This is a genomic window from Acinetobacter bereziniae (assembly GCF_016576965.1).
Classification (GTDB): domain Bacteria; phylum Pseudomonadota; class Gammaproteobacteria; order Pseudomonadales; family Moraxellaceae; genus Acinetobacter; species Acinetobacter bereziniae.
The window spans coordinates 3,402,617-3,459,926 of the sequence record NZ_CP066119.1; the positions used below are offsets into that span (position 1 = coordinate 3,402,617).

Below are 57,310 nucleotides of genomic sequence, written 5' to 3' on the forward strand. Positions count from 1 at the left end.
TTCATTTAAATTTAGCCCTCAAACTGCACTTTTTACACATACCTTTACTTTGATGGCATTTTTGGCGGCTTCAAGCGCACCTACCCCCTTGTATCGTCTCTACCAACAACAGTTTCACTTTTCACCCGTTTTATTGACCTTAATTTTTGCAACTTATGCCTTTGCTTTACTCGCAACATTATTGGTAATGGGTTCTTTGTCAGATTATATTGGGCGTAAACCAGTTATTTTTACCGCTCTCTTTTTACAGATCATTTCTATGGGGTTCTTTCTGTTTGCCTCAAATATTGAAATGTTATTTATTGCTCGAGCCTTACAAGGAATCGCCACAGCTTTGGCTGCATCAACCTTTGGTGCAGCTTTATTAGATTTAAGTAAAACTCATGGTTCATTAATCAACAGTATTTCTCCTATGTTGGGTATGGCAATCGGCATGCTCATGACCTGTATTGTATTGGCGACATCAACGCATGCACTAACTTTAATTTTTGAAATATTCATTTTTATTTTCTTTTGTACCTTGTGTATTGCATATTTTAGCCCTGAGACTGCTGAAAAACGTTCCGGAGCATTTTCATCACTTAAACCGCGTCTTACTGTTCCACCACAAGCACGTAAAGCACTTTGGATTGTTAGTCCAATCAATATTTCTTTATGGATGGTCAGTGGCTTTTTCTTATCCTTAATGCCTTCCCTATTAGCCCAAGCATTTAAAGTTCAATCAGCATGGCTCAATGGTATGATGTTTATTACTTTGACCATTTCGGGTGCAATCGGAATTTTAGCCCTCCGTAGCGCAAAAACACTTAAAATCTTAACTACTGGTTCGCTAAGTATTCTATTTGGTGCAGCAATAATTCTATCTGGCATTCACTTCTCTCTTACACTCTTACTATTTATTGGTTCGGTTGTCACTGGTGTCGGATTTGGTACAGGATTTATGGGCGCAATCCGTACTGTGATGCCCTTGGCTTTACCTGAACAACGTGCTGGGTTAATGGCAACATTTTATGTTGAAAGTTATTTAGCATTTAGTATACCTGCCATTATTGCGGGATATTTTGTCAGCCATATCGGTCTTACTTTTACTGCTGATATTTATATTCTCATGATTATTTTATTAGCTTCTTTGGCTCTTATGTTTGCATTTAAACATCGAAAAAATATCATTTAGTTCAGTATTTGATTTATTCAAACAAGCTTTTCGCAAATAAGATTTAGCAATAATTTGATCCTTTAAATGAAACTGTTCATCATACCTATTACCACTTGGTTTATTTTTTGCTATAGTCAAACCATCGATACGTAAAAATTATATTTATATATTAATCAACATCTTATAAACATTTATTTCCATACATAATCTGGAAATTTTTCTAGAACATATTTACAACTTGATTCTTTCCCGTCTTTATTGACATGTCGATCAAACTCTTTCATACCAGAATTAAGCACTTGTTTACCATATTCTTCACCAAGTTGATCTTTGACACACTGTGCAGAACTAGAAATTAGTTTATTGTTATTTTTACGGTACCCACATTCGATTTGTGCTTTTAATAATATGCCATGCGCATAAACAATCTGCTCACAGTAATTTGGTGCTTTTCCACTTTTCGGCGTTAATGCACTAACTTGTGTTAAACATGAAATTAAGACCAAAAATAATATTTTTTTCATAACAACATCCTTATCAATTTGCTACATCCATTTAAAAATAAAGATCTTATCAAAGAAAAGTTACATTCGGTCATCGCTTCTAATTCCTTCATTTTCTGAATTATTCGCTACTAGAACATCAAACACAAAACCCTTTCATCTAACTTATTATATGTTCATTGCTCTTTACCAAACGCAATTAATATCTCCAAATTCGACAATATTACTTTTAGAACCAACTCATTTGAACTTAACAAATTCGTGATTATTCATGTTAAAAACCCAACAAATTATTTATTTTTTATGGATGAAATTTACACCTGATTTCCGCATAGCAAGTCAGACAATACAGACTTTAGGCTCTCTGAATAACCACTAATTAGGTATTTCCTCCTAGCTTGTACGATCAATTCCAAATAGTAAAATGCATTGGTTTACCCAATTGATCAACCATTAAAATTACATTGACCATGACTTTTGACACACATTGATTTTTAATTAATATTTCATTTATTGTATTTTTTATTATATCCATCGCTTGGATTCTTTTATTCTGGTCAATCCCAGTCAAATCAAGCTCTCCTGAAAATACTTCTACACCCGTATATTTTACCCATGATGAAACTTTTATCTCAGCAATTTTTGATCTGATATCATCTGCTGATTTTTTAAATACTGACGTTTTTGGCAAAACAGTATAACTAAAAAGAAAATCATGAACTGCCACTTCCTAACCTACAAGAACTATCAAAAACGCGAAAGCATAGCATTTTAAAAAATTTAAAAATGAGCAATTCAATCGCCATAAGTTTGTAAATGGCGACAATCATTCATTTTCCTGTGCAAATTAAAAGGCGCATTAAGCGCCTTTACATTTATTAAAAATCAACAACTTAATTAAATTAGTTGCATTATTGTTGCACTTCATATTTTTATCTATTGAATTTTAAATTTGAAAATATCAAAGAAATATCCAAATTAAAAATAATATTTAATTAATCACTTGAAATGGATATGTCTTAAAAAATCTAAGAGCTAATAGGAAATTGTTTAGTAAACTTGTCAAACTCAGTCAATCCAACAACCATTTTTATATAACCTATATAATGTAAAAATATTTCAGAATCTGCAAAATAGTTAGGGTATGCTTCTTTTAAGCCACCAACTGCATCTGTTGATAGTAATGTAATAATCATTTTGTTGTTTTCAGATAATAATTTTTCATATTGCCCATAACGAATAGTTGCAAGTTCATACTCCGAACGATTAAAAAACTCATGTTCAATTTTATGATTAACAACATTTAATCTTATCAATACAAAACCATCTTTATAATTTGTACCTACTAATTTCTGATTAATCTCTTCGGCAGCTTTGCAATATTTTCTCAATTGCTCTTCAAATGTAAATAGCCCAATTTTCAATTCTAAAATTTTTTGTATGTCGATACATTGTCTTGTCAATGTATAATCTGTCAAAACTGTCTTTAAGTATTCTTTTAAAAAAAATTCACGATTATCGTTTTTAAAACCCTTGAGATTTTCCATTAATTGAAATTGGTCACTAACATCTTTAAAAAAATTTTTATAAAATAGAAAACCAGAATTACTCTTTAAGTTTTGATCTGTAAAAATATCAACTATTTCCAAGGCTGTTGCCCAGCTATGTTGTAACTTTGTTCTTATTTGAAATTCAATTTTTCTCTCTTCTTCTGATTCATTATTGAACTTTCCGACCATATGAAGACATCTGTATCCATCATCTTTGGGATTTTCAATATAATTATCCACTTTAATAAGTTGATTATTATTGTAAAAGCAATGCTCATTAATTAAAATTTTATACACGGATTCTACTTGCCCTAGATTAGCAACAACAACCCTAATACCACCAATATCTTGCATATTTTTTAATTGCATTTGTTCAAATCGTTTTAACTTTTTTTTAACAGAATCAAATCTTTTGAGTCTCTTCGCAACAAATGCTTTTTTATCAATTCTATGAATAAAGCGATTTAGTAAGTCGTGTGCAATATTTAACGGCACTATATGGCTATTTCTCCAATATGTAAGAACTGCCATAGTATGTAAAAATGCATCTTCATCTTTCGTTAGATTATCACTTTTTAAAGCTTCACCAGCACGTACAACTTCTTTTTTAGAAAATTTCATAAGTAGAGAAATCTGATTTTTTCGCATTCTATTAGAATTCATATACTTGTACCATAGTTAATTTTTTTTTAATTGAGCAAACAATACTCGTTTTTTATCATATCAATATTGGAATTTAATACTACATATTGTTTAAATTTAAAATCCTGTTTAAAGCGTATAGCCCTAAAATTTAGGGCTTTAATTAGCGATTTTTTATACAAAGAGTTATGCAGTAATTAGTTCTCAAACCATGCTTCTTCTAATCTTTCTGCATCAGCTGCGTGTGCATCAGCTGCTTTTGCCACTGTTCGATATTCAGTAATGCAGTTTTCGAATAACTCACTGTTGGTATCGATGTATTCAATAATGGTTTCTTTGGAAGCACTGGACAAGCGACTGCTTGCAATTTTGAGCTGCTTTGACAGGCTGTTAGCGCTGGCATTAGCAAGATCAGCATCAGACTTAATTTGTTTAATTTTGGCATTGTACTTTTGCTCCGCTTTTAACTGTTGTTCAGACCACTGTTTCTCTTTAAGTGCTGCCGAGGTTCTGGTTTGTTCAGCCAGTGCATTAGCTTCAGCAACTTCTGTTTTGTATTTGGCATTCAATAATGTGAATTCATTTTTAAAGTGATTTACACGCCATGATTGAACACCTAAAGCCGATATGGCCAAAAATAAAAAAACCGCCATTGCGATAATGACGGTTTCATAAAATTTTGCTAAAAATGCTTGCATTACTGCACCCCCATACACTTGCTATAACGATCTTGTTGCCGTGTCCAAACGCCATAACAGCCATTAGATCGAATACTACAATCACGCTTTGCAACATATTTGTATTTCAATAATGAAGTACATGCTTGCTTATACTGCCCTGCTTTGAGATTACGAAGCATTGATGAATTGCTAAAAGCTCTCATGCCGTATTGATATGAAAAATCAAGATATAGATCATATTCGGTCTGAGACAACTTCACACCTTTCAAAAGATTCTTATAAGTTACCTCAAGCTTTGAAACATCATTTCTAAGCCACTTATCCGCTGTTTCTCGTGAAATAGCAGGATCTGACATTTTTACTGGTTGACCATTGGGCTTAACTGTAGAACCATGCCCTTGAGTCGGTACATCTCCCTTTACAGGAATCACAGGTTTAGCTGTATAGCCCTCATCCTTTTTTACAGCAACAAAAAAAACAGCCGAAGCTGTCAATAATGTTGCTAAGATTTTAGTCTTGTTTGACATTACACTCTTCCTTCAATTTTTTTAATCGCAATTGATGTTCTGCCTTACGCATTTCATGCTCTACTTTTTCACGGCGATTTTTCGCAATTGCAAAATAAAGTTGAATAAATAAACCTATTAAGGCGACACAAAGACCAGCCCAAGCAATGAAATCAATATTCCCGAGATATGCAGCAAATGAAGCTACACCGCCACCAACTGTAACTTTTTGAGTGATTGCAACCGTACTTGCCTCAATTGCGCCTTGTGTTTCAGACATAGTTTTCCCCAATTTTTAAATTATGCTGTACGCTTCCATATGGCAAAGACCATTGATGGCTGTACGTTGTTATGTGCTTCGTCATTTCCTGACATTGAGTTAGCGTCATCCCAATTCGGAATAAAGCCTTCGTCTGGTCGCTTACCTGGTCCGTATTGCCAATTCCATGATTGAACTTTAACTGCTCTGGCATCGAATTTTGGCAACTGCCCTTTTGTTAAAACAACTTCATATTCACCTGAAGTACTGCCAACTGTTTTAGTCCAGTTTGGATCTCCTGCAACATCAGACCACCCGACAATTGCCCGACCTTTTGAAACTTGTAACCAAGTACCATATCCCAAAGTTGTCGCAGGATTGACATTACTGAGAGATAGATAAACTCCATCAATCGGAATTTTGACTTTATCAAGCTGTGTATCAAATTCCTTGATGACTTCAGCAAGCTGATTTGTAAAATCATCTTCCATTGCTTTTTTAGCAGCATCAACAGCAGCTTTAATCGCTACGTCTCGATCTGTTTCGACTTCAGTTTTGACTTGTTCCTGTAGATCGGCTGTTGTGTCAATCAAGTCATTGATCTGATCTGTATGCTCATCGCGTGCTATTTCAAGGTCTGACACACGTTGCTCAAGATTGTTTGCGCCTCCTGAGTTACCATCGATGAGTGCTTGAGCAATAGACTCAGCATCAGCAATGCCGTCACCTTCTTCAATCAAATTGCCCTCAGCATCGAATACTTGGAAAAAGTAATCGCCTGAGATGTAGATCGATGCACTCCCCATATCATCAAGGATAACCGGGTAAGTATTAAGGTTTTGCATACCCTTGTCTGAGTATGTGTCTTTTTCAGTTGTTGTGCTTCCAGCTTCATAAGCAAAGACTTGACCGCCTATTAAGGGTTGTCCGTTTTTGTCAAAAGCACGGTATCGCACTGGGGCTAGTGGATATGCTGTCATTTTGTACCTGCATTAAAAAACCGCCTTTCGACGGTTATTGGTTTGGTAAGTTAGATCCTGAAATTATTCCTGCTTTAACGAGACGGTCTATTAATTCAGGGCTAATAATACTTGGAGCTGCTTCACCTGCTATTGAGGGGTTCATTGCTTGATTCACTGCCCTAGTTTCAGGGATATCTTTAACGGCACTGAGTGCTACTCGCACCCCAGGTTTATTTAAAATGCTCATAAAATGGTTAAATAATGATGATCCTGAATTGGATCTATTTACATAAGCATGTCTAGGTTCCGTAATAAGATAATCCGCAGCCTTCTTAATATCTTGTAAGTGTGCTACCTCTTCTGGACTAAATACTGCCAAAAGTTTTCTGCTACCGAATGCTTTAAGGGCATTTTTCATTTTAGAGGGATTGAACTGCCCATTCGTACTAAGTGACTTTTCAGTTAAATCTTTAATAAACTCCTGCTTAATATTTGCTACTGCTTGAGGATTAACATTTTTTAAAACCTCCATCGTCTTGGATAATTCTTCCACTTTCCCATTAAGAATTCTTGATTTGTATAAATCGTCATAATTTATTGAGCCTTTAGAGGATTGCTTGAGAATATCCTGTAGCATTGGGATTTGATTTTTTAATTCTGAATTTGACTTATATGCTTCCCGAGCAAACTTATATGCTTGTGCAGCATCATTACCACCAGTAGTTAATAATCCTGCTAAAGCTTCATCTTGTCGCTTATTCAAAGCTTCACGAACAACACCTAACGCATGGGTTGTAGCTGTTTTTTCACCATTGTTAAGTGATGATTTATAGTGCGTATTTAATACCTTAATAAGCTCCTCACCTTTCTTTAACGTAAAGTATTGAGGATTTTTCTCAATTTGAGTCACAATACTTTTAATATCAGAAGGCAAGAATGAAGCTAAAGCTTTATCTTCTAATTCAGTAAACACATCATTAGCTAAACCCTTACCATTGATTAAAATATCCCCTCCACTTGCTTTGGATGCATAATCATAGGCAGCATTTACAAATTGCTTGTTCTGATCAAGTTGGTTTAGTAATGACTCTCCTGCTTCTTTTGCTGTTCCAAGTTTATCAATAGAACTTCCACCAGTATTCTTGGCAGCATCATTAAGAAGGTTTGTAATTTGCGTACTGTCATTAATAAACTTATCTCTAAGAATACTTCCTGCATTTTGAATTTTTGCCAATTCAGCCTCATGTTGCCATTGGGCAGCATCACCTGAAACTTGAGCCTTAGTACCCTTTAAGCCCAAACGATCAAGTACAACTTTTCGTGCTACAGCAGTTGGATTTAAATTCTTACCTGATTGGACTGCCTTTATCGCATCATCACGTAAATTATTCACAATAGTTTGCGATAGATCATTTAATGAAATACCTTCAGGGCGTAAAGCAGCTTCTAATTTTTCATCAATTGACTGCAATAGCTGTTGAGTTTTCTCTTGAGAAAATTTTGCAGATACAATTTTTCCCAATTGAGTTGATTTATCTACAACCTTGCTAACACCTTCACCAATTTTTTGTCCAACAATACCACCTGCCGCCCCTCCGATGCCCCCGGCAATAGAATTGGACAACCGATCACCTGAATCTTCTGCAAAACTAGCTTCTCCAATTCCAGAACCTAAAAGAGCATTTTTAGCAGTAGATTTAAATCCTTCCTTAGTGAGAACCCCTGCTTTGTATGACTGCCCTAAAGCAGCAAGTGGTGCGGTTACCGCGATCTCTGTACCTAATTTAGCCCAATCAAAGCCTTGGTTATTTGCTTCACGACGAGCGGACTGAAAATCTTTCCAATCTTTAAATTGGCGGGTAAATTTATTATAGCCATCTGTTGGCAAATATTTGGTACCAGTTACTTTATTAACCCCCTCACTTAATAGATCTCTTGCTTTGTAATATGCTTGGGCAGCACCCCCACCAATTTCGGACCCATAGATACCTGAAGCAATAGACTCATCTAGTGTTACTTTTCCTGCATCTTTAGCAGCTTGAGCCATACCCTCTTTTTGAGATGCTTTCCAGTCGAATGGTTTGAAGTTTGCTCGTTGCTGTTGTTTTGCCATAGCAACCAATTGATCTGCTGTTAGTTGCGTACTTTTCTTTGGTATTTCCTCACCATCAACACCAATTGTTGTGGAGGACTGCCCTAAATCTACTGGGCTTTTCCCTTTGTTTTGCCTTGCTAGTTGAACCAATTGATCTGCTGTTAATTGAGCCATGTTATGCCCCTTTGCCTAATTGAGGTAATACCTGTGATATTTGGTCTTGGTTTAAAAAGCGATTTGATTGTGATTCCTGTTGTTGATTAAACTGCGGTAAAACATTAGCTATCTGATCTTGTGATAAAAACCGTGATGATTGATTTTGATTTGACATTTTCGGTAAGCGTTTTGCAATTTGATCTTGAGTTAAAAAACGCTGACTAGGTTGTGGTTGTCCAACTTCTCCACCCATTGCCTGATAAAACTTATCTCTATTCACATGCCCAGATTTATAAACAGGATCGTCATAACGCCATCGGATAAAGTTACGACCTAGCACAGCTGCACCTGTCTGATAATCAACATCTGGATTATTTAAAAATGTTTGAGCGGTCTGTCGATATTCTTTTTTATTACGCATCTCATCTATAGAAAATCGAGCCATCATGTTTAAAGCATCTTGAGTTGGCGCGATACCATTTCCACGAATCAAACCTTGTGCTTTCAATGCTGAATATAAAGCCTGCCCTCGGCTCCCTTGCCAAGACAACATCCCTAAATTGGTTGCACCATTTTTAGGGTCAATGTGAACACCAAAAAGGTTTTTAGGACTAAACGAACCTTCACGTCCAACCTCTGCCGTGATAATTCTTGCTTGATTGGGTGACAAGCCTGCATTCAAGTAGGCTTGATAAACTTGTTTTTGCAATAGACTTGCCATACTTTTCTCCGAGCATTAAAAAACCCACTGAGTTAAGTGGGTTTAAATAATCTAAGCTTTTTTAAAGCACCCTAGGGTGCTTTTTTTTCTTCATTCTCAATTTCATCAATGAAATCATAAAAAGGATCAAAACCTTTATTTTTTGGCGCTTCTAAATTTGAAATCTTTTCTGAGAGATCACTTATTTCTTGTCTAAAGTCTTCATTTTCATTTTCCAGTGTTTCTAATCTATCATACAACTCTCTAACATTATCAGCCAAAGCATTATGATGTCTATCAAACTCATCAGCTAAAAAAATAATTCCATTCGATATCTCATTGTCAGTTCTGAAATAAACGAACATATAAGATAAAATAAAAGCAAGAATCCAAAAATTAAAATTGATTAAATAGTACATAATCAACCAAATAATTAGAAAAGCTATAAAATTAATAATTCTTTTCTTTGTTGATTTTGCTCTTATTTCAAGCATTCTATTTTTCCAAGTATCCATAAATCCCCCATCGTAATGAAGGATTTATAGCACATAAAACAATCAACCTTCTACTGAATGTTGACACCTTGAGCTTTAAACATATTTACTGCATCTTGCACGCTTATTCCCATTTGTTGCGCAGCTTGTCTTACCTCTGTCATCGATGTAGACATAGATTGGTTTGATCCTGCATTTTGTTGACTTTGGGGTTGTTGCACACCATTTGGATTTGCATGGAGCTTAGCTAATTTACTTGCTTTTACTGCCGCCCCAGACATAATTTTTGCAATCTCACTCAAGTTGGATTGTAAGGTTTTTGGGTCTAGATTTATATCTAGATTGGCTATAGATGTTGCAAGACGTTGACCTTCTGCATCGGTTAATGCTCCCAAACCTCTCATCTTAGCAATCTGGTTTAAAAATACTTGTGATTGCAAAGTTTCAATTTGTGATGCAAATTTCTTTTGAGGTGAACCTGGTATTTTCGCAGCAATTCCATAGCCTCCTGCAGTGCTATTAAGTCCTTTAAGATCATTAGCTAATTTCGCTGCCAAAGTCGAAGCAGTTGCTGCACTCTTAGCAGCATCTTCATATCCAAGAGCTTTTTCAATACGTTCAGTTTTTTGAATCTGTGTTTCTGCTCCTTTTGGTTTTTGCTTAAATGGTTGGTTGTTACTTAAGAGAAAAGGCTCAATCTTACCTGCATTAGGACCCGATTTATAATATGCATAAGTAATACCGTCTTCACCCTGCATTGTTTCAATTTGACCCTCTTTGTAAGCAAGTTCCTGCTCAGCCAGAATCTTATCCTGCTCCAATTTATTAGCAGCAGTTTTGGCTGTTGAGTCGGCAGTATACTTACTCGCATCATTATTCATGCCTGTTGTTTTGATGCTTGTTTCATTATTCATACGAGTTGTTTCAATACTCGCTTCATTGTTTGCAATGGTGTTTGCTTCAGGTTGCATATACTTGATAGGATCAGGAGTTCCAAACAATCCATAGCTTTTCCGCATATTCTCAAAAGCATCTGGACCACCTTGATTGTTAGCAGCTAAACCGGTTAATTGTGCTTTTGTCGCTTTAATAGTTTCAGGCGGCAAACCATATTGAGAACCTAAAATCTCTAACTTTTTCGCTGCATCTGTCGCATCTGTTGATGTAGCAATCAAATTAGAAAGTAAAGTTTGTCCTTTTTGAGTATTCCCTAACTCTTTATCCCTTGTTTCCGCAATAGTCTTAGCATTATCAATTCTCTGCTTCTCTGCCTCCTGTTGAGCCTTTAATTTGGCTGCATTTTGTTGCTGAATCAAACCAGACAAAGTATTAACCATGCCTGATTGATACGCTTGATTAGGATTTGTTTGAGCAGATTGTAATGCACCGGCTAAATTGACTTGACCATCAGAACCAGTATTTTGAGCAAGTAAGCGAGATAAGATGCCTTGTTGCCCAATGCCTTTAACTGTGTTGTAAGTATCAAGAGAGTTCCCAATCACCTTATTAAAATCAATTTCTGGTGCCTGAGCCATCAAGGCAACTCGAGTATCCAAAGGAATAAGTGACATTTCAATTCTCCTTAACTTGTTTTGGTTGGGGTTGCAGCCACAGGTAGATTCAGCCACTTAGACATTAAGGCATTCCCTGTTGGACTTCCCATAAACGCACCTGCCGCACCGCCTGCAAGATTCAATAAATTACCTAAACCTTGGCTCCGTGCATTCGCTGCGCCTACGATGCCGCTTGCATTGGCATTCGCTGCGCCTAATAACCCATTTGCCTGAGCTGTTGCACTATTGACCCCTGCATTAGCCAAAGCATCAGCCGAACCAAGTACACCGCTTGCATTTGCTTGAGCAGAACCAAGCAAGCCTTGTGAGATGAGTTGAGAAAGTGAAGTCTGATTATTCGCTACATTTGACGCATTGTTATACGTCATATTGCTCATATTGTTTGCTGCACTTTGCCCCATGCCTGCTGTTGTGGCAAGGCGGTTAAATGCATTCGCTTGATCGTTAGAGTATCGGTTATAGGCGTTTTGATACTCTTGGCTTGCTAAATCACTGTTGTAGTTATTCAAAGCCTTGAGCGTTGCGCCACTAAGTAGACCACCACTTGCAGCAGCACTTGATTGAATACCATCCATGCCTTGCTGTTTGCGAAAAGCATAACCTGGATCGGCATTGAAATCGGATGCGCCAAAGCCACGAGTTAAACTGCCATCGGCTAAACCCTTTGATAATAGTCCTGTTGCTTGTGTGCCAAGGTTTAAATAAGGGTTTTGATATGCACCTGCATTTGCCAAACCACTGTTTAGAGTTGCGTTTGCAGTATCATAACCCTGTTGCAAATTGCTATTTGAATCAAGGTAGCCTTGGCTCAAAATCCCTGAGCCTTTAAGTGCTGCATCTGATTGTGTTTTACCAGCATTGTTGTATGCACCTGATAGCAAACCGCCTGCTTGATTCGCTGCATTAGCTTGTAGTGATGCTGCTTGTTTTGCTGCTTTGGCTGCACCTGAGCCAGTGAGAGAACTGAGTAAGCCCATAATTGACTCCTTAAATGAATCCAATTGCTGTTGGCAAAATGCTATAAATACCTGGTGCATTTAATGATTGTGCTGAGTGAATCATAAAACCAGAATCAATTTTATCGACGTAATATACGAATTGATTCAGAATGTTGCCTATATCTAGTTGATGTCCTGCTGGTCTTATCACAGTTGAATTTCTTGGACCTAGTTTTGGAAAATAATTAGGGTCAGTAATAGTAAATATTTGCCATCCTGTACCACTGATACTTATTTTCATCCTAAACAGTGCTTTAACCCATAAAATATTGTCTTTGATACAGAATTGAATGCCACCTACACCATCAATAAAATATTCTTCAGCATATACGAGATTATTATCAGCATTTACTAACGTACCAATCTCATTGATGCTTACCCAATTCCAAGAATCACCACCGCCACCACTAATCCCTAAGTTCTGCCGTGCTTGTTCTGCTGTGGTTGCACCTGTTCCACCGTGCTCAATGGGAACAACATCATCAGGCTCAAACTCACCTAATCCATCCGTTCTGTGCTTTAAAGGAATTGTCATAAGGTCACCATCTGAATGTTTTGCTGAGTGCCATCAGACAAGAAAAATGGAAGTTGAAAATCGCTTGTCAGAGGAATGTTTTGAGCTGTTCCATCACTCATAAAAAATGGAAATGATAATTTCACTGCCACAATTTCGACCCATTCAAGATTTTTTCGTCCATAGGTCTTGTCATCAAATGGGGCTTCAACAAAACTGGATCTTGCTAAATTGTTGATTTGTTCTTGTAGATCAGTAAATTTATCTTTTGATTCTTTTTGAGCATCTTCAAACGTTTTTTTCAACTTGTCTAAAGCAAGTTGTAATTGCTGAATATCGTATTCAGTCCGCTCTACACGCTTATTGACTGTTTGAATATCTTGAGAGGTTGCAAAATTATTTGAAGCATTTGTGATTTGATCATATAAAGCATCAATTTCCTTTTGCTGTGCTTCATTATCATTTTTTGCTTGTCGAGCCATCTCAATTGCTTGATTAGCAATTTCTTTAATCTGAGCAAGTGTATCGGCATTATTTTGACTTGAGTCAGAATAGACAGAATACAAATGCTGAAAAAAAATAAGCCAGATTGTTGTCATCTGGCCATTTTTATCTACGAGTATATCTCTTGAGGGGATACCTTGTGTCATTCGAGTATCCCCTCAATAATTACAATCTTGACTGGTTCGGAACATCGAAGCCGAAAGACTCGATCTCGACCAGAGCCAAGCCGACGAGCAATTACACGTTTACGATACTCACCCTTTTTCCCCAAAGGAATCAAGCGAGTATCAGACCATGTATGACCGTTATCGTCTGACCAATTCAGTTGTAAAAGTGGTTCCATAAATTATCCTTGAGGTGATAAGCAAAAAACTGCTCCACCTCCAATAAACATCAAAGTTGGATTATCTGGTTCATATCTTCTATTAATTACATTTGCGTCAATTTGTTCGAGCGTGATTTTTACATATTTATTTGTTTTATTGATAAAAGTAACATTTGAAACATCATTGTAAGAGGGATCAATACTTGGTTTAAGTTGATCGGTTAACCCTATCATTTCAATATTAAAATCTTCTTTTAAGATTTGCTTGACTGGTCGAGCAAGTTCATCAAAGAAAGGTTTGTAAGATTCTAAAATCTCTATGCCATTCACATAATATTTGAATAAGCCATATGCTGTAAACTCCCCGAATGTCACTTCACTTATAGCGCCTTCACATCCTATGGGTTCAGGATTAACAGGATCTTCTTTCTTAACTTCACCATAAAACCCAGTTTCACAAATAATCTGTAGCTGATTAAAGCGAGTCAACTTTTGATCTGTGATGACGGCTTGTGCAGTTCTTTCACGCAAAATCAATTCACCGTCATCAGTAAAGATATTGTTATCTAACTGATAAAGCTTGCCGTTGCGATAATCTCCAACAATATGAATGTTGTTAAAGTAAGCGTGATGTTGAGAACGATGACGCTCATGGAGTCCTTGAGCATTAGCAAATGAACGTTGATGCCAAAGACCTGTTGATACATCAAAACAGAATGTGACATTTGCCGATGGGAAAGAAATCACATAAAAAACGTGTCCTTCCATCTGATACGCATAAGCCATCGCATCAGTAGTCTTGCTAAAAGATGCGATTTCTTCTTCAAGCGCATGTGTTGAGATTCGTTCAGGAATACCGCCTGCGCTCATCACAATTTGACTACCGCCGAACTCACTTACACCAAGCCAAATCACACCAGTAGACAGCGAAACGATACTGTCAGGGGCAAGACAACCAAATGACATTGCACCGCCTGAAAGTCTTGAAAATGGTGCATTTGACGAGCCTGTTCCGTAATAGCGCTCAACACTTTGAGAGCCGAACAACCATAATTCAGAAGAGTTGAATTTGATGATAGCGGTCACGTTGTCAGGTGTAGATTCTGCTGTTGCATAAGACAAAGCATTGACATTTGTACTATACAAATCAGACCAATGAAACTGTCCTGTATTCGCTTTATTGAAAACAAAACGCCCATCCAAAAAGACCACGTGTGTTGAGCGTGGAATTGCTGAACCTGACAAACGTGTGAGGATTAGTTTTTTAAGATCAAGCGAATATGTATAAGTACCATTCACAATCAGCGCAACACGCCCATTATCTGCAAAGCGCACAGTACCAAGCGCACTGATTGAGCCGACTTCAACCAAATCAAATTTATTGGCTTTGCTGTGATAGAGCTTATTGCCGATGACCACAAGCAAAGCGCCATTGGATAACACATGCAAACCACGCACAGCAGACGTTACACCCTGAAAAATCTTTTTTAATCCTGGTGTAGGCATCAATGCTGCAACTCTTGAACCGTTTGTATATTCAATCGTTTGCGGATACCAATTAATGCAATTCTGACAGCTCATGCTTTGAGCTTGCATTTTGTATGCAGGTCCGACCAAAGGCAGTTTAATCATGATAATCCCAATGTCTCCCCCTGCTTATTCCCATCAATACTGGATCGGGTTTTACAGGTGTAGGTGTAGATTGCGCTCGATGCATGATGCGCATTGCTTGCTGATACTGTTGTTGCACATCTTGCGTAATTGGCAGTTGATATTCAGGTGCAAGCTCAATTGCCAAAGCGTATTTGATCGCACGAAAATACTCATTAGGTATCATTACATCATCAGTTGCTTTAAGCGGAAACGGCGGACTAATCAAAGATTGAATAATCAATATCCCTGTGATTTTTGCTGGAATACGCAATGCATAACCATTGGGCATTTTGAAATATTCAATGCAATTTTTAGGCTTGTTTAGGGCAATATCACGATAAATTTTGATTTCTTCGCCATTGAGCTTGGCATCATCTGAAATCAATTTTGCTTCGACTTGATGCAACGAATTGCCGTTAAGATTGATCTCAATGTCTTGAGTTGAAAACACATAGTCTCGTGATGTAGACCACTGCCCCAGTAGCATATTTAATGATGAGACTGCATCACTTAACTCGGCATCTGTCATATTTTCGCCTGACGCTACAATGCCGATTACACGCGCTGAGGCATGGACTAAATCACGAACTTTCATGGTTATTCTTCCGCTTTAACTGGTTGAGTCAATAAAGCAAGCAAAGTCTCTTTATTGTCACGCTTTAAATATGCAATGCCTTTATCATCAAGAATTTTTTGAAGTTGTGGGGTTGTTAGCGAATTGTAATCAGGTGATTCACTTACAGTACCAATAGGTGTTGTGTCGCCTTGTATTTCTGCAATACGAGCCTTCATAGCCTCTACATTGTTCTGAAACTCATCGAGTTGTAATCCTTTATGAACAAGTTCTTTGCTGATTGCATCAAATTGTTCAATGGGTACAAAAGCTTTTTCAAAATCTTCGCTTGATGCACTGTTAGGCATCTCACCGGAGATTTGTACTTGTTCAATTTCTAAATCCGCAAAATCAACATAGCCCAACTCACGTAATTCAGATTCATGATTTTGGTTTTGTGCGATTTCATATTTGTAAGACTTCACAGAACCTATATAAAGCATTCGTGGGTAATTCATTTTTCTTTCCCTCAAAATGACAACGCCCCTAAAAAGGGGCATGTGTTGTCATGAAATAAATTAGCGTTTCATACCTACACGACCTGCATGATTGCCTCGGATTGTTGTAAATCCATAAAGAACATCAAGACGTGTATCAGTGTTAAGCGTTTTAATATCGCCCCCGGTTTGAATCGTTAGGGCAAATGCATCGGACTTAAACATATAGCCATCCGCACTTGGAATCACACCAATTGGCACGAATGCAGCAGCAAAAGCATGAGGATCAAAAGCTAATGCTTGTTCAATCAAATCACCTTCATCACCAATAAACTCTAATACAGCTGAATCAACAGGAGACTTGTCTACAGTTGCATTTGCATTTCGTTTAGCGTTTTGGTCTAGATCCGGAATAATTTCAGGATAAATTTTCAAAGTCGCTGTTGCACCACCTGCATTTACTTTCTCGAGTACAACAAACTGCATTAAATGCGATGTTTTTTGACGTGTTAAAGGATGAAGCATATATACACCAGGAATAACAAAAACCTGACCTGCTTCAATTACATCTCCATTTGCCAAACCTTTGACAGCCAGCGTACCACCTGTTTGAGCAGCGGCATTAGTTGTAATGCCTGTCGTTTTACCATTGGTTAATGACCAAATATGCTCAGACTCAAAGAAATCAAAACCACGAGCGCGACCTACATATCCCTCTTTGTACTGTTTTGAAATTTCAGGATTAGGATTAAAAAGGGTTCCGCTACTATCAACAATGTCATTTTGCAAATCGCTTGAGGTAATTACTTTACGATCTGAGTCTGGTGATAATGCACGATTCATTGCTGAACGAATACGACCAAATGGTGCAAGTGGATGTTTTTCATTTGCCCCATACAAAGTGAAGTTGTTCACTGTAATGATCGCTTTTTTAAGAATATCAGCGTCTACAACGGATGCTAAAGAATTAACTGCAGGTTTCAAAAAACGTTCTTTATAGTCTGCTAAGTGAAGCTCACGTTCATATACACCGAAGTTCAAACCAACGTGTTTATGTGTATCAACTGTTAGAACAACGTCCTGCTCTTGAGCATTAATATTCTGATCATCTTCATTCAGAACATTACCTTCAGTTACGACAGGTACAGGAGGAATACGGATTGTAACTTTCCCACCTTTTTTATAGCCGTCTACTTCCTTACGAACATCTTGTTCACGATCACGGCTAACTGCACGTACGAAAACAGACTTCTCAAGAAGCATTGCAGCAGCTTCTTTAGCGATCATAGAGTGCGTTAAAATTTTATTGTCTGACATATTTATTTACCTTACTTGATTAAACCACGAGTTCGCAAAAAGTCATTGTCAGATCCTTTAAATGGATCTTTCTTCAAGTTTGCGCTTCCTTTTGAGGGGTTTACGGGGTCGGGGTTGTTCGGAATTTTTGGAGTTTTAGGATTATTTTTGAGTGAGGCACGGATTTCACCAAGCTTCAGCAATTGATGTGTTGGTGACATACCGAGTAAATCAACAAAATCAACAGGGTCTTTGCCGATTTCATAAAGCACAGCAGGCGCATCATCTCCCAATTCAAGCACCGCAGCGCCCAATTGTTCAGGTAATTGCCCACCACTGATATTGACCAGATTGCCAACAACTTGCGCATAATCAGTATGTGATTTCTGAAATTCAGCTTCAGCAGCATCAAGCTTTAATGCTTGAGCTTGTCGCATTTGCTCATTACGCTGTTGCTCAAATTGACTTTGATATTTTTGATTGGCTTTATCTTCCTGATATTTTGCGAAAGCTTTTGCGTAATCATCAATTGAATCAAATTCATGCAACTGCGGTTCTGCTAATGCCTTTTGTTCTTGAGCCGCGTATTTTTGCTCTAACTCCTGAGCTTTTCGAATTGCTTCGTTTTTCTCCCAAGTCAGCTTCGCAAAACGTTTATTAATTGCACTTTGCTCTTGCTCAGCTTTATCCTTTTCTGCTTTTTGGGCAGCTTCGGCTTGCTGTTCTTCTGTTAACTCAGTTTCACCGCCATCACCTTGAGTCTGTTCAGATTGCTCTGTTTCAACTGGTGGTGTGGTTTGTTCGGTGGTTTCTGTTGATTGCTCTGTATTTTCCATTTTACTGCTCACTTATGCCTTGGAAGCCGCCAAGTTCGGGGTTTTGTTCATCTACAGCCATGTTTTGCGTATCAATCCCAATCTGACCGTCATCGGGTACGAAATTTTGTTGCTGTCCCTGTGGATCAATCATTTGCTGTTCAAGCATTTGTTGATCTTCAGGCATTAAAAAACCGCCCTCTTGAGGCGGTTCTTGATACATCTGTTGTTCTGGTGGTGGTTGATTCTGCATATCAGTCTCAAGCCATTCTTGAGGCGGTTGCATGTGTTGCAAAATCATATTGATCGCACCTTTCAACTCTTCCAACTCAGCCTTAGCGACATTATTGAGTTGAGCAACTGCAAGTGTTGTTTCAGCTTTGAGGCGCTCAATCTCAAACTTGGCTTGACGCTCTGCATTCTTATCCTCAACTTGTGCTTGAGCTTGCTGTAATGCTTGTTGAAGCTGTTGCATTTGCTGTTGATACTGTTGCATGACAGCTTGTAGCTGTGGATCTTCACCGTCTTGCGTTAAAGCAGGATTAAGAGATTTTTTGATGCGCTCAACAATATCTTCAAGCATATTGCCATCATCAAATGCTTTGAGTAATAAGTCAGGTGCGACTTGACCGATCTGCGGAACAAACTGAAGCAACTCAGTAAGTGCTTGCTTATTCTCTTGACGTTGACTGATAAAGCTTGGACCTGTCGACATACGAATATCATAACGACCTACGGTTAAGTTATTCAAAATGCCATCTATCACACCATCTTGCTGCCCTTGAGGTGCAGGCGCATTGATTTGCACACGCTCAGTCTTGTTATCTTCGCCAGTGATGCGTTTTACCATCTGCACTGAATAAGCTTTTTGATAAATACCAATTAACACACGTCCAACCTGAGCAAGCGATTTGTTCAAGTTATCAGTGATGTGAAAATGGCTTACATCGGCGCGCTGTTGCAACATGCCAATAGCTTTACCTGAAAGCCCTCTTTCATCGCTCCCCATTGCAGCAGGTTGCATATTGAGAATTTGCTCAATGCTTTGCTTCGCTCCATCTGCTGCATTTAAAATGCCATTAAGTGCAGTTAATGAAGGTAATTGTTGCGGTGGTGCAACAGGTTGATCTTGGTCGTTAATGTGGTTATAGCGCAATACCTGATAGTTGTTAGGATTAGACCACTCTGTTAAGTCACGAGAAGCCTCAACAGAAATCAAATATTGCTTTCTCAAACCTTCTATAATCTGTTGAGCTTCTGACGATTTCCAAAAGTTATAGAGCTTTTGAGGATCTCGAGCAAAATGCACCATCGAATACACATAACGCTTCTCACCATCCCAAGTCACATCGCCATATACGGGAATAATCGGCAACATTGGCACAATGAATTCACGATCTTCTAAAACCTTTGTGCCTGTAAGCTTGTACCACCAGCATTTTTCTTCGTAGCTTTCACGCTCTTTAACAATTAGAGACGCATCGTCTGGTTTGTCGTATGTGGTTGTATTATCTGCCAACAAATACAATGTTTTTGCTTTGCGCTGAATCTCAAACATTTCAGCAACACAAACCGTTTTATCATCATGATTGAGCCATTCACTATTTTGAGTTGTATCATCAAAATCGCTTGCTGCATCTTCACCGTATTGGTCGATAATGTCAGCTCTCGGCAACCACGTTTTAATCACGACATAACGAGCGTCTGAGCCGTCTAGCTCTTTGCTCATTGGATCTAAAAAAACAGATTCAGGGTTGTGAATTGTGAGGATTTTTGGCTCTTGCTGAAAGCTATCAGGAGAAACATAATCAACATGAATACGGACGAATCCCATACCGCCATAAACTACACCTTCCACCCCTGCATCATAGGCATTATCAGCACCGCTTGTAATTTCAGTATCACGCAACAAACCGTTAAAGATTTTTGCTATTGCTGGGTCTGCAATATCATCGACAGGTTCAGCTTTGATTTGCTGACGATTTAAACGTGCTGAGTTGATTTGCTGTTTGCAATACGTTCTAAGCACATTAAATGTGAGTGTAGGAATGCCATCTTTCTCACGCTCTTTACGGTCTTTTTCGCTCCACTGAGCTTTATCAACCGTGACAAACTGACGATCTTCTTTACCCATTTCATAAATTTCGTGCCAGTAGTCCTCAGCCTCATCACACATTTTACGCACACGCTCAAGAATGTCAGTGCCTTGTTTCTTCTCTTCTGTCATGACAATGTTGTCCTTGTTGCAAGTGGTGGAGGTGGAGATTTTTTACTCGTTGGCATTTGCATTTTATTGATATTCAAAGCACCTTCGCCAAACGCATCCGAACCATGAGATGCCCAATCATGGACAGGAGTAGCCTTGAATTGTTCCAACTTATCGTTAAATTCACGTCTATAGTTTTGCAATGCTCGAATACCGTATTTACATTTCTCGGCATCAAACCAACAATTTTTTAAGAATTGGCGTGTTGCCTCAATTCGATCTTCTACATTGAGTCTTGCACCCTTGGTCATACGATAGCCTAACTTAGCCATCGTTTGCTCACGACTAACGCCACTCGATAAATCACGCGCAGCGATATCATGTGGTGCAAAATGTTTACTGTAGTTATAGCCAACCTGTTGTTTTTTCACGTCTAAGATTCGAGCATAATGTGCAAGTGGTTCATTATTCGCTTCGTAGTAATCAATGACTCGAACCTCTTTACCATAGATCTGAAAAAACCAAATTGCTGTAGGGTCTAAAATCCCCAAATCCCAAGAGGTATAAACAGGTAAATTGGGGTCATGCGGTACTTTGCAGATTCGATTTTCACGTTTGATTTGCTCAAATTCGGCTTTATAAATCGCACCGTCTGCAATCTCTTTGGGTTTCCCTAAGTAGATATGCTCGTAATTATCATAATCTGTGGCTTTCATTTGTTCTGCCAAAGCAACCAATTCAGGTGGACAGTTTTTATTCTCATGATAATTAATCTGTACAACGATTGTGTCATCACGCTCAGGCAATACATAATCTGCATACACCGCATCACTTGGCAACTTTGGATTCATACTCATAATAATCATACAGTTCTCTGTACGAACTACAGTAGGAATCAAAATCGACAATGAATAAGCAGATACCGTTTGAGCTTCTTCAATCCATGTGATTGTTGCACCCTCAAACGATTTTATTGAATCTACAGTGTGATTTTGCAGACCTGAGAAAAAGAACTCTGTACCGTTTACACCGCGAATCTCTGTATCAAGCACCAGGTAAAATCTACCCAGCCCTAACGCTTCAATACGATCTGATAAGAGTTGGTGAACTGATTGCTTGATTGATTTCTGAATCTCACGACAGCAAAGAATACGGTGCTTTTTGCTTGCGCCCTCAATCAGTAAGAAATCCGCAATTTCCCAAGATTTACCACCACCACGTCCACCATGAAAGACATAAAATAATTTGTTATTGATTAAGTGCGTATAAAGGGGCTTGAACTTAAGGGGTACTTTCTTCTCCATCATTTTCAAATACCACCCTTATGCTTAAATCAATTGGACCACCATCAGCACCAGTATGCTCATGCTTCACTTTCTCGTTAAACATCCCAATATGCTGACCTACCAACTTCAAAGCTGCCATTTGATCATGCATTTTGACTTCAACGCCTTCTTTGGTTTGCTTGGCACCTGCATACAATAATTGAGCTGATTCGCTTAAAGTTGAAGTATCCTCAATGTGTATATAGCCTTTTCCCTCCCCATCACATGATGGGCATTCTGGATGAGGCGCTTTGGTTCTGCGAAATCCATACCCACCAATATCGGTAGGATAATTAGCCCTATAATCAGGATCTTCTTTTTGGATTTCTTTTTCTTCTGCTAATGTTCGTTGCAAAGCGTTTTCAAATTCCGCCTCATCACGCCATTGGTATTGATGATCTTCACCCCAACAAAAACGGCAATTGACGAGCTTATGTTTTACCAATTCACGTGGATCTGCTGTACCTATTGCCCAAAGCCGAGATAAAACATCAATTTGCTCAATTTTTAATTGTTTTGCTCTCTCTGACTTCAAGAAATCAATTCTTTCCTGCACCTCAGGTCGACTAAATACAACCCATCCATGCTGACGAGCTGACCTCTCACTAAACTTCGCTCGTATCGCTGTTTTAGTGATATTTAGATCAATCAAATACTCATGACAAAACAATTCATATTGCTTGTTTTTAAGTGGCTCACTCCCTTTCGGAAGCTCAATTTCTTTGTCTTCCATTTTTACCTCATATATCTAAAAAATATAAATTTATAAATTTTAAGTGGCTTTATGCTGTATTATTTAGAACTTAAAAATTAGTCAATAAAGGAGTTAATTAAAATGTTCAAAGTTGGGCTTTTGAGCGTGCTTTATAGGTTTGTTCTAAAATTCTGGAATTCTTTGTCAGAAGATCAAAAAACAGATATCAAAAGAGAAATCATGCAAATTTTTGAAAAATTATTTCGTGACTACTATAGAAAATACAACAAACAAAAAAATGGGTGATAAAGCATATGTCTAAAGATAATTTAAGTTTTAAAGAGTTTGTTCAAAATCAGAATCTCGTACCTGAAATTTCAACCACACTACAGAAATCAATTACCACATCAATGGTGACATCGACCAGTCTCACCCCAAGTAAAGCAATTAAATTTAAGGGTGATTTGATATCGGAAGCAACTTCTCCGGAGACTATTAGTGAAATTAGCGATCTCATTGGAAAACCCAAAGACAATGAAAGTGAAGATGAATTTGTTAGTAGATCAATGGATCGATTAGCCACCTTTTTTACTAAAAAATTTAAATAAATATGAAGCAACTAGGTGCTAATAAATCTAGTTGCTTTATTCAGTCCATCTTCAATATTCTTCACATACTCATTAATCTGCTTCACTCTCAACTCACATTGATTTTTAAACGCCCAAGTCGAATTGAGATGATTAAGTGAAAGTAAGCGTGCTTTGTCTTCTTCAAGTAGTTTTAGGTTCTTTTGTGCTTCGACCTGATTCATACCACTTTCCTCTAGGCATTAAAAAACCCCAACAGTGTGGGGTTAGGTTAAAAATTGAATACTTTATTCAGGTGTACAATTGTACTTAGTTCCTGTGAGCGCTTTCTTGTACTCTTCAATTTCAGATAAATAGCTTACTTTCATTTCTAAAAATTCATCCTTTGATGGGGATATCATTCCTACCTTTTTGAGCATTTCAGTGTAATCACTATAATTATCAATTATATAACTCACAAAATTAATCTTATCTAGCACTGATAAACAAACTAGATTAGTTGATTGCGACTTATCACTACTTGAAAATGCTATGGAATTAACAACTGAATCATCCATTGCTTTAGATAGCTGATTATATTTGTTTTCAAAATCTTGGTTTTCATATGCAAATGAGTGACCACAAATGAATAATGTGAATATTAATAGAATTGGTTTCATGTTATTGACTACTTAATTTTTTCACATTGTAAACTAAAAATTGTTAAAGCATTAAAAAACCCCTCGGAAGGGGTTTGGGGTTTTAGATATTAATTATAAGTATCTTTGAGGCATATCAAGCAACATTACATTCACTTGAATGCCAAGATTGGTTATTACCATATGAGAAGGTCACATTATCGAGGACAAGGGTTCTTTCTTGATGATTCAGTGCCTCAATCATCTTTCTTAGTTCACCATCACCATGTGCATGCTCTTTGTATAGAGCACGAAACAATAGTTCTGTTGGTTTACCCATAGAACCCCTGTCGTTTTCCCAATTACGAATACTAGATTCACCAACCCTCAATAAGCCAGCTAAGTTCTTTTGCGATAAGTTCATTTCTTTACGCAAAAAACGAATTTCTTCACCGTTCAGTTCAGGTCTATTAGTAATCAGGAAAAGACCGATAGCATCATGTAATTGATGAACTGAGTGAATAGATACCAACTCACCATATTCCTCATCATTCTCAATTGAATAGCCATCTTGTAACCACACGTTACTTAAACCACATTCTTCATAGTGATACATTTTTTTGACCTATTCTTTAAATGTAGTAACTACAATTGAAGATTCACCGTTCTCGTTTTCTCTAATCACAACTGTTGAAGTTATGTGCTCGCCAGCGCTCTTCACAGTAATATTCATTTGACAGTTTCCACGAGTATTTAAATACGGACCTTCAGTTATATCTCCATGCTCGAAGCAACAGATAATTTGCTTGAAAGAGATACTTCGTTCCTTCATCCGCTGTTTAGCGTGTGTGCTTAATTTGATTTTGCTGGTGTCTTGAGCAAATTCTTTAAGCTTCAGCCTAGCTTGTGGAGAGGTTAAACACATACATCAGACACCTATGTTTTTGTTAAGGTAGGCTAAGAAGGAAATGCATACCGTCAAAATTTGACGGTATAGGTGCAACTATATTGACTAATGGCATTATTGTCAATAACGCGTTATGTAGAAATGTCAAGACTTGTAATCAAGCAAATGCGCCAAATTATGACGTTCAGTATGGTCTAATGGTTGACTATCATAAGATTTGTGCAATCTTCCCACACTTCCGACACTCTCTCACCGTAAAGAAATCTGAATATTCCCAAACGTGACGGCAGAAGATTTGTTTTAATCGGAGCATGGATACCTCTAAAGTGAACTTTATCTTTTAACACCTTAATTATTAACTTCGGTATTCTTAAAAAATTTATATCTTATATACATACCATGCACAAATGCACAAAAAGCTAAAGCTGCAAAAATTAGAAATTTATAATTGATCTCACCAGCAGCAGCCATATCACTAATACCAGATCCAAAACTCAAAATTCCAAAGATCCAGAAAAAAGAATACCAATTTAAATTTTTCATTTTGCGTCCCAATCATTAAATTATAGAAGTTTTATGAATTGATCTAACTATAAAGCATAACTTAAGAGTAAATCTAGGCTAAACACATAATTTAATCAATGAATCGTAACACCTACAACCATTGGTATAGAAAACCCATGCTCTATCCAGTTGAGCTAATGGCGCATAAAAAAGGACGTGGTGATCTGCCACATCCTTGCCTTAGATTACGATATTGATCAGCTCGGCAACTGACCTACCGCTACTCAACACGACAAACAGCTCAAAGTTAGCTATTGAACTGTTCTGTGTCTTTCAATTCCATTGGTCGGGGAGTCACCCATGCTTTAGGGCTCTGAGGCTAACTCAATGTGTGACGAAATCACATTGGATTCAAACCGATTTATACGGCTGGTTTCTGCATCCCACCGTTTGCGCTTATAGTTCACCATTATTCTGGTAAACGTCACAAATCAAATCGCCCATGGTTCGGGTGGCGCACTACCCTTAAACATATGCTGGCATGATAACTCTCCCAATCATGTCTCTTGTGCACGTCACAAGCACCTTTATAAAATTCAGACGTAAAAAAAGACGCCTAAGCGCCCTTTGAACTTTAATCAACTAAACCAGAAATAGGCTTAACACTCCACCAAGCAATACAACTGATAAAATCAAATAAGTATTCATTGTGTTAAAACTTTTAATAAAATTCCACATAGCTATCCCCCAGAAATCGCTATGTAAATTTTAACCTTTTGTCATCTATCTGCAATATATCAATTGGTATAAAAGTAAAAATATTTAGACAAAAAAATACCCCGGAACGTTCATGCTTAGGGGTATATAAAACTAATGTTCGGTACCAGTCTTTCCAACTAGTCAATAGATTCACATTAGCAAGTTTCACAGCTATCCACAACATATATTTTCGTTTATTTTTTAAACAAAAAAAATACCCACTAGAGGGGTCTAGTGGGTATGTAAATCTAAAATTCTGTAGCCTATGGGTTTTACGCATAGTTTTCAACTATAACCAATATTTCACGGTATGCATTTAAACGCAAGCTTTTTTTTCACTTTTAATTTTTTATCGTGCCCTGCAATATAAAACTCACCTGCACACAACATCCCATTGATCGAACTACGGCTTAATTTCATTTTATTCATTAGTTGATCTAATGTTTGACCACTCACCCATTTATCAATAAAAAGGTTCACACAAACCCTTGCTGAATCACAAATCGTTATTGAGTGTTTAAGATCATAAATCTTTTGCTCAACCTGAAGAGCCTCAAAATCACTTATATCAAGAATGACTTCTTTGGAATTGGGTCTAATGCCTTTGTCATTTTGTCGTATTAGCCAGTAGATTTGATTAATCTCAAGATTGTCGGGCTCATGACCGCCACGCATACGACTAATTGAGATCCAAGCGCCATACTGTTTAAGCCATTCCTCAAATGTGAATCTTGACCAGTCCATAACTTTACTTTTTGAGTTCATTTGATCACCTTTGAGCTTGTATTTAAATTTTCGTCATGTTTTGCAATGTTGGCATGTTTCATATCCCTGCTACCCCAGATTTAAATTTTGGCTTTTGATCAACGTTCGCCAACTGGTTGTGGAAATACTCCAGGTTCTCATTCGACACGTTTGAGAATCGACTGTATTGCAATTCTGAAAAAAGAAATGTTTCGCCTGTTTCACCATCACGAACCTTGGAAGCAATCACTTCAAGCATGCCCTTAAACTGAGATTTCTCCTTGTTGTAATATTCATCTCGATAGAGAAACAGAATTACATCTGCGTCTTGTTCAATCGCTCCTGAACCACGTAAATCAGACATTACAGGTCTTTTGTTTGGGCGCTTGTCAACATCGCGGCTTAATTGGCTAAGAGCAAATACAGGGCAATCAAATTCCATGGCAATATTTTTTAAGCCTTTTGAAATTGCGGTTAAACGCTCATGTTCGGATATGTTTGGATTTAAGTGAGGCGTTGCTATCAATTGCAGATAATCAATGAAAATAGCGCCTAATGTGCCAAATTTCACTTTGGTTTTTCTAGCATGTCGTCGTATATCAGCAAGAGTCACAACACCGTCTTTAATTTCAAATGGTGCTTGTTGCATAAGCTTTACAGCATCAGCAAAACCTGTCCAATCATCAGGCTCCATAGTTCCGTTTTGCATTCTTTTTAATTCAACACTGCCCATCGCTGCGGTAATACGTCTTGAGATTTTTTTCTTTTTCATCTCAATCGATTCAAATAAGACAGGTTTAACAAGATTGGTTGCAATGTGAGTTGAGATGTTTTGTGCAAATGCTGTTTTTCCCATACTCGGACGTGCAGCAACAATGACTAAATCACCGTTTTGAATTTCACCGATTTTATTATCAAGTGCAATAAAACCAGTATTCACACCCCGTACCGCGTAACTTCCATCCATCTTCTCAATCTGGATCTTATTAACCTCGTCATAGAGATCAACCAATGAGTTAATTAATGGCTCTGGATCATCATCATTGCTACCAGTGCCAATATCGCTCAATACGCTATTTGCCCTTGCTATTGCGTCATCAGCTTCACCATTGCTCAAATCATTGGCAATTTTCTGAATGCGAATGGCTGCCTCTCTGAGCTGTCTACGAGTTGCTAAATCTTGCAATGTTTTCAAGTATGCAGAAACATTGTTGCTTAGGGTGACTGGTGCATTCTGAAATAAATCCAAAATATATTTTCCGTTTACACCCTGTTTTTCAGAACCCAATGTTTTTAAGGAAGTCATGATTGTAACTTCGTCGATTAGCTCACCCTTTTCGTGAATTTTTTTCATTGCACGAAATAAAACAACATGGGTTTGGATTGTGAAAATTGACTCGTTTGTCTGTGGAATAAACTCGCAGCATTCATTGTATGTGAACATTGAAACCAAGAAAGCCAATTCACAAGCTGGATCGGACAATTGGTCCTCAACCATTCCCGAAATATCAAATTGGGTATTCACTTACCACCTCCAAGACCTTGACCGTATTTCACTGGTATTGGTTTGATTTCAGGTGGTGGAGTTGTGTCCTCCTCCTCGATCTGTTGTTCATCGGGCGATTGGTTGTACAGACGTGGATCTCGCTTAACCCATTTCACAAAGTTTGAATACATCTGATTTGAATTAACCTGACCTAATTCAATTTTTGTTTGGTAGTAAGAATTTACATCAAACAAAATTTGATTAATCAATTCTGGTGTCATCGGCATCAAGCCTGAAATTTTCAAGCAATCATTAAGCTGACTAACATCAGGTACCCAAACTTTTAAAACTTGATCAACAATACTTTCCTGATTTTCGTCTTTTTGAGCGCTCTCTTGGTTCTTTTGTTCTTGGTTAGATGGTTTATTGGTTCTATGGTTTATTGGTTTAGGCTTTGAGTGGCTTTTGTTAGGTATTTCTGGGTTATTTTGGGTTTCTGTTGGGTTTTCTTGGCTTTCATTACCTAAACCATGATTATCCAAATCATTTCTATTATTAGCAGAACTTTTACCAACCGAACCTTTAGGTCGACCACCTTTTTTACCGTTTTCAGATTGCTTTTGAAGATGCGATTTATATTTAATTAAATCTTCCTCAATATGGGTTTGAATATATAAACCTTCATCATTAAGCTTAAAAAACTTCTTGAGCACGAATTTAACAGCTTCAATCTCTTCTTCTGTTTCTGCCCACACCCAATCAATAGCCTCTTCCAGTGTTGGAAAACGCTCACGGTCATAGCATGAATCAATGAGTAAGTTGTAAACACCGTGTTGAAGAATATTAAGACGACCAGCTTTGCGATGGTAATCACCAATATTTCTTTCGTAATAATGCATGATAGCCCTCTTAAAGTTTCGACTTAGTTGAATTAACTTTTTCAACAGCCAACCTAAATCGATTCAATAATGCATACTTTTCTTGATTCAATCTAAGATCAGCAATTGTTTCCTCTGCACTCCAACTTGTTTTTTCAAAGTCAGTTTGAACACCTAAAGCCATGAGAATTTCTTTTTTAGCTTCACAATATTCGCAGAGAGCATTTGAATAATTTTCAAGACTTGCATTCCACTGATCATTTGCATCATTTAAATCTTGTGCTAATATTTCTTTACTCATTTTGGTTTACTCCAAAACAAAACCGCCCTGCTGTCACAGTGGCGGTTTAATTTTTTGATTTACTGTCTTGATCCGCCATCAAAGCCCCTTTTGTTTCAAGCTGTAAAACTGCTTGAGTATCATAAGGGATTCCCTGTTTTGACCACTTCCATAGAGTTACCCTAGAAATACCTATCTCTGCTGAAAGCATCTTTTTTGACTTGCATTTGTAGTGAGTCATTAAGTCATCAACATTCATAGTTAACTTTAATCCTTAGTTTGGTTAACTAAAGGTAACTCAAAGGGATTTTTTTTTCAATAGATTGTGTTAATATTAGTTAACTTAATTCCTTGAGAGCCTAAAATGACTCTTCATGAACGCATTCAAAAATTAATGGATGAAAAAAACCTAAAGCAAGTTGATTTAGCTAATGCAACAGGTAAGTCCAAGGTATCAGTTACAAAATGGATGCGAGGGGAAAACATTCCTAAAGCTGAAGCATTAAAAGATATTGCTAAACTCTTAGATACAACTGACGAATATTTATTGACAGGTGAGGAGTCTTCGAAACACCCAAAGCATAAAGATGTAGTGGTCTGGGATGAATCAACTCCAGTTGGACCTGATGAAGTTGAAATAGCGTTTTACAAAACCATGCGTCTGGCTTGTGGTTCTGGGTCTTTAGTTGAGGTCAATGATTCTGATCGTGGAGCTATGCGTGTTCCGAGGCAGTTATTAGATAAATTAGGCATTTATAGAGATAAAGCTTTTTCAGCTCCCGCAGAAGATGATTCTATGAAACCAACCATCAATGATGGTGATTTAATTTATGTAGATGAAAATAGAACTCAAATTAAAGATGGTCGTATTTTTGCTGTCGAACATGGAGGGATATATCGCTGCAAGCGCTTATACGGGCTTCCTGGCGGTGGGGTACGAATTGTTAGCGATAACAAAGAAGAATATGGCGAAGAAATATTAAGTAGTGAAGAAATTGTTAAGCAAGGTTTTAGGATATTGGGATGGGTATGGAAAATTGACAAGATAGAAAAGTGGTAATTAAAAAGTTTTAATTTACAGAATTAAAATTAACTTTAAATAACCTGCTCAATGCAGGTTTTTTTTATTTCTAAAAATAACTAAAGGTAACTATTGACGCTATAGTTAATTTAAGTTAACCTTTTTATACAAACACAAAAAGCCCCACACTGTGGAGCTAATTTTAAAACCTAATGCTTTTCTCTGTCCTCTACCAAAATTTCAGAGATGCATTGCTATAACTGGTGATTCATTATGGACCAAAACACAAATATTAGTCAAGTTGACTTAAAACAGCAGACCCATTATGACGCGTTAAATTCATTGATTAGCCACTCAGATATTAGTTATTTTGCGGCTATTATTGGAATCAATTTATCAGAAGCGTCTGTAATTTTTGATGAAATTGATGATAAAGAATTGGCGAAAAATACAAGATATTCGCTACTCAACCTTTCAATTGATCATGCATATTCAATAAGCGTTATTTTAGAAAAAGCTTTAACCATCCATAGTTTTGCTGAATTTTATCGCGCTTTAAAGATGGTTCAAGATTTAATAAATACTCTTAAACTTGCTCAGAATTCAACATTATCAGAGAAAAATATTTCAACTTATCTTTACGGGTTAAGCGCTAGCTCAAGGAATCTTGAGGGTGTTTTAGATTCCTTAACAGGAGTTATCTTTCAGAATAGGGAGATGCTAAATGTCTAATGCTCATTACCCTAAAAACTATACAGCTAATGACCTACATATTTCCCATGTAATTTCAGAAAAAAATATGGAATGGGCGGTACATGCAATTGAAGATATTAATTCCAGAATCAAAATGATTGAAAAATCACTTAGTGATGAAAATTTAGGTGAGGTTCGTTTTGATTTTCACAATTTAAAAAATCAGTTGGATATTTACAAATATTTATTTCAAGAACTCGGTTACAACCAAGCCTCTCAGGTTGAGGCTTATAAATCTGAAATGGATATACATAATCAGGGAGCACCAAAATGAAAAAATCCAATACTTTTGATGCTTCTGAGGTTATTCACATTCATGAACAAGCAGTGAGTGATATGTCTGATTTGCGTGTATTACTAAGTGCTGTGCGTCGTGAACTTGATGAAACAAAAAGGCTTGTTGGACGTGAAAGCCCTAATTTCTATATGCCTATTTTCAATAACCTTGAAAGAATTCTAAAGCTAGCCATAGCTGAAAACGGTAGCAACCTTGAATACCACTTCCAAGAAGCTGCGAATCTTCGTGAGGAGTATGAAATTAAGCAAGTTGTTGATGGTGACTCCAATGACTGACCTTTCTAACTTACCACTCAAAACCAAGCAACTCGCCTTTGTAATTTGGCTACACAAGATTGGCTATAAAGGCATTGTAAGACCTTGCGGAACTTTTGAGTTTCAGTGCCACGTTGTAAATAAAAGATTCCCTCGGAACGTAAAAATCGTTCCGAACTGGGGATTCAACAAACCTGCCAAACAGTTGTATGTCGAATTTTTAGAACACTTGAGGGCTCCAGAATGAAAATATCAATTCCTTGGATTTTATTAGAAGCTGGGGCGTTGTGTTCAGCTAAAAATGACCCTCGCCCTTATTTAAACGGTGTCACTTTGATTGATGGTCATATAGTTGCTACTGATGCAGAACGTGTTTTTTACTGCAAATATGATTTACCTAAATTGAAAAAGCCTTTGACCATTCCTTTAAAAGCCATCAAAAACCTTGAGAAAAAGCTAGGTAAAGATCGATCTAAATGTGTTGTTGATATATTGGACCATTGCGACAGTCTTGCTCTAAGTGTTCAAGATGCCGACTTTGAAGTATTCACATCTATCAAATCAATTTTCCCTTCTGAATGGCAAAACATGATTCCTCAAGATGATGGGCTTCAATTCAAAGGACTAGCACCGCATTTTCAATGGCGCCACATGGTTGATTTTCAGAAGATCAATAAGCTACTTGGTGCGATCAATCCTGACGACACTTATTTAAAACCAACAGGTTTAGATACCCCTGCCCATGTTTATTTTTATGGCAATGATTATTCAGGTGCCAAGGGCTTGATTATGCCGATTGTTGACAGGAGTGTTGCGTAATGGAATTTAAGAAAACTATTGAGCTTCAGTATGATAATCTTAAAGCTACTGCGCTTTGTAAAGCTAAAAATGATGTTCGTTTTTATCTTACTGGTGTTTATGTCGGTAATGGTTTTGTGGCTGCAACCAATGGACACATGGCTTTAATTTGTAATGAACCAGACACAATTGGTATGGATGTAATCATACCAGGTGATGCAATTGATTCTCTAATTCGTAAAGTTGGCAATAAAAGTAAAATTAAAACCACTCTTTTACACCAAATTGATGATGAATTTTGGTGCTTAAACCACAGTGGAAATTTTGAAATGTTTAGGCTTGTTGAAGGCAAATATCCAGATATTAAACGTGTTGATATCCCTAAGCCTACAGAGATCCAATTTAAGTTTTACCCGAAGTTCAATCTTGAATATCTGAGTATTTTTCAGAAAGTAGCGAAAGTTTATAAACAGGATTTCCCATCTTTCTACCCTACAACTGAAAATCATAGTGCGTATGTAGAAATCACAAATGATGTGCACGGCATTTTGATGCCTTGCAGAATTTAGGAGAGATTGCATGAATGCTATTACTTTCTCAGAACAAGCCAAACAACAGACCTTAACCATGTCTACTCGCTTAATTGCTGATTTGACAGGGAAAGAACATAAGCATGTTTTGCGTGATTGCTTAATTATGTTTGATGAGCTTGGTCTAGACCCAAAAGGGTATGCCCAAAACTGGACACACCCCCAAAACGGTCAAACATACATCGAATATCTACTGCCTAAAGATTTAGTTGAAACTCTTATCACTGGTTATAGCATTAAATTACGTTATCAAGTTATTCAGCGATTACATGAGCTGGAAATGCAAGCTCCCAAAGAGTTGAGTCGTTTAGAGATTTTGCAAATTGCCATACAAGCGGAAGAGCAAAATCAGGCATTGCAAGGAAAAGTACAGATTCTTGAACCCAAAGCCAAAGCACTCGATACCCTCGCTAATACCGAGGGTACATATAACATTCGTGAATGTGCCAAAACAATTGGGATAGGTGAACGCAAGTTAATCGACTTGCTTCTCAAAAAGAAATGGATCTATAGAGAAGATAGCGGGCGTTTACAACCCTACTCAACAAAACGAGAAGCAGGCATTTTTATAAATCGTGCCTCACCAGTAGTCACAAACAGATATACAGGTGAGGAAAAAGTCCACTTACATATGCGTGTAACGGCTTTTGGATTAACAAAAATTACAGAATTGGTAAATACTTGCTTTGGTGAAGAGGTGAAAGCATGAGTGAAACTAAAATGATAGTCATGCAAGAGTCTGAGCTTGAAACCTTGCTTGATCGAGTGTGTAGAAGAGCTGTACTAGAAGCTTTCGCTGAAAAAGACGATGAACTTTTAAATATTACACAGCTCTGTGAACGTATTCCTGGTCTAACTTGGTACACTTTTAAGAATCTGGCTAAGAATAAAAAACTGGTAAATGTTCAAGGCAAGTACTCGCTAAAAGCTGTTAAAGCCGCGATGCAATCTCAGTAGATGTTGGATTGTAGTAAATCATTGCCCTTTTTGGATCTGTCCAGCCGAACATTTTGCACAGGTCCAATAAGGGCAGTTTTAATGCAATGTTTGTAGCCGCAGTATGTCGTGTATCATGAAAGACAATATCCAATAATTTAGCTTCAATTCGAGCTTTCATAAAATCATAACTTGCGTAGTTAGCATCATATTTAAAAAGCTTACCTGATTTTTTTACACCCAATCCAACCAATATATCTTTGGCTTTTGTACTTAATGGTACTTCTCTTGAACGTCCATTTTTAGTGGTTTTTAAGAATAAGAAACTTTTATCAAGATGAATTCTTTCCCATTCTAAACCGCATATCTCAGACTGCCTCATTCCAGTTTCAAGAGCCAACAAGAAAATTGCTTTTAATTCATTATTTAGAAATGGCAATAATTGTTCAATCTCATAATCCAAAATGACTCGCTCGCGATGGTCCGAAGCTTTAGGCAGTCTAACTTTGTGCATTGGTGATTCTTTTAAATATAGCTTGGTATCAACACACCAAGTAAATATAGCCCCTAATACTTGCATTTCACGCCTAACAGTCATTGAGGAAACTTCTTCTAGGCGTGATTCTCTGTATTTTACGAGATAATCAAAATCAACATCACTCAAAGGAATATCAACATTCATGATTTTTAAAAATTGATTAATCCTCGTTCTTTCACGGACAACACCTTTTTTATTTATTGACATATTGTCACGATATTCTTCTAAGGCATCTCTAAAAAGGATATGATCAAAATCACCTTTCTTTTCATTTTTTAATTTTAATTCGAGTTCTTGAGCCCATGCTTTTGCATCCCTCATGGTGGTAAAGGTTTGAGATTGTGATGGATGAGGCTTGATTCTGACTGTAGCGGTTATGCCCTTTTTTCTTTTTTGATATGTTGCCATTCTAATTTAAACCCTGTTGCAATGTTGCACTGTTGTTGCACTAAATTTCTAAAATCATTGTATTTTAAATCCAAAAGGTTCACAAATTAATTTTCAAGTTATTGTTATTGAATAATTATTTTAAAATATTATTAATGATTTTTAAAAACAAAGGCGCATTAAGCGCCTTTTAATTTTAAGTAAAATTAAGCAGGAATATCGCGAATTGACGCATTACGAATCGCTTCTTTTAAAGCTTCATAACCGTGAATTGGTGGGAATTGAGGAAACTCACGAATCACATTTTCAGGTGCATCGAATAAGAAGCCATGATCCGCCTCACCCAACATCGTCGTATCATTATAAGAGTCACCTGCTGCAATCACACGGAAGTTTAAACCATGCAAAGCTTTTACAGCTTGACGCTTTTGATCTGGCTGGCGCAATTTATAAGCTGTAATCATGCCATTTTCATCAGTTTCTAATTTATGGCAGAAAATTGTTGGCCAACCTAATTGCTGCATCAACGGATGTGCAAACTCATAAAACGTGTCTGAAAGAATGATCAATTGGAAATGTGTACGAATCCACTCAACAAATTCTTTTGCACCCGGAAATGGCCCCATATCTGCGATCACAGCTTGAATGTCATTTAAACCTAAACCATGTTGCTTCAAGATGTTTAAACGCTGAGTCATCAACACATCGTAGTCAGGAATATCACGCGTTGTTGCTTCTAAGAGGTGGTCCCACTTGTTTGAACAACTAAAAGCTTATTTATAAGTGATACTCTGCTCTAGTTAAGCTACCTTATTTTGTTGTGGTAGCTGGTCATAGTAAAACTCATCTGGAGTCATTTTGTCCAGACTCGAATGAGGTCGTTTCAAATTATAAAATTCAAAATATGCGTTTAATTGCTTCTTCGCATCCAAAACATTGCTGTAGGCTTTGAGATACACCTCTTCATATTTAACGCTCCGCCATAATCGTTCAACCATCACATTATCAACCCATCGACCTTTACCATCCATACTGATTTGAATGCCATTTGATTTCAATACATCAATAAATGCATCACTGGTAAACTGACTGCCTTGGTCTGTATTAAAGACTTCAGGTCGGCCATATTTTTCAATAGCTTCATTTAATGTTTCTATGCAAAATGTAACCTCCATACTAATCGATACTCTATGCGCAAGTACCTTGCGGCTATGCCAATCAATCACAGCACATAAATAAACAAAGCCTTTTGCCATAGGGATATACGTTATATCCGTAGACCACACTTGATTACTGCGCTGAATAGCCAATCCTTTGAGCAGATATGGATATTTACGGTGAGCTTGATTGGCCTGACTTAGATTTGGTTTACGATATAACGCATTAATGCCCATTTTCTTCATTAAAGTACGTGTATGACGTCGTCCTATATGATGTCCTTGACGATTCAATAAATCACGCATCATACGGCTACCTGCAAAAGGGTATTGCATATGTAACTCATCCATACAGCGCATCAGCTTCAGATCTGATTCACTCACAGGTTTTGGGCGATAGTAATAACAACCACGGGAGACTTTCAGCAGCTTAGCTTGCTTAGATACTGAAATCTGAAGTGAGTCATCGATTAACTTTTGTGGTTGAAGCGACCCAGTTTCTTCAACACACCTTCTAAAAAATCAATTTCTAATGCCTGCTCACCGATTTTTGCATGTAGTTTTTTTAGATCGATGGGTGGTTCTGTTGGAGCTTTTGATTGATCGAAAGCTTGCGAGGAAGCTGAAATCAGTTGATTTTTCCAGTCAATAATTTGGTTTTGATGAACATCAAATTCAGCACTCAATTCAGCAAGTGTTTTTTCTGCTTTAATCGCAGCAAGTGCTACCTTAGCTTTAAAGTCATTTGAATGATTTCTTCTTGGTCTACGTGTCATAAAATACTCCATATATTGATGTTTATAACATCATTTGGGGAGCAAAATATCACTTATAAGTGTTGTTCAAATTTCCTGATCCACCTCTCTAATTCTTTGATCCCTGTTTTCTTTGCAAAATTGATCCAGATTTCTGGAACCAATACACCCTCAAGATCAAGACATACGATTTCCATGGGTTCTCCCAATGTCGGTTAAAAATTTTGGGCTTATCATAGCACTAAAGTTTAAAAATAATGCTGAAAGTTTTTTAAACTCAATTCATTTTGAATAGTCATAGATCATCGTACCAGCACAATTCATCCTTAGTACAACAACTGCATGTAGAGACTCTCTCAGCTTTAACTGTTATTGTTACACTTATAAAAACGGGAACAAAAGCACCGCATCATTGAGTCATGTAAAAATTAATTTAGGCAAACAACACTATGAAAAAAATAGCACCGTTTCTCTTGAGTAGCATATGTACTTACGTATATGCGAATGATAGTTTTCTGGGCTATACAAATTGTAGTGCTTTAGATCTCGCCCATGCTCAAGTCAGTCTCTCATTAAAAGATATTCCAAAGGATTATATATATCGCACACAGCACTACTCCTTTCTCAGTCTACCTATAGCAAAAGGCAATGAAAATTACTGTCTAATTATCAATGATAAAAATCAGGTCATTGTTGACGCTATTCCTAAAATGCTTTCAAACACTTGCGGTGGAATGTGGGATAAGAAAGAAAGCACACCTGTTTGGGTTGATGATATTGCTGGGGGTAGAGGTTTAGTCACATATTTTCATTACAACACCTCAAATACTTTGAAAAATCTCAATAAAAACAACATATCCAATATAGAACAACAAATTACAACACTACAATGCCAACTTTCCTCCTATAACATTGATGATGTGGTTGAACTCAATGATGCTGCTTTCTATTTAAATCAATTGGGTCATCCTAAAGTATCTTTAGAAATTTTGAAAAAGGTTATACAGCTCGATCCAAATCGGACAGTCGCTTATCTAAATTTAGCTGATGCTTATTTGGCTTTAAAAAATCAAAGCCAAGCTCGGTCAAATTATTTGATTTATGCCAATAAAATGAAAAAATCTGGATTATCTGATCAGATTCCTAAAAGAATATTCAAATACTTATAAAATAAGACTGTGAAACAGCTTAACAAGGCACTGATTAATAAAAACCTTGCTGTAGAATGAGATAGCGAATCATTGATCAATGATAGCATGTGTTGGTGAGAGCATTATGCTGCTTTTATCCATATCCGATTAAGTATCTTTGGTATTTTACCCTTCAGATAAATCCATCGATTAAATCTTTTTTATTCATAAGTATTTTAATTAATCTGCTAAGCACGATATTTCATTTACTTTAAAATATCTGCACATCTCAAAGATAACATTCACACAAAGTTGAATTGCTTTAATTTTTGCTAAAATGCTTAAATTAAAATATCTTTTAAGAATGTTGATGAACAACATAGCTTCAAGCTAACTGCCAGGAGCAGATATGACCGCCATTCCCACCATAGATCTTGTTGACGCGCTAGCAACAGAGTATGCAGACAAATCCCCTTCTGAAATTTTAGAACTTGCACTTTCTCAAGAGGGTGAAATCGCAATTTCATTTTCTGGCGCAGAAGATGTTGTTCTGATTGATATGGCACATAATTTAGGCAAGCCATTTCGTGTATTTAGTTTAGATACTGGACGCTTGTATCCTGAAACTTATCAGTTTATCGATACTGTGCGTAAGCACTACGGTATTAAAATTGAGATTTGCTTTCCTGAATCAGAAGCTGTTCAGCAATTGGTCAATGAAAAAGGCTTATTCAGTTTTTACCAAGACGATCATAAAGAATGCTGTGGTATCCGAAAAGTACAGCCTTTACGTAAAAAACTGGCAACTTTAGATGGTTGGATTACAGGTCAACGTAAAGATCAAAGCCCAGGAACACGTACAGAGATTCCTGTCATTCAAGCTGATGCAGGTTTTTCAGGTGAAGGAAAACAGCTGATCAAATACAATCCTTTGGCGAACTGGTCCAGTGCAGATGTATGGAACTATATCCGCATGATGGAAATTCCTTATAATCCTTTACATGAAAAAGGTTTTATATCAATCGGTTGTGAGCCATGTACTCGCCCAGTGCTTCCAAATCAGCATGAACGTGAAGGTCGTTGGTGGTGGGAAGAAGCAACGCATAAAGAATGCGGTTTACATGCGGGTAACTTAAAAAAATAATGGTAAAAAAAAAGTCATTAAATTTAATGACTTTTTGTAAACTTTACATTCATCGAAATGCTTGGATTTTATCCCTGAAAAAGTTTTATACTATTTACTCGGTTCTATAATTCTAACAATCTAACACTCATAAATGAGTTGTTGTAGAAATTGCAGTGAGGCAATCCAAGACCATGCGCCCATTACACCCCATTGATTTCATTTTTTTAAATTTAGAAAAAAGACAACAACCGATGCATGTTGGTGGATTGTTCTTATTCCAAATACCTGAACATGCACCATCGACGTTTATACAAGACCTTGTCGCTGATATTCGCAATTCAAAGTCTATTCCGGTTCCACCATTTAACAATCGTCTCAATGGCTTATTTTGGGACGAAGATGAAGAATTTGATATCGACCACCATTTCCGTCATATCGCCTTACCTCATCCCGGGCGTATCCGTGAATTATTGGTTTATATTTCACAAGAACATAGCGCACTGATTGATCGTGCAAAACCGCTTTGGACCTGTCATATCATTGAAGGGATCGAAGGCAATCGTTTTGCCATGTACTTTAAGATCCACCATGCAATGATTGACGGTGTAGCAGGTATGCGTCTTTTAGAAAAGTCTTTCTCTAAAGATGAGCATTCCAAAACCATTGTTCCCCCTTGGTGTGTTGAAGGCAAACGTGCCAAACGTCTTAAAGAAACCAAACTTGGACGAGTCAAAAAAGTTTTTGCCGCGTTAAAGGGGCAAGTCGAAGCAGCACCAAAAGTAACTCAGGAATTATTTCAAACAGTCTTTAAAGAAATGGGGAAAAATCCTGATTATGTTTCAAGCTTTCAAGCCCCGAGCAGTTTATTTAATCAACGAGTAAGCTCTTCGCGTCGTTTTGCAGCCCAATCTTTTGAACTAGATCGTTTTAGAAATATTTCCAAAGCACTGGGTGTAACCATCAATGATGTCGTACTCGCAGTTTGCTCTGGCGCAATCCGTGATTATTTAATTACTCAAGACGCACTTCCTAAGAAACCGCTCATTGCGATGGTGCCTGCTTCTCTTCGTGATGATGATTCAGATATGAGTAATCGTATCACCATGATTTTAGCGAATTTAGGCACGCATAAAGAAGATCCATTAGAACGTTTAGACATCATTCGACGTAGTGTGCAAAATGCAAAGAATCGCTTTAAACGTATGAGTTCAGACCAAATTCTGAACTATAGTGCTTTTGTTTTTGGTGCTGCGGGAATCAACATTGCATCAGGGCTTATGCCTAAGCGTCAGGCGTTTAATGTGATTATTTCTAACGTACCCGGTCCAAGAGAACCACTATATTGGAATGGTGCTAAACTGGATGCCCTCTACCCAGCATCAATTGTGCTAGATGGTCAGGCATTAAATATTACTATGACCAGTTATCTAGATAAGTTGGAAGTGGGTTTAACTGGCTGCCGTAAATCTTTACCAAAGTTGCAAAATCTACTGACACATTTAGAGAATGAGATTCAAAAATTTGAACAGCTGATTACTCAGAAAAATATCACGCAAAAAGCTGCTGAAAAGGCAGTTGAAAAAAACGAAGATACACAAGTCTATGCACAAGATCTGATTGTTGAGTCCAACACAGTAGAAAAGCCTGCTTAGGCTTTTCTACTCAATCTTCTATTTAGATTTATTTTTTTGTTCTTAGATTCAATTCACGAAAATTTAATGCTAAAAAAATTAAGGGGCTTATTAATGCCCCTTAATCTTTTACGTTACGACACTTATTGAGTAATTGGTGACAGACATTTACAACCATGTCTTTGGTAATTTTCACTTCTTGACCATTGTCATCCAACATTACACATGTATTCTTTGGTTGGTTTTCTAATACATGTTTGATACCGCGACTTATTAATTGTTCACTTACGCTCATTTTATGACCTCACTTGCTAAGACTGGTAGGGAGAGAGTCTTTGGCTACCTTTGTAATCTAGTATTGTGAAATCAGCTCAAAAAGTAAAATTTCAGATGTAACAACTGTTTAACGACATCCTGTTACAATTTCAACTTAAAATGATATCGTATTGCTCTTGCGTGTATAAATTTTCAACTTGGAATTTAATCACACGATTAATAAAATGCTCCAAATCCGCGACAGCTGGGGCTTCTGCAGTTAACAGCCGATCAATCACAGATGGATGACCGATAACAGTAAAGCCACTCTGAGATTCATAAGCTCGTGTATATCTAAGGATTTCTCGAAAAATTTCGTAACACACTGTCTCTGCTGTTTTCACAAATCCACGCCCCTGACAGGTTGGACATGATTCACATAACAAATGTTCCAGTGATTCACGTGTACGTTTACGTGTCATTTCCACCAAACCAAGTTCAGACACTTGGGTAATTTTTGTCTTGGCATGATCACGCTCAAGCATCTTCTCAAACTGGTTCATGACTTCTTCACGATGTACAGCTTCCTGCATATCGATGAAATCAATAATGATAATGCCGCCTAAATTACGTAAACGTAACTGTCGAGCGATGACTTGGGTGGCTTCCATATTGGTTTTGAAGACTGTATCTTCAAGCGTACGACCACCCACATAAGAACCTGTATTGACATCAATCGTGGTCATTGCCTCCGTCTGGTCAATCATTAAATAACCACCAGACTTTAATGCAACCCGAGTTTGTAATGCTTTTTGAATGTCTTCTTCAACATTGTACAAATCAAAAAGTGGACGCTCTCCTGGATAGTGTTGTAAACGACTGCCCATACTCGGAACAAACTCTGCTACAAACTCTTGTAACTTTGCATGTATTTCACGTGAATCAACATAAATTGTAGCAGTGTCTTCATTGGCGAGATCACGAATCACACGTTGAGGTAATGGAAGTTCTTCAAAAATCAGTGAGGGAACTGCAATAATTTTTTGCTTTTTCTGAATAAATTCCCAAAGCTTCGCTAAATAAGCCATATCCTGCGCGATAGATGCTTCATCAATTCCATCAGCTGCAGTACGGACAATGACTGAACCAGGAAGCTTATGCTCTTCTTGAATCCTTTCAATCATTGAACGCAAACGGTCACGCTCTTCTTCAGATTCAATCCGCTGTGATACACCAATATGACTACCATAAGGCATCAAAACCAGATAACGTGAAGGAATAGAAAGATCCGTACTCAGTCGTGCACCTTTAGTGCCTAACATATCTTTCATCACTTGTACTGTTAGAATCTGACCGGGTTGTAAGAGTTCAAAAACATTCGGCGTGGGCTGATGACGTGGCCAAATCATATCATTGATATGTAAAAATGCAGTACGAGACAAGCCAATATCCACAAAAGCAGCTTGCATCCCGGGTAGGACACGCACAACCTTTCCTTTGTAAATATTACCGACCAACCCTCTTTTAACAGTTCGCTCAACAAACAGTTCATTGACCGTACCATTTTGAATTAACGCCACACGACACTCCATAGGTGTGACGTTAATCAGTAACTCGTCAGACATAACTCAACTCAAAACATTATAAAAATTCTTTTTTGCAGTTAATTTCGTGCCTCAACTGCATTGATCTAGACGATCAAGTAATTGTATCGTTTCATGTAATGGTAGCCCAACCACATTGCTATAACTACCATTTATCCGTGTCACATATTTCGCAGCAATGCCTTGAATTGCATATCCACCCGCTTTGCCTAGAGGTTCACCTGTTGCCCAATAGTCTTCCATATCTTTGAGACTTAACGCTTGAAACTCAACTTCTGTGCGAACCACGGTACTCAATAATTGATTGGCATTTGCAACACAAACTCCTGTCAGCACCTCATGTTTCCGCCCTGACAATACTCCCCAGATTTCGAAAGCATGCTGTTTGGATGCTGGCTTACCTATAATTTGATCAGCAAAAACCAAACTGGTATCCGCAGCAACGATGGTCGCCTCAGGATACAAGCTTAGAACGGCTTGCGCTTTACTTTTTGCCAAACGCGACACATAGTGATCAATCTGCTCATGTTCATTTACAGATTCATCAACATCCGGGCTATGCACGTCAAACGCCAAGCCCAGTTGTAACAACAGCTCTTGACGCCTTGGCGAGCTTGAAGCAAGAATTAAATGCGCCATCTTTTTAATAAATAATAAAGAATTGGCCAGCAAAAAATACTGGAAATCAAAGTTTGCCAATGACGTGTTATCGAAAAATGCGTTCCTGCCATCACTTGCGCCATAAAGGTAAAGGTTAAATGTGCAAGAATCGCCAACATACTAATCACCCAAAGGTTACTAAATGTCAGCACGCGTCTCTCTCGAATAAAATAACGTGTTAAAAAAGCAATCAGCACATAACTTAATGCATTCATGCCCAAAGGTGCATCTAGCAAAAGATCAGTAAACAGACCCAGCGTAAATGCAAACCAGATACCACACCAAGTTGGCTGACACAGCACCCAAAATAGCATGATTAAAAACATATAAAGTGGACGCCATCCTGCTATTGCATAGGACATCGGATAGACCATCAAAATCGAAGCAATTACGATTGAAACAATGATAATCCATAGCGGATCTTTACGCTGTTTTTCTGATGGTAACTTTTTAGCGATCAACATTTGGCTGCTCCATCGCTAATGAATCCGAGAAAAGTACTACAACGTGATGCCCACCGGCTAACTGTGCAGCTGGAACAACATCAATTTGTGCAAACTCTCCAGTATTATGTCGCATCACTTTAGACACAGCACCGACCAAATAGCCCGCTGGAAAATGCTGACCTAAACCAGAACTATAAACCTTATCACCCACTTTGATGTTGGCACTCGTTGGAACATATTCCATTTTCAAATGCCCTAAATCACCTGTACCTGTCACGATGGCTCGCATACCTGAGCTTTCAAGTCGTACAGATAAAGAATGTTCTTTATCAGAAAGCAGCATTACACGACTACTATGAGGATAAACGTTGATGATCTGCCCCATGATCCCTTTATCATCTAAAACAGTTTGACCGACTTTAAGATGATTGGCTGAACCACGGTTGATGATAATGATATGACGTAATGGATCAGCATCTGTTCCAATCACTTCCGCAATCTCCATACGTCCATCAATAATTAACGGTGTATCGAGTAATCCTCGTAAACGGGTATTTTCAGCAGAAAGTTCTGAGAGTTTTTGCAGACGAACCTGAGCCTGAAGCAATTCAGCTTGCATCGCAGTGTTTTCGCGACGCAACTGAGCTTCAGATTTTGTTTGTTGATTCAGCCATTCTTTCGACAATACAGGATAACTTGCTAAGGCATAAATTGGATTATATGCCGCATACAAGACCTCTCTTGCAGGTTGAATCACTTGAGGCATGCGCCAGTTAAAGAACAACACTACCAAGCAAGTGATGACCGCAATGATAAAAGAGCGAAAAGATGGCGGTTGTCTTGAAAAGAGATTCGGTTGCACCGCCTCATCCTTAAACTTAATCGAGTATAGTTTAGCCTACAAAAAGCATATCATGGTTTGGATTGTCAAAGAATTCTAAGACTTTTCCACCGCCACGAGTCACACAAGTTAAAGGATCTTCAGCAACAACAACAGGTAGACCTGTCTCTTGGGCAAGTAATTTATCCAAATTACGCAATAATGCTCCACCGCCTGTTAAAACTATTCCACGTTCAGCAATATCTGAAGATAATTCTGGTGGAGTTTGTTCAAGTGCAGATTTCACAGCAGATACAATACTTTGTAATGGATCAGCAATCGCTTGCGTGATTTCATCAGAAGTCACTGTAATTGCGCGTGGAACACCTTCAGCAAGGTTACGACCACGAACTTCAATTTCTAAAGTCTTGCCGTCTGCTACTGCCATTCCAACTTCTTTTTTGATGGTCTCAGCAGTCGTTTCACCAATTACACAACCATGTGCTTTACGTACATAATTAATAATTTGTTCATCAAACACATCACCGCCGATACGTAAAGAATCTGCGTATACACACCCTTGTAGGGAAATGATGGCAATTTCAGTTGTACCGCCACCAACATCAACGACCATAGAACCGCATGCTTGCTCTACAGGCATACCCGCACCGATCGCAGCAGCCATAGGCTCTTCAATCAAACGTACATCACGGGCACCAGCATTGAATACAGCTTCACGAATCGCACGGCGCTCTACCAAAGTTGATTTACACGGTACACAAACCACAACACGAGGCGCAGGTGGGAATAGGCGTTTTTCATGCACTTTACCAATAAATTGATTTAACATGGTTTCAGTGACTTCGAAATCAGCAATAACACCATCCTTCATCGGACGGATTGCAGAAATATTGGCTGGGGTACGACCAAGCATTTGCTTAGCATCTAAACCCACAGCTGCAACAATTTTCTGCGAACCACTGTGACGAATCGCCACAACTGTCGGTTCGTTTAATATAATGCCCCTTCCTGGTGCATAAATAAGTGTATTTGCAGTACCTAAATCAATGGCTAGATCTGGCGAAAACAAGCCAATTAGTCGTTTTAGAATCACGGGTCGTTCTCAGTTTAAACTTTATATGGACGCAAGATGGCAACTTTAACTAAATGTGATGATTTGAACAAGTCAATCGCTTATTATAACGCACGATATTTTGAATTTTTTTAAAACTGATTAGGTGAGACATCATGTCAAGTTCAGATGTTCAGCATTCTGCAGAATTAAATGCACAAACTGTATCACAAATCGCCAATCTTGCTCGATTGTCGCTGAATGATACGCAATCTGCTGAATATGCTCAAAGTTTAAATAAAATCTTAGGGATGATGGAGACCTTAAAAGCGATCAATACCGATGGTGTTGAGCCACTTAAGAGCCCATTCGATCATCCACAACCACTTCGTCCAGATGTTGTATCGGAAAGCAACCATCGTGAAGAATATCAAGCCATTGCTCCTGCAGTTCAGGATGGTTTGTACCTTGTTCCGAGAGTGATTGAATAATATTTGATCAGTTAAACTTATTTTTAAAAATTAATCGTAAAGAATTGTACTCATGACTGATTTACACCGTTTATCGATTCGTGAAATGGCAGAAGGTTTAAAATCTGCACAATTTTCATCTCGCGAGTTGACTCAACATTATTTAGACCGTATTGCGAAACTTGATGATCGTGTTAATTCGTATGTAACGGTTACTCCCGAATATGCTTTGGCTCAAGCTGATGCTGCTGACAATTTATTAAAAAATGGCACGGCGGGTACTTTGGCTGGCGTTCCGCTGGCACATAAAGATATTTTCTGTACTCAAGGAATTAAAACTTCTGCGGGTTCAAAAATGTTGGATAATTTTATTTCACCTTATGATGCGACTGTTGTAGCCAAAGCAAAAGCCGCTGGTTTAGTGACGTTGGGTAAAGTGAACATGGACGAGTTTGCCATGGGCTCTACCTCTGAAAGTTCATTTTATGGTGCGACGAAAAACCCATGGAATTTAGAACATGTTCCGGGTGGTTCTTCTGGTGGTTCTGCTGCAGTTGTTGCCGCTGATCTTGCACCTTTTGCAACGGGCACAGATACAGGGGGATCTATTCGTCAACCTGCATCATTCTGTGGTTTGACAGGTCTAAAACCAACTTATGGTCGTGTCTCTCGTTTCGGGATGATTGCTTTCGCATCATCATTAGATCAAGGTGGACCTATGGCACGTTCTGCTGAAGACTGTGCCTTTCTCATGAACACCATCGCAGGTCATGATGCAAAAGATTCAACATCAATCAACAAAGAAGTGGATGACTATGTTGCAAACTTAAATGCAACAGCAGTGAAAGGCTTGCGTATTGGTATTCCAAAACAATACTTCAATGTTCAAGGTTTAGATGCTGAGGTCAAAGCACGTGTTGAAGAGTCGTTAAAAACATTGGAAAACATGGGTGCCATTTTGGTTGAGATTGATCTCAACATGACTGAAGCTTATGTACCGACCTATTATCTGATTGCGCCTGCTGAAGCATCTTCAAACTTGTCACGTTATGATGGTGTTCGTTATGGCTATCGTTGTGAAAATCCAAAAGATATTTTAGATTTACATAAACGCTCTCGCTCTGAAGCATTTGGTGCTGAAGTGCAACGTCGTATTTTGATTGGGACTTATGCCCTTTCAGCGGGTTATTACGATGCTTATTATGTAAAAGCACAAAAAGTACGTCGTCTCATTCAACAAGACTTCTTAACTGCATTTGAAAATGTTGATGTAATTGCTGCACCTTCTGCACCAACCACAGCTTACAAAATTGGCGCAAACCTCAGCCCTACTGAAATGTATTTAGGCGATATTTATACGCTTGCTGTAAACTTGGCAGGTTTACCAGCCATCAATGCACCTGTTGGTTTTGACAAAGACAGCTTACCTGTAGGCTTGCAGCTTATTGGTAACTACTGGTCAGAATCACAACTGTTGTCGATTGTTCATCAATATCAACAAAACACGGACTGGCATACCAAACGTGCGACAATTGCTGAGGAGAATGCATAATGACTGAAGCTCAAAAATTAGCACCTTCAAAGTTGATTGACGGATGGGAAGTTGTTATCGGGATTGAGATTCACACTCAGCTTGCAACTCAGTCTAAAATTTTCTCAGGTTCTTCGACTGAATTCGGTCAAGATCCAAACACTCAAGCCAGCCTTGTTGATTTAGCGATGCCGGGTGTATTGCCAGTACTCAACCAAGCAGTGGTTGATCTTGCGATTCGTTTTGGTTTGGGTATTGATGCCTATATTGATCAAGCATCGGTATTTGCACGTAAGAACTACTTTTACCCAGACTCTCCAAAAGGCTACCAAATCAGCCAGATGGACAATCCTATCGTTGGGCTAGGTCATATCGACATTCAGCTTGAAGATGGCACAGTGAAGCGTATAGGCGTAACTCGTGCACATTTGGAAGAGGATGCAGGTAAATCAATCCACGATCAATTTGAAGGCATGTCTGGTATCGACTTAAACCGTGCTGGTACACCTTTACTTGAAATTGTCTCTGAACCTGATATGCGCTCTGTGGAAGAAGCTGTTGCCTATATCAAATCTATTCACACTTTGGTGCGTTGGTTAGGAATTTCTGACGGTAACATGGCTGAAGGTTCATTCCGTGCTGACTGTAACGTGTCATTACGTCGTCCAGGACAACCATTTGGTACACGTTGTGAGTTAAAAAACCTCAACTCATTCCGTTTTATCGAACAAGCCATCAATGTTGAAATCCAACGCCAAATGGACATCTTAGAAGAAGGTGGTTCAATTGATCAGGAAACGCGTTTGTTCGATCCAAATAAAATGGAAACACGTTCAATGCGTTCTAAGGAAGAAGCCAACGACTATCGTTACTTCCCTGACCCTGATTTGTTGCCTGTGATCATTGCGGATGAACAAATCGAAGCGGCACGTGCGACTCTTCCTGAGTTGCCGAAAGCACGTCGTGCACGTTTTATCGCAGATTTCGCTGTGACTGAATATGATGCACATGTATTAACACTTTCTCGTGAATTAGCAGACTTCTATGAAGCGGTTGTTGCAGCTTCTGGTGGCGCAGCTCAAGGTAAAGTTGCGGCAAACTGGGTGATGGGTGAGTTCTCAGGTGCTTTAAATAAAGCTGGCTTAGAGTTAGCTGACTCTCCTGTTTCTGCTGAACAGTTAGGCGGTATGATCGCACGTATTGTCGACAACACGATTAGCGGTAAGATTGCCAAGCAAGTCTTTGGCTTTATGTGGGAAGAAGGCAAAACTGCCGATGCCATTATTGCTGAAAAAGGCTTGAAACAGGAAACTGATACAGGCGCAATTGAAGCTATTATCAAAGAAGTACTTGCTGCCAATGAAAAAATGGTTGAAGAGTATAAATCTGGTAAAGAGAAAGCATTTAACGGTCTAGTCGGTCAAGTGATGAAAGCTTCTCGTGGTAAAGCCAACCCTGCTCAAGTCAATGAATTGATGAAGAAATTGATTGGTTAAGTTGATTTAATTTTAAAAGAAAACCCGCTTTATAGCGGGTTTTCTTTTTTAAAGCATTGGTATGTTTAGCTTTAAAAAAATTGGCATATATTCAAATCTATTGTTTTTTCAATTTTTCCTGTAGCAAAGTACCATCACTCCACAAAAACACTTGGTAAAACAACACTTATTTCAGCAAATTTATAATCTTTAATATTTCTCGTCACGATTTTGTGGCAACCAAAACTCAACGCAGAAAAATATTGAATTGCATCTTTAGAATCAGAAAACTTAGACACCAGCGCTTGGGAAATCCCAACATGATCAACAGGGATGATCACCAAAAATTTTAAAAGTTGTTGAATAAAAAGACGAGCTTTTTCATCATCCCCAACTTACGCAAAATATAGTAGATATTGGCAATACTGTTCGAAGAAACGCATCCTGTAAATTGCCCTTTCTCACACAGCGCTAAAACAATTTGACTTGCCTTAACAAAAGGCTGACGCGCTAAAGCCACATCCAAAATCACATCAGAATCAATAAATATCCGCTCGCTCATTTATGTTTTTCCATACGAGCTTCAGAAAGGAGTGTCTTATAATCCTGCCCTTGGTCTTGATCGGCAAACATACCGATTAAACCTCCAGTAATAGGTGCTTGAAAATTACTGGAAGTTTCAGTGTGTGCTGAAATACGATCTAAATAAGCTTCAACCAAACTCGAAACACTCTGCTCATGTTCCTGAGCATAAATTTTCGCCCGTTCAATCACTTTTTTATTTATAGATAAGGTCAATTTCGCTTGCATAAGATTTTACCTCATACGTATCATTTAATTAATTATACGTATTGGTTGAATTTTGACAATTAAATCTTAACCAATCTATAAAACAATTGATACGATCATAGGACTTATTTTTTATTTCAGAAAGCAAAAATCTCTTGTAGTCAATGCATTGAAAAGCTCATTCATTAAATGTAATTTCTAGATTAATAAAATCAATGCGATAAATCTATTGTTTAATCTTATAAAGCTTTCAATGCCATGCCTTATATCTACTGCTGATTATTTACTCTTAAACCAATAATCCCATTTCTCTTGATCAACGCCAAACTTTCCTTGCCACCATCGTGTAGGATAGTTTACATCATCATTTCTAATAGGGCGATGTACCCTTTCAGGATAAGTCACATATTGGTCTACATAGCCAAAATGTTCATCATCATGCAAAATACCAATCACACCAAAAATTTCTAAAAGCCCCAAACGTTCTTCATCATTTGATTTAACAGCTTGAGCAATACTCTTTTTCAATTGCGCAATTCTGTCGTTGGGTTGTGCATGCTCAATAATTGATTTGAGTTGATCGAGAATACTGAAATCTCCCTCACTTGGTTTAACAACAGGAAGTCTAGGAAACTGCTCTAAATCGAATAGAACTGAAATCAAATTCTCTGTACAACTCCCATGTTTATATTTGAAATAATTCATCGTATTAAATTCAATCGGATCTTCAAATTCAAATCGATGTAGACCGCATACAGTACAGATTGTTGAATTCGGCTCTGGGCTCGCTACAAAATCATGTTCAATTAAACTTTTGCCAATACAATAACTTGATAAAAAGGAACGATATTCTAATTGTCGGGTGCTAAGGCTATAGATAAATGCATTTACGACATCGTGCTTTTCAATATGATCCACTGCTTTTTTGATTCTTTTACAAATCTCATTGTGGCTTATTGTCTCTGGTTCAAACATGACTGAATGACTTTTTGCGTATTCAAATTCATCATCCGTAATAAATTTCATATACCTGTCCCAATAAAACCAATTTTCTAAGCATTCATCCTGAGAGTGCTTCATAGTTTTAAGTAAAATCTTGACTGCTTTCTTGTCCATAGGTCTGGGTCTATTGTTAAAAATTTTAATTTAATATTTGGAAAATGAAATGCTCTAGCCAGCTCTACGCTCAGGTTCATGTTGATGAATAAAAACTGTATATGTATCCGCTGGATGAATCACTTGAGCATGATGCAAAGCATGGGCAATATTCCCCCGATGGTATGTGCCATGATTGATGATATGAAAAAGAATTTCTTCTATTGAAAGAGAGCCTGTTTTTTTATCGATAAATTGAAAATGCACAATTTCAGCAAGTTGATCTGATTGAATATTTTCTACAAATCCAATCCACCATGCATGAGAATGTTCAATCCGTTGTTGTAACTCATCAAATGCAGGTAAAACTTCAGTATTGGTCTGTGTATGTAACGCTTTTTTATGTTCTAGTCGGGCTCGAAATAACTCTTCGACAATGATCATATGATTGAATTGCTGCTTGGCAAATTGATATTCATCTAAATATTTTTCTTGATCGATCTGTGCAATGGCTTTGAATAAGCGTTGATCTGACCATTGTTTATAAAGAAACAGTTTTACAAAATCCATTCCATTGACCTAGCGCATTCTTACAATTCAATCATCAAGATAGCATGTAAATAGTTTAAAAAACCAATCTTTCAATAAGGTGCAAGCAACTATAATTTATGGGCATAAAATCAGTTTAAGTTTAATTTTTTTTGTGGATACCCCTCTACCCTCCTTAATCATAAATAAGAAAGAGTCAGGGGATAGCATTACAATTTTTAATTCATATAGTGAACAAAATGCACTTTGCTAAAGATACTTAGAAAGATGATTTATTGACGAATCGTACCCAATTTATTCCAAATATCAGGAGTTAAAAATGTCATCACCAATTTGTTTAAGTCAACATAACGTAGTACACCCTGTAACTGTTTCTTCACCTCAGGGTTTTTAACAATATCTTCTCCTGTACTACGTCCTAATTCTTGAAAACTATCACCTACAGCTTGTAAACCTTCAGTTTGAATAACAGCTTTGGCTTGTGCAGAACACTGTTCAACAATAACACGTTGTAAAACCTGAGCGAATTTCTGATCAAGTTGGGTTCTTTGAGCATCACTGACATTGCTCAATGCTTTTAAGTCAGGATGAGCTGATAAGGCGGCAAAAGTCCATTGCAATACAGTGGTTTTATCTGTCGCAGTTGTCGCTTTGACTAAACAATCGCTAAGTTGGTCGACTGTGGGTCCTGCAACAGCAAATTGTGCAGTTCCCATCAATGCGCTAGCGATCAACACAGTGCGTCCAAGTTTTGAGAACTGATTTGAAATAAAGGAAAGAACTGGGCGTGACATGGGAAAATTTCCAATTGAAGACTGATCCAGTTTTAACATAAATGATGAATCAGCACTTTTGTGACTCTGTAAATTGATCAAGTTCTCATTTTCAGGCACAACACTAAAATTCAAATAAATTGAAAATGTATTGTTTCCAGTCTGTTGATTCTTTGGTTCGCTTGTTTCTGAGCATTTTTCTATACATACTTTTTGATACATACTTTTGAATGTCTTTTTTAGAAATTGATCATTATCTAAAAAAATTGACATGAATGTGATTAGAATACACTACAAACATCATGTGAAAATTAAAAACAAAACTTTATGTCAATGTTGTACATCACACTCTCAGGTATAGGTATTATTTTCTCGATTTGGCTGTACATGCTGATTTTTTGTAAGCATCCTCCAAGAATCAGCATAAGCAAACTCCAACAGTGCTGGCTATTGCATAAACATAAACCTTTTATAATGATATTTGATTATATCTTTAAAAAAATCAGTGCAATGTTCAAATGGGTCTTTCGCATCTTAAAAAAACTAGGAAGCTTTATAAAAGAATTTATTGTTGAGGTTATTTTTCAACTGATCATTCGCTCAATCTTCAATCTCATCAAAGCAATATTTCATTTGCTTGTAAGAATCTTAGACTAATTGAGGTTTGAATCAATGCCACTGAGCTACCACGACCAAGTCATTATCACTTCATTTGTTTTAACATATGTTTCGCAACTGCATGATTTTGGTTGGTGGATAAATTCTGCAAAATCCGTTTAGCTCGATCTTGCGGATTAGAGAACCGTTGACTATAACTCGGTACATTGGTTAAACATCTTGCCACTAAAACACCTGATTCTGCATAGACATTGATTCCACTTGCTCCATGTAAACGCCCATAATTATAGGCGCGTTCAGCATTATTACAGGCATTAATCTGATTTTGTCCACGTCCTAAATCTTTACGTGCAGCGCTATATAATTGCATTTGCTGTGCTTGTGGTGTGGTCACTACTTTTTCAGTTTGCGGTTTTTCTTTCACTTCCTCCACAATCTGCGTAACTGGTTTCTTTTCCTCGATCGGTTTTATAGGAGCAGTTTTCACGGCAATATTTACAGGTGTATTTTTTGAATTATTGGCTTTTATTTCAGTACTTTTAGCAGGATGATTTTTTGCTTTCTTTTCTTGCTGGGCATTTGTGACATTGGATTTAGTGTTATACAGTTTTTTTAATTCATCCAGAGATATAATTTTGGTTTGCAAGATAACAGCACGGGTTTCACTCTGCTCTAGCTTTCGTTCAGATAACGGTTCAATTGAAACATACCATTGTTGACCATTCGTTTCGACACAGTGATATGCACCAATTCCTTGTTTGACACTGCTATAGGTATTCAATAATTTCTTTGTCCATACATCTTTGACCAGATTCATCGTACTGGTTTGAACTTGGCTAAAACGCCCACCTTTAGCAACACAATAACTGTTTAAATAAGTTTTCGGTGTCAATGACAGTACCATTTGATGACCTTGTTTAGGTCCCCAATCATAAACATATTCTTTAAATGACCGTTGATTATCATTGATATTTTTCTTATCAATCATTTCTTGCGGAGACGCATATTGTTTAAATGTATCAGATGTTGAAGTATTAATGCTTGTACAAGCCTGTAGTAAACAACCAGCCCCAGCAAACCACAAGAATGCTTTTAAATTCACCTAACATTTCTCAATTGTATTTTTTTAACAAAATAGCGTAATCAATCCAAAATAACAAACTTATTCTATTGAATTTATTCACTATTTATCTGAATAAAATGATAAAAAAATCACAAAAAAATGAATTAGAGATAATCAATTAATTTAAAGTCAGAAAAGCTCAACCTAAACAGCCATTTTCAAAAGCACTGTTGAGCGAAGGGTAGCGACAAGAATGAAAAACCTGCCAAACCATCAACAGACTTGGCAGGTTTTTTTTGGTATTACCAAATCGTGACACGTTTATTTGCAGGCAAATACATTTTATCTCCCTGTTTAAGATGGAATGCATCATAAAATGGTGCTTGATTCAGCAAAGTTGCATTGCCACGCACTTTATCTGGCGAATGTGGATCTCTTTTTAGGAATTCCACTTGCATCGCATCAGTGATTTTTGAACGCCATGCTTGAGCCCAACCGATATAGAAACGTTGTTCACCGGTTAAATTGTCTAACACTGGTGCTGGCTGACCATTTAAGGACAATTGATAGGCTTTATAGGCGATCGCCAAACCAGAATTATCGGCTATGTTTTCACCCAAGGTTAGCTCGCCATTAACATGGTAGCCTTTGATCGGTTCATAGGCATTGTATTGAGCCACCAGTGCATTGGTTTTTTCTTTAAATTTTCGATGATCTTCGGCAGTCCACCAATTCTTCATATTACCCAACTCATCAAATTGACTGCCTTGGTCATCGAAACCGTGACTGATTTCATGACCAATAATTGCACCAATCGCACCGTAGTTGACTGCATCATCAGCATTCATATCAAAAAATGGAGGTTGCAAAATAGCTGCAGGGAAAACAATTTCATTTAAAGAAGCATTGTAATACGCATTGATCGTTTGTGGTGTCATTCCCCATTCATCACGATCAACCGGTTTGCCCAATTTATTCAACGCATATTGATGTTCAAACTCACGTGAACGAATCACATTACCAATCAAATCATCATTTTTTATGTCCAAGGCTGAGTAATCACGCCATTTGTTTGGATACCCGATTTTCACCGCAAAACTTGCCAGCTTTTTCTGTGCTTGGACTTTGGTTGCTGGACTCATCCAATCCAATTGTTCAATACTTTGTGAATAGGCTTTCATCAGGTTTTGAACCAGTAATTCCATGCGTTGCTTTTTCTCAGCAGAAAAATATTTTTTCACATAGATCTGTCCGAGACTTTCACCCAAAGTACCTTCGACCAATTGCACACCACGCTTCCAACGCGGTTTTTGTTCTTTGATTTCTCGGAGTTGATTGCTATAGAAATCAAAACTGTTATCTACAAAGGCTTTACTGAGTAAAGGTGAAAAATCACTCACCAAATGGAACTTGAAATAAGCTTTCCAAGCATCCAACGAGGTATTGTCAACAATTGGGCTCAAACCTTTAAAATAACTCGGTTGAATCACTTGTATGGTTTTAATTTTATCTGCCAATTCTTGTTTTTCTAAATAGGTTTTCCAATCAATTTTTGGACTAAGTTTGGCTAAGTCTTCAACCTTATAAATATTGTAGAGTTTGGTTACATCACGATTTTGGACATTACTCCACTGTATTTTCGCGATCTGCGTTTCTAATTTTAAAATGGCTTGAGCATGTTGTGCAGCTTGAGTATCACCCGCCAATTTTAGCGTTTTCTCGATATAGCTTAAATATTGTGAACGTACCTTTTTAAATTTTGCATCATTTTTTAAGTAATAATCACGATCAGGCAAACCTAAACCACTTTGTCCCATCATTGCAATCATTTGTGTAGAGTTTTTCATGTCTTGATCAACACCAACATCAAACGGGCTGGTGACACCGATTCTTGAAAAATGTGCTGCTAATTGGGCAATATCTTTTTTATTTTTAAGGGCATCAACATTTTCGATTTCAGCTTGAATCGGTTGAATACCTAATGTTTCTATACGCTTTTCATCCATAAAATTAGCATATAGGGTCGCAACTTTTTGTTCAGAACTTCCATTAACCAACTGTTGCTTTGACAGTTCATCGACGATATCGTGCAGTTGTTTTAATGATTCTTCATGCAAAATATCAAATGTGCCCCAACGAGATTTATCCGCTGGAATTTCCGTATTTTTTATCCAGCCACCATTCACATGTTGATAAAAATCATCACTGCCTTTTACAGTTTGATCAAAATATTGATGGTCAATCCCCGATTTTTTCTGATCTTTTACAGTGGTAGGCGTCATTTGAACTGCTGTCGCTACTGTTTCTGCCCATAAAACTGTAGAGGACAACATCATTGCTGATACTAAAACATTTTTTACAAATTTGAGTTTCAAAAGCCTATCCTCAATTTTAATTTTAACGCTTGAATTTAAAAAGATAATACTAATCCCGAGCTCAACTTTTATGTGTAGCAAAAATGCAATGATTGCGTTAATTTTTTAATTTCGCTTAGCTTACCGATACATATGCTCGATAGAGTCATTGTCAGATAGCACTTACGAATATCTGTTCTAAAAACACCCTGCTTTAAATACAAAAAATGATGTCATTAATCCAGTAAATTTAAAATATGTTTTAAACGTACATTTTCAGTATCTTGTTGATACACCGCATAAATCGGTGCAATACAAGTGGTATCTGCTTGTAATGCTTTATAAACGATCTGTTTATTCCAAAAATTGCGAATCGCTTCTGGAACAATAGATAAGCCAATCCCTGCAGCGATCAAATTTAAACTTGAGGTTAAGCGAGGTGCTTCTTGGACAATTCTTGGACTAAAACCCGCCTGATAGCAACATGCCAAAATATTGTCAAATAAGTCCTGACCCGCCAAACGACGATATAGTACAAAGTCATAAGGTTCTAAATCCAACAGATGAATCACATCACCCTGTAAAGCTAAAGGATGATTACTCGGCAAAGCGACAATCAATGGCTCATCCAAGACATGTAAGCTTTTTAACCCCAAGTTTATCGGCGCGGGTTTACGTAAAAATACGATGTCATTTTTTTCATTAATAATTGAATCAATCAATGAACTACTGGCATCTTCTTCTAAATGAATGGATACAGCAGGAAAATTCTCACGGAAATTCCGTAACAATGCAGGTAAAAATGAATGCAAACCGACTGAATTGGTGAAACCGATATTGATCTGCCCTTCCAATCCTTTCGAGATATTCTGCACACGTTTAGGAATCGCTTGGGCATGTGCAAGGATCGTGACTGCTTCTTGATAGAGTGCTTTACCTGCTT

General features: G+C 37.6%; 65 protein-coding genes and 2 pseudogenes (2 of these 67 cut by a window edge). 16 read left to right on the plus strand and 51 right to left on the minus strand.

Translation table 11 applies throughout. The annotated features are described in order from the left end of the window. Positions 1-1,174, plus strand: the 3' portion of a protein-coding gene (locus I9192_RS15865; protein ID WP_005033043.1) for an MFS transporter. 38 nt of this gene lie to the left of the window's left edge; 1,174 of the gene's 1,212 nt are visible here — the last part of the coding sequence; the start codon falls outside the window, past its left edge; its stop codon occupies positions 1,172-1,174. A gap of 173 nt (positions 1,175-1,347) precedes the next feature. Here I9192_RS15865 and I9192_RS15870 read toward each other — a convergent pair whose 3' ends face one another. From I9192_RS15870 to I9192_RS15980, 23 genes are all read right to left on the minus strand, one after another. Next, complete coding sequence (locus I9192_RS15870) at positions 1,348-1,680, minus strand: hypothetical protein (RefSeq protein ID WP_005033044.1); 333 nt, start codon at positions 1,678-1,680, stop codon at positions 1,348-1,350. A gap of 385 nt (positions 1,681-2,065) precedes the next feature. Continuing rightward, entirely contained in the window at positions 2,066-2,386 is a 321-nt protein-coding gene (locus I9192_RS15875; protein ID WP_005033046.1) for a hypothetical protein, read from the minus strand. 301 nt (positions 2,387-2,687) lie between these two features. Continuing rightward, the gene (locus I9192_RS15880; protein WP_200149905.1) at positions 2,688-3,872 is read right to left on the minus strand and encodes a RelA/SpoT domain-containing protein; all 1,185 of its coding nucleotides are present in this window, start codon (positions 3,870-3,872) and stop codon (positions 2,688-2,690) included. Positions 3,873-4,048: 176 nt separating this feature from the next. Continuing rightward, on the minus strand, positions 4,049-4,549 hold the full coding sequence (locus I9192_RS15885) for a hypothetical protein (RefSeq protein ID WP_200149906.1): 501 nt from the start codon (positions 4,547-4,549) through the stop codon (positions 4,049-4,051). After that, a complete protein-coding gene (locus I9192_RS15890) occupies positions 4,549-5,058 on the minus strand; it encodes a glycoside hydrolase family protein (RefSeq protein ID WP_200149907.1) in 510 nt (169 codons plus the stop codon). The genes I9192_RS15885 and I9192_RS15890 overlap by 1 nt, the downstream gene beginning before the upstream one ends. Further along, entirely contained in the window at positions 5,042-5,317 is a 276-nt protein-coding gene (locus I9192_RS15895; protein WP_200149908.1) for a holin, read from the minus strand. Before I9192_RS15895 ends, I9192_RS15890 begins: the two co-directional genes overlap by 17 nt. 20 nt (positions 5,318-5,337) lie before the next feature. Next, on the minus strand, positions 5,338-6,276 hold the full coding sequence (locus tag I9192_RS15900; protein WP_200149909.1) for a phage baseplate protein: 939 nt from the start codon (positions 6,274-6,276) through the stop codon (positions 5,338-5,340). 34 nt (positions 6,277-6,310) lie between these two features. Further along, the gene (locus tag I9192_RS15905) at positions 6,311-8,527 is read right to left on the minus strand and encodes a hypothetical protein (RefSeq protein ID WP_200149910.1); all 2,217 of its coding nucleotides are present in this window, start codon (positions 8,525-8,527) and stop codon (positions 6,311-6,313) included. Between the two features lies 1 nt (position 8,528). Continuing rightward, positions 8,529-9,230 (minus strand): phage tail tip lysozyme, encoded by a 702-nt coding sequence (locus tag I9192_RS15910; protein ID WP_200149911.1) that lies wholly within the window; start codon positions 9,228-9,230, stop codon positions 8,529-8,531. Between the two features lie 71 nt (positions 9,231-9,301). After that, a complete protein-coding gene (locus tag I9192_RS15915) occupies positions 9,302-9,724 on the minus strand; it encodes a hypothetical protein (RefSeq protein ID WP_200149912.1) in 423 nt (140 codons plus the stop codon). Positions 9,725-9,774: 50 nt separating this feature from the next. Next, entirely contained in the window at positions 9,775-11,238 is a 1,464-nt protein-coding gene (locus I9192_RS15920; RefSeq protein ID WP_200149913.1) for a hypothetical protein, read from the minus strand. A 47-nt stretch (positions 11,239-11,285) separates the two neighbouring features. Continuing rightward, complete coding sequence (locus I9192_RS15925) at positions 11,286-12,254, minus strand: hypothetical protein (protein ID WP_200149914.1); 969 nt, start codon at positions 12,252-12,254, stop codon at positions 11,286-11,288. Between the two features lie 10 nt (positions 12,255-12,264). Further along, positions 12,265-12,810: a hypothetical protein gene (locus I9192_RS22385; RefSeq protein ID WP_227567174.1), complete on the minus strand. Its 546-nt coding sequence runs from the start codon at positions 12,808-12,810 to the stop codon at positions 12,265-12,267. After that, positions 12,807-13,439, minus strand: a complete 633-nt coding sequence (locus I9192_RS15935; protein ID WP_200149915.1) for a DUF3450 domain-containing protein — start codon at positions 13,437-13,439, stop codon at positions 12,807-12,809. The genes I9192_RS22385 and I9192_RS15935 overlap by 4 nt, the downstream gene beginning before the upstream one ends. Next, positions 13,436-13,636: a hypothetical protein gene (locus I9192_RS15940; protein ID WP_151805895.1), complete on the minus strand. Its 201-nt coding sequence runs from the start codon at positions 13,634-13,636 to the stop codon at positions 13,436-13,438. The genes I9192_RS15935 and I9192_RS15940 overlap by 4 nt, the downstream gene beginning before the upstream one ends. A 3-nt stretch (positions 13,637-13,639) precedes the next feature. Further along, entirely contained in the window at positions 13,640-15,250 is a 1,611-nt protein-coding gene (locus tag I9192_RS15945) for a packaged DNA stabilization protein (protein ID WP_200149916.1), read from the minus strand. Next, complete coding sequence (locus I9192_RS15950) at positions 15,243-15,866, minus strand: hypothetical protein (RefSeq protein ID WP_200149917.1); 624 nt, start codon at positions 15,864-15,866, stop codon at positions 15,243-15,245. Before I9192_RS15950 ends, I9192_RS15945 begins: the two co-directional genes overlap by 8 nt. Positions 15,867-15,868: 2 nt before the next feature. Then, positions 15,869-16,342, minus strand: coding sequence for a hypothetical protein (locus I9192_RS15955; RefSeq protein WP_200149918.1), 474 nt, complete (start codon positions 16,340-16,342; stop codon positions 15,869-15,871). A gap of 60 nt (positions 16,343-16,402) precedes the next feature. Next, a complete protein-coding gene (locus tag I9192_RS15960) occupies positions 16,403-17,638 on the minus strand; it encodes a P22 phage major capsid protein family protein (protein ID WP_200149919.1) in 1,236 nt (411 codons plus the stop codon). Positions 17,639-17,649: 11 nt separating this feature from the next. Next, positions 17,650-18,453 (minus strand): hypothetical protein, encoded by an 804-nt coding sequence (locus I9192_RS15965; protein ID WP_200149920.1) that lies wholly within the window; start codon positions 18,451-18,453, stop codon positions 17,650-17,652. A 1-nt stretch (position 18,454) separates the two neighbouring features. Beyond that, complete coding sequence (locus I9192_RS15970) at positions 18,455-20,659, minus strand: portal protein (RefSeq protein WP_200149921.1); 2,205 nt, start codon at positions 20,657-20,659, stop codon at positions 18,455-18,457. Continuing rightward, a complete protein-coding gene (locus tag I9192_RS15975) occupies positions 20,656-21,945 on the minus strand; it encodes a PBSX family phage terminase large subunit (RefSeq protein ID WP_199953636.1) in 1,290 nt (429 codons plus the stop codon). The genes I9192_RS15970 and I9192_RS15975 overlap by 4 nt, the downstream gene beginning before the upstream one ends. After that, on the minus strand, positions 21,920-22,696 hold the full coding sequence (locus tag I9192_RS15980; protein WP_199953635.1) for a terminase small subunit: 777 nt from the start codon (positions 22,694-22,696) through the stop codon (positions 21,920-21,922). Before I9192_RS15980 ends, I9192_RS15975 begins: the two co-directional genes overlap by 26 nt. Positions 22,697-22,971: 275 nt before the next feature. Here I9192_RS15980 and I9192_RS15985 point away from each other — a divergent pair, with 275 nt between their 5' ends. Next, complete coding sequence (locus I9192_RS15985; protein ID WP_199953634.1) at positions 22,972-23,265, plus strand: hypothetical protein; 294 nt, start codon at positions 22,972-22,974, stop codon at positions 23,263-23,265. Between the two features lie 11 nt (positions 23,266-23,276). Here the strand turns inward: I9192_RS15985 and I9192_RS15990 are convergent, their stop codons facing one another. The 10 genes from I9192_RS15990 to I9192_RS16035 all read right to left on the minus strand — a co-directional run bounded on the left by I9192_RS15990 (position 23,277) and on the right by I9192_RS16035 (position 29,678). Further along, on the minus strand, positions 23,277-23,468 hold the full coding sequence (locus tag I9192_RS15990) for a hypothetical protein (RefSeq protein WP_199953633.1): 192 nt from the start codon (positions 23,466-23,468) through the stop codon (positions 23,277-23,279). Positions 23,469-23,531: 63 nt separating this feature from the next. Beyond that, the gene (locus I9192_RS15995) at positions 23,532-23,903 is read right to left on the minus strand and encodes a hypothetical protein (RefSeq protein WP_199953632.1); all 372 of its coding nucleotides are present in this window, start codon (positions 23,901-23,903) and stop codon (positions 23,532-23,534) included. Between the two features lie 115 nt (positions 23,904-24,018). Further along, entirely contained in the window at positions 24,019-24,477 is a 459-nt protein-coding gene (locus I9192_RS16000; protein WP_200149922.1) for a helix-turn-helix domain-containing protein, read from the minus strand. A gap of 9 nt (positions 24,478-24,486) precedes the next feature. After that, positions 24,487-24,786 carry a DUF4258 domain-containing protein gene (locus I9192_RS16005; protein ID WP_200149923.1) on the minus strand — a complete coding sequence of 100 codons (300 nt, stop codon included), beginning with the start codon at positions 24,784-24,786 and terminating at the stop codon, positions 24,487-24,489. 330 nt (positions 24,787-25,116) lie between these two features. Further along, positions 25,117-25,311: a hypothetical protein gene (locus tag I9192_RS16010; RefSeq protein ID WP_200149924.1), complete on the minus strand. Its 195-nt coding sequence runs from the start codon at positions 25,309-25,311 to the stop codon at positions 25,117-25,119. 1,023 nt (positions 25,312-26,334) lie between these two features. Beyond that, on the minus strand, positions 26,335-26,796 hold the full coding sequence (locus tag I9192_RS16015) for a hypothetical protein (protein WP_199953629.1): 462 nt from the start codon (positions 26,794-26,796) through the stop codon (positions 26,335-26,337). Between the two features lie 58 nt (positions 26,797-26,854). Further along, positions 26,855-28,300 carry a replicative DNA helicase gene (locus I9192_RS16020; protein ID WP_200149925.1) on the minus strand — a complete coding sequence of 482 codons (1,446 nt, stop codon included), beginning with the start codon at positions 28,298-28,300 and terminating at the stop codon, positions 26,855-26,857. Beyond that, positions 28,297-29,160: a YdaU family protein gene (locus I9192_RS16025; RefSeq protein WP_200149926.1), complete on the minus strand. Its 864-nt coding sequence runs from the start codon at positions 29,158-29,160 to the stop codon at positions 28,297-28,299. Before I9192_RS16025 ends, I9192_RS16020 begins: the two co-directional genes overlap by 4 nt. A 10-nt stretch (positions 29,161-29,170) precedes the next feature. Continuing rightward, complete coding sequence (locus I9192_RS16030; RefSeq protein WP_200149927.1) at positions 29,171-29,440, minus strand: hypothetical protein; 270 nt, start codon at positions 29,438-29,440, stop codon at positions 29,171-29,173. 46 nt (positions 29,441-29,486) lie between these two features. Next, a complete protein-coding gene (locus tag I9192_RS16035) occupies positions 29,487-29,678 on the minus strand; it encodes a helix-turn-helix domain-containing protein (protein WP_199953625.1) in 192 nt (63 codons plus the stop codon). Between the two features lie 105 nt (positions 29,679-29,783). Here I9192_RS16035 and I9192_RS16040 point away from each other — a divergent pair, with 105 nt between their 5' ends. The 8 genes from I9192_RS16040 (at position 29,784) to I9192_RS16075 (ending at position 34,090) form a co-directional block, all read left to right on the plus strand. Next, positions 29,784-30,479, plus strand: a complete 696-nt coding sequence (locus tag I9192_RS16040) for an XRE family transcriptional regulator (protein WP_139420803.1) — start codon at positions 29,784-29,786, stop codon at positions 30,477-30,479. Between the two features lie 234 nt (positions 30,480-30,713). Then, positions 30,714-31,172, plus strand: a complete 459-nt coding sequence (locus I9192_RS16045) for a hypothetical protein (protein WP_139420805.1) — start codon at positions 30,714-30,716, stop codon at positions 31,170-31,172. Then, a complete protein-coding gene (locus I9192_RS16050; protein WP_139420806.1) occupies positions 31,165-31,467 on the plus strand; it encodes a hypothetical protein in 303 nt (100 codons plus the stop codon). The genes I9192_RS16045 and I9192_RS16050 overlap by 8 nt, the downstream gene beginning before the upstream one ends. Further along, on the plus strand, positions 31,464-31,766 hold the full coding sequence (locus I9192_RS16055) for a hypothetical protein (RefSeq protein ID WP_139420808.1): 303 nt from the start codon (positions 31,464-31,466) through the stop codon (positions 31,764-31,766). Before I9192_RS16050 ends, I9192_RS16055 begins: the two co-directional genes overlap by 4 nt. 222 nt (positions 31,767-31,988) lie before the next feature. Beyond that, positions 31,989-32,564, plus strand: coding sequence for a beta clamp domain-containing protein (locus I9192_RS16060; RefSeq protein WP_139420811.1), 576 nt, complete (start codon positions 31,989-31,991; stop codon positions 32,562-32,564). Next, positions 32,564-33,112 carry a beta clamp domain-containing protein gene (locus tag I9192_RS16065; RefSeq protein ID WP_139420813.1) on the plus strand — a complete coding sequence of 183 codons (549 nt, stop codon included), beginning with the start codon at positions 32,564-32,566 and terminating at the stop codon, positions 33,110-33,112. The genes I9192_RS16060 and I9192_RS16065 overlap by 1 nt, the downstream gene beginning before the upstream one ends. A gap of 10 nt (positions 33,113-33,122) precedes the next feature. Continuing rightward, positions 33,123-33,842, plus strand: a complete 720-nt coding sequence (locus I9192_RS16070) for a phage antirepressor KilAC domain-containing protein (protein ID WP_139420815.1) — start codon at positions 33,123-33,125, stop codon at positions 33,840-33,842. Beyond that, positions 33,839-34,090 carry a hypothetical protein gene (locus I9192_RS16075; RefSeq protein ID WP_139420817.1) on the plus strand — a complete coding sequence of 84 codons (252 nt, stop codon included), beginning with the start codon at positions 33,839-33,841 and terminating at the stop codon, positions 34,088-34,090. The genes I9192_RS16070 and I9192_RS16075 overlap by 4 nt, the downstream gene beginning before the upstream one ends. Here the strand turns inward: I9192_RS16075 and I9192_RS16080 are convergent. The 4 genes and pseudogenes from I9192_RS16080 to I9192_RS16095 form a co-directional block, all read right to left on the minus strand. Next, positions 34,065-35,015, minus strand: coding sequence for a tyrosine-type recombinase/integrase (locus tag I9192_RS16080; RefSeq protein ID WP_200149928.1), 951 nt, complete (start codon positions 35,013-35,015; stop codon positions 34,065-34,067). The two genes, I9192_RS16075 and I9192_RS16080, sit on opposite strands and share 26 nt — an antisense overlap. Positions 35,016-35,200: 185 nt before the next feature. Continuing rightward, a pseudogene (gene thrH, locus I9192_RS16085) lies at positions 35,201-35,734 on the minus strand (bifunctional phosphoserine phosphatase/homoserine phosphotransferase ThrH); the annotation flags it as partial. Positions 35,735-35,794: 60 nt separating this feature from the next. Beyond that, a protein-coding gene (locus I9192_RS16090) for an IS3 family transposase (protein WP_223672967.1) occupies positions 35,795-36,927 on the minus strand; the annotation gives its coding sequence in 2 pieces (ribosomal slippage) (positions 35,795-36,675 and positions 36,675-36,927; 1,134 coding nt in all). Between the two features lie 74 nt (positions 36,928-37,001). Next, positions 37,002-37,103: pseudogene (locus I9192_RS16095) on the minus strand (bifunctional phosphoserine phosphatase/homoserine phosphotransferase ThrH); the annotation flags it as partial. 252 nt (positions 37,104-37,355) lie between these two features. Between I9192_RS16095 and I9192_RS16100 the strand changes: the two are divergent. From I9192_RS16100 to I9192_RS16110, 3 genes are all read left to right on the plus strand, one after another. After that, entirely contained in the window at positions 37,356-38,075 is a 720-nt protein-coding gene (locus I9192_RS16100) for a tetratricopeptide repeat protein (RefSeq protein WP_005033048.1), read from the plus strand. Between the two features lie 370 nt (positions 38,076-38,445). After that, on the plus strand, positions 38,446-39,180 hold the full coding sequence (locus I9192_RS16105; protein WP_005033049.1) for a phosphoadenylyl-sulfate reductase: 735 nt from the start codon (positions 38,446-38,448) through the stop codon (positions 39,178-39,180). Between the two features lie 173 nt (positions 39,181-39,353). Further along, the gene (locus tag I9192_RS16110) at positions 39,354-40,814 is read left to right on the plus strand and encodes a WS/DGAT/MGAT family O-acyltransferase (protein WP_005033050.1); all 1,461 of its coding nucleotides are present in this window, start codon (positions 39,354-39,356) and stop codon (positions 40,812-40,814) included. Positions 40,815-40,914: 100 nt separating this feature from the next. Here the strand turns inward: I9192_RS16110 and I9192_RS16115 are convergent, their stop codons facing one another. The 6 genes from I9192_RS16115 to I9192_RS16140 form a co-directional block, all read right to left on the minus strand. Next, positions 40,915-41,088 (minus strand): PA1571 family protein, encoded by a 174-nt coding sequence (locus I9192_RS16115; RefSeq protein ID WP_004829508.1) that lies wholly within the window; start codon positions 41,086-41,088, stop codon positions 40,915-40,917. A gap of 130 nt (positions 41,089-41,218) precedes the next feature. Then, positions 41,219-42,673 (minus strand): ribonuclease G, encoded by a 1,455-nt coding sequence (gene rng, locus I9192_RS16120; protein WP_004829509.1) that lies wholly within the window; start codon positions 42,671-42,673, stop codon positions 41,219-41,221. A 51-nt stretch (positions 42,674-42,724) separates the two neighbouring features. Then, the gene (locus tag I9192_RS16125; protein ID WP_151803866.1) at positions 42,725-43,291 is read right to left on the minus strand and encodes a Maf family nucleotide pyrophosphatase; all 567 of its coding nucleotides are present in this window, start codon (positions 43,289-43,291) and stop codon (positions 42,725-42,727) included. Continuing rightward, positions 43,279-43,776, minus strand: a complete 498-nt coding sequence (mreD, locus tag I9192_RS16130; RefSeq protein ID WP_199959119.1) for a rod shape-determining protein MreD — start codon at positions 43,774-43,776, stop codon at positions 43,279-43,281. Before mreD ends, I9192_RS16125 begins: the two co-directional genes overlap by 13 nt. Further along, positions 43,763-44,620, minus strand: a complete 858-nt coding sequence (gene mreC / locus I9192_RS16135; RefSeq protein WP_004829512.1) for a rod shape-determining protein MreC — start codon at positions 44,618-44,620, stop codon at positions 43,763-43,765. The genes mreD and mreC overlap by 14 nt, the downstream gene beginning before the upstream one ends. A 31-nt stretch (positions 44,621-44,651) precedes the next feature. After that, the gene (locus I9192_RS16140) at positions 44,652-45,692 is read right to left on the minus strand and encodes a rod shape-determining protein (protein ID WP_005033052.1); all 1,041 of its coding nucleotides are present in this window, start codon (positions 45,690-45,692) and stop codon (positions 44,652-44,654) included. 134 nt (positions 45,693-45,826) lie between these two features. On the opposite strand from I9192_RS16140, the gene gatC reads away from it, so the two are divergent. From gatC to gatB, 3 genes are read left to right on the plus strand one after another with little or no spacing between them, the layout of a single operon-like run. Beyond that, entirely contained in the window at positions 45,827-46,141 is a 315-nt protein-coding gene (gene gatC, locus I9192_RS16145; RefSeq protein WP_004829513.1) for an Asp-tRNA(Asn)/Glu-tRNA(Gln) amidotransferase subunit GatC, read from the plus strand. 52 nt (positions 46,142-46,193) lie between these two features. Then, on the plus strand, positions 46,194-47,672 hold the full coding sequence (gene gatA / locus I9192_RS16150; RefSeq protein WP_200149929.1) for an Asp-tRNA(Asn)/Glu-tRNA(Gln) amidotransferase subunit GatA: 1,479 nt from the start codon (positions 46,194-46,196) through the stop codon (positions 47,670-47,672). Beyond that, positions 47,672-49,147 carry an Asp-tRNA(Asn)/Glu-tRNA(Gln) amidotransferase subunit GatB gene (gene gatB / locus I9192_RS16155; RefSeq protein ID WP_200149930.1) on the plus strand — a complete coding sequence of 492 codons (1,476 nt, stop codon included), beginning with the start codon at positions 47,672-47,674 and terminating at the stop codon, positions 49,145-49,147. Before gatA ends, gatB begins: the two co-directional genes overlap by 1 nt. Before the next feature lie 328 nt (positions 49,148-49,475). Here the strand turns inward: gatB and I9192_RS22390 are convergent, their stop codons facing one another. The 8 genes from I9192_RS22390 to I9192_RS16195 all read right to left on the minus strand — a co-directional run. Then, a complete protein-coding gene (locus I9192_RS22390; RefSeq protein WP_227567264.1) occupies positions 49,476-49,688 on the minus strand; it encodes a PIN domain-containing protein in 213 nt (70 codons plus the stop codon). Then, entirely contained in the window at positions 49,685-49,936 is a 252-nt protein-coding gene (locus I9192_RS16165; protein ID WP_151714145.1) for a DUF6364 family protein, read from the minus strand. The genes I9192_RS22390 and I9192_RS16165 overlap by 4 nt, the downstream gene beginning before the upstream one ends. Positions 49,937-50,194: 258 nt before the next feature. Then, positions 50,195-51,031, minus strand: coding sequence for a hypothetical protein (locus I9192_RS16170; protein WP_200149931.1), 837 nt, complete (start codon positions 51,029-51,031; stop codon positions 50,195-50,197). Positions 51,032-51,085: 54 nt separating this feature from the next. Further along, positions 51,086-51,580 (minus strand): DinB family protein, encoded by a 495-nt coding sequence (locus tag I9192_RS16175; protein ID WP_042090013.1) that lies wholly within the window; start codon positions 51,578-51,580, stop codon positions 51,086-51,088. Positions 51,581-51,831: 251 nt separating this feature from the next. Beyond that, entirely contained in the window at positions 51,832-52,353 is a 522-nt protein-coding gene (locus I9192_RS16180; protein ID WP_121773867.1) for a hypothetical protein, read from the minus strand. A gap of 682 nt (positions 52,354-53,035) precedes the next feature. Continuing rightward, on the minus strand, positions 53,036-54,052 hold the full coding sequence (locus tag I9192_RS16185) for a hypothetical protein (protein WP_200149932.1): 1,017 nt from the start codon (positions 54,050-54,052) through the stop codon (positions 53,036-53,038). A 263-nt stretch (positions 54,053-54,315) separates the two neighbouring features. Further along, positions 54,316-56,388, minus strand: a complete 2,073-nt coding sequence (locus I9192_RS16190) for a M13 family metallopeptidase (RefSeq protein ID WP_005033073.1) — start codon at positions 56,386-56,388, stop codon at positions 54,316-54,318. A 215-nt stretch (positions 56,389-56,603) separates the two neighbouring features. Further along, positions 56,604-57,310: the 3' portion of a LysR family transcriptional regulator gene (locus tag I9192_RS16195; protein WP_200149933.1), read on the minus strand. It continues 178 nt past the right edge of the window; 707 of the gene's 885 nt are visible here — the last part of the coding sequence; its start codon lies beyond the right edge, outside the window — the gene reads right to left on this strand; it ends in the stop codon at positions 56,604-56,606.

Excerpts from the sequence above, each read along its gene's own strand:
- I9192_RS15870 (WP_005033044.1), bottom strand. The coding sequence starts at position 1,680 with ATGAAAAAAATATTATTTTTGGTCTTAATTTCATGTTTAACACAAGTT.
- I9192_RS15880 (WP_200149905.1), bottom strand. The coding sequence starts at position 3,872 with ATGAATTCTAATAGAATGCGAAAAAATCAGATTTCTCTACTTATGAAA.
- I9192_RS15885 (WP_200149906.1), bottom strand. The coding sequence starts at position 4,549 with ATGCAAGCATTTTTAGCAAAATTTTATGAAACCGTCATTATCGCAATG.
- I9192_RS15890 (WP_200149907.1), bottom strand. The coding sequence starts at position 5,058 with ATGTCAAACAAGACTAAAATCTTAGCAACATTATTGACAGCTTCGGCT.
- I9192_RS15895 (WP_200149908.1), bottom strand. The coding sequence starts at position 5,317 with ATGTCTGAAACACAAGGCGCAATTGAGGCAAGTACGGTTGCAATCACT.
- I9192_RS15900 (WP_200149909.1), bottom strand. The coding sequence starts at position 6,276 with ATGACAGCATATCCACTAGCCCCAGTGCGATACCGTGCTTTTGACAAA.
- I9192_RS15905 (WP_200149910.1), bottom strand. The coding sequence starts at position 8,527 with ATGGCTCAATTAACAGCAGATCAATTGGTTCAACTAGCAAGGCAAAAC.
- I9192_RS15910 (WP_200149911.1), bottom strand. The coding sequence starts at position 9,230 with ATGGCAAGTCTATTGCAAAAACAAGTTTATCAAGCCTACTTGAATGCA.
- I9192_RS15915 (WP_200149912.1), bottom strand. The coding sequence starts at position 9,724 with ATGGATACTTGGAAAAATAGAATGCTTGAAATAAGAGCAAAATCAACA.
- I9192_RS15920 (WP_200149913.1), bottom strand. The coding sequence starts at position 11,238 with ATGGCTCAGGCACCAGAAATTGATTTTAATAAGGTGATTGGGAACTCT.
- I9192_RS15925 (WP_200149914.1), bottom strand. The coding sequence starts at position 12,254 with ATGGGCTTACTCAGTTCTCTCACTGGCTCAGGTGCAGCCAAAGCAGCA.
- I9192_RS22385 (WP_227567174.1), bottom strand. The coding sequence starts at position 12,810 with ATGACAATTCCTTTAAAGCACAGAACGGATGGATTAGGTGAGTTTGAG.
- I9192_RS15935 (WP_200149915.1), bottom strand. The coding sequence starts at position 13,439 with ATGACACAAGGTATCCCCTCAAGAGATATACTCGTAGATAAAAATGGC.
- I9192_RS15940 (WP_151805895.1), bottom strand. The coding sequence starts at position 13,636 with ATGGAACCACTTTTACAACTGAATTGGTCAGACGATAACGGTCATACA.
- I9192_RS15945 (WP_200149916.1), bottom strand. The coding sequence starts at position 15,250 with ATGATTAAACTGCCTTTGGTCGGACCTGCATACAAAATGCAAGCTCAA.
- I9192_RS15950 (WP_200149917.1), bottom strand. The coding sequence starts at position 15,866 with ATGAAAGTTCGTGATTTAGTCCATGCCTCAGCGCGTGTAATCGGCATT.
- I9192_RS15955 (WP_200149918.1), bottom strand. The coding sequence starts at position 16,342 with ATGAATTACCCACGAATGCTTTATATAGGTTCTGTGAAGTCTTACAAA.
- I9192_RS15960 (WP_200149919.1), bottom strand. The coding sequence starts at position 17,638 with ATGTCAGACAATAAAATTTTAACGCACTCTATGATCGCTAAAGAAGCT.
- I9192_RS15965 (WP_200149920.1), bottom strand. The coding sequence starts at position 18,453 with ATGGAAAATACAGAGCAATCAACAGAAACCACCGAACAAACCACACCA.
- I9192_RS15970 (WP_200149921.1), bottom strand. The coding sequence starts at position 20,659 with ATGACAGAAGAGAAGAAACAAGGCACTGACATTCTTGAGCGTGTGCGT.
- I9192_RS15975 (WP_199953636.1), bottom strand. The coding sequence starts at position 21,945 with ATGATGGAGAAGAAAGTACCCCTTAAGTTCAAGCCCCTTTATACGCAC.
- I9192_RS15980 (WP_199953635.1), bottom strand. The coding sequence starts at position 22,696 with ATGGAAGACAAAGAAATTGAGCTTCCGAAAGGGAGTGAGCCACTTAAA.
- I9192_RS15985 (WP_199953634.1), top strand. The coding sequence starts at position 22,972 with ATGTCTAAAGATAATTTAAGTTTTAAAGAGTTTGTTCAAAATCAGAAT.
- I9192_RS15990 (WP_199953633.1), bottom strand. The coding sequence starts at position 23,468 with ATGAATCAGGTCGAAGCACAAAAGAACCTAAAACTACTTGAAGAAGAC.
- I9192_RS15995 (WP_199953632.1), bottom strand. The coding sequence starts at position 23,903 with ATGAAACCAATTCTATTAATATTCACATTATTCATTTGTGGTCACTCA.
- I9192_RS16000 (WP_200149922.1), bottom strand. The coding sequence starts at position 24,477 with ATGTATCACTATGAAGAATGTGGTTTAAGTAACGTGTGGTTACAAGAT.
- I9192_RS16005 (WP_200149923.1), bottom strand. The coding sequence starts at position 24,786 with ATGTGTTTAACCTCTCCACAAGCTAGGCTGAAGCTTAAAGAATTTGCT.
- I9192_RS16010 (WP_200149924.1), bottom strand. The coding sequence starts at position 25,311 with ATGAAAAATTTAAATTGGTATTCTTTTTTCTGGATCTTTGGAATTTTG.
- I9192_RS16015 (WP_199953629.1), bottom strand. The coding sequence starts at position 26,796 with ATGAACTCAAAAAGTAAAGTTATGGACTGGTCAAGATTCACATTTGAG.
- I9192_RS16025 (WP_200149926.1), bottom strand. The coding sequence starts at position 29,160 with ATGCATTATTACGAAAGAAATATTGGTGATTACCATCGCAAAGCTGGT.
- I9192_RS16030 (WP_200149927.1), bottom strand. The coding sequence starts at position 29,440 with ATGAGTAAAGAAATATTAGCACAAGATTTAAATGATGCAAATGATCAG.
- I9192_RS16035 (WP_199953625.1), bottom strand. The coding sequence starts at position 29,678 with ATGAATGTTGATGACTTAATGACTCACTACAAATGCAAGTCAAAAAAG.
- I9192_RS16040 (WP_139420803.1), top strand. The coding sequence starts at position 29,784 with ATGACTCTTCATGAACGCATTCAAAAATTAATGGATGAAAAAAACCTA.
- I9192_RS16045 (WP_139420805.1), top strand. The coding sequence starts at position 30,714 with ATGGACCAAAACACAAATATTAGTCAAGTTGACTTAAAACAGCAGACC.
- I9192_RS16050 (WP_139420806.1), top strand. The coding sequence starts at position 31,165 with ATGTCTAATGCTCATTACCCTAAAAACTATACAGCTAATGACCTACAT.
- I9192_RS16055 (WP_139420808.1), top strand. The coding sequence starts at position 31,464 with ATGAAAAAATCCAATACTTTTGATGCTTCTGAGGTTATTCACATTCAT.
- I9192_RS16060 (WP_139420811.1), top strand. The coding sequence starts at position 31,989 with ATGAAAATATCAATTCCTTGGATTTTATTAGAAGCTGGGGCGTTGTGT.
- I9192_RS16065 (WP_139420813.1), top strand. The coding sequence starts at position 32,564 with ATGGAATTTAAGAAAACTATTGAGCTTCAGTATGATAATCTTAAAGCT.
- I9192_RS16070 (WP_139420815.1), top strand. The coding sequence starts at position 33,123 with ATGAATGCTATTACTTTCTCAGAACAAGCCAAACAACAGACCTTAACC.
- I9192_RS16075 (WP_139420817.1), top strand. The coding sequence starts at position 33,839 with ATGAGTGAAACTAAAATGATAGTCATGCAAGAGTCTGAGCTTGAAACC.
- I9192_RS16080 (WP_200149928.1), bottom strand. The coding sequence starts at position 35,015 with ATGGCAACATATCAAAAAAGAAAAAAGGGCATAACCGCTACAGTCAGA.
- I9192_RS16100 (WP_005033048.1), top strand. The coding sequence starts at position 37,356 with ATGAAAAAAATAGCACCGTTTCTCTTGAGTAGCATATGTACTTACGTA.
- I9192_RS16105 (WP_005033049.1), top strand. The coding sequence starts at position 38,446 with ATGACCGCCATTCCCACCATAGATCTTGTTGACGCGCTAGCAACAGAG.
- I9192_RS16110 (WP_005033050.1), top strand. The coding sequence starts at position 39,354 with ATGCGCCCATTACACCCCATTGATTTCATTTTTTTAAATTTAGAAAAA.
- I9192_RS16115 (WP_004829508.1), bottom strand. The coding sequence starts at position 41,088 with ATGAGCGTAAGTGAACAATTAATAAGTCGCGGTATCAAACATGTATTA.
- rng (WP_004829509.1), bottom strand. The coding sequence starts at position 42,673 with ATGTCTGACGAGTTACTGATTAACGTCACACCTATGGAGTGTCGTGTG.
- I9192_RS16125 (WP_151803866.1), bottom strand. The coding sequence starts at position 43,291 with ATGGCGCATTTAATTCTTGCTTCAAGCTCGCCAAGGCGTCAAGAGCTG.
- mreD (WP_199959119.1), bottom strand. The coding sequence starts at position 43,776 with ATGTTGATCGCTAAAAAGTTACCATCAGAAAAACAGCGTAAAGATCCG.
- gatC (WP_004829513.1), top strand. The coding sequence starts at position 45,827 with ATGTCAAGTTCAGATGTTCAGCATTCTGCAGAATTAAATGCACAAACT.
- gatA (WP_200149929.1), top strand. The coding sequence starts at position 46,194 with ATGACTGATTTACACCGTTTATCGATTCGTGAAATGGCAGAAGGTTTA.
- gatB (WP_200149930.1), top strand. The coding sequence starts at position 47,672 with ATGACTGAAGCTCAAAAATTAGCACCTTCAAAGTTGATTGACGGATGG.
- I9192_RS22390 (WP_227567264.1), bottom strand. The coding sequence starts at position 49,688 with ATGAGCGAGCGGATATTTATTGATTCTGATGTGATTTTGGATGTGGCT.
- I9192_RS16165 (WP_151714145.1), bottom strand. The coding sequence starts at position 49,936 with ATGCAAGCGAAATTGACCTTATCTATAAATAAAAAAGTGATTGAACGG.
- I9192_RS16170 (WP_200149931.1), bottom strand. The coding sequence starts at position 51,031 with ATGGACAAGAAAGCAGTCAAGATTTTACTTAAAACTATGAAGCACTCT.
- I9192_RS16175 (WP_042090013.1), bottom strand. The coding sequence starts at position 51,580 with ATGGATTTTGTAAAACTGTTTCTTTATAAACAATGGTCAGATCAACGC.
- I9192_RS16180 (WP_121773867.1), bottom strand. The coding sequence starts at position 52,353 with ATGTCACGCCCAGTTCTTTCCTTTATTTCAAATCAGTTCTCAAAACTT.